General features: G+C 62.4%; 39 protein-coding genes and 3 pseudogenes. 27 read left to right on the plus strand and 15 right to left on the minus strand.

What is annotated here, in order from left to right:
- The 6 genes from RT582_RS19230 to RT582_RS19255 form a co-directional block, all read right to left on the minus strand.
- On the minus strand, positions 1-500 hold a 500-nt coding region (locus RT582_RS19230; RefSeq protein ID WP_313479366.1), incomplete at its 3' end, for a symmetrical bis(5'-nucleosyl)-tetraphosphatase.
- Positions 497-880: a Co2+/Mg2+ efflux protein ApaG gene (gene apaG / locus RT582_RS19235; RefSeq protein WP_014821681.1), complete on the minus strand. Its 384-nt coding sequence runs from the start codon at positions 878-880 to the stop codon at positions 497-499. The genes apaG and RT582_RS19230, both read right to left, overlap by 4 nt.
- A gap of 40 nt (positions 881-920) precedes the next feature.
- Positions 921-1,715 carry a 16S rRNA (adenine(1518)-N(6)/adenine(1519)-N(6))-dimethyltransferase RsmA gene (gene rsmA / locus RT582_RS19240; RefSeq protein ID WP_014821680.1) on the minus strand — a complete coding sequence of 265 codons (795 nt, stop codon included), beginning with the start codon at positions 1,713-1,715 and terminating at the stop codon, positions 921-923.
- Between the two features lie 113 nt (positions 1,716-1,828).
- Positions 1,829-2,821: a 4-hydroxythreonine-4-phosphate dehydrogenase PdxA gene (pdxA, locus tag RT582_RS19245; protein ID WP_014821679.1), complete on the minus strand. Its 993-nt coding sequence runs from the start codon at positions 2,819-2,821 to the stop codon at positions 1,829-1,831.
- 108 nt (positions 2,822-2,929) lie between these two features.
- Positions 2,930-4,237 (minus strand): peptidylprolyl isomerase, encoded by a 1,308-nt coding sequence (locus RT582_RS19250; protein WP_313479394.1) that lies wholly within the window; start codon positions 4,235-4,237, stop codon positions 2,930-2,932.
- Entirely contained in the window at positions 4,218-6,992 is a 2,775-nt protein-coding gene (locus RT582_RS19255; RefSeq protein ID WP_014821677.1) for an LPS-assembly protein LptD, read from the minus strand. The genes RT582_RS19250 and RT582_RS19255 overlap by 20 nt, the downstream gene beginning before the upstream one ends.
- Before the next feature lie 129 nt (positions 6,993-7,121).
- On the opposite strand from RT582_RS19255, the gene RT582_RS19260 reads away from it, so the two are divergent.
- From RT582_RS19260 to RT582_RS19270, 3 genes are read left to right on the plus strand one after another with little or no spacing between them, the layout of a single operon-like run.
- Entirely contained in the window at positions 7,122-8,141 is a 1,020-nt protein-coding gene (locus RT582_RS19260; protein WP_285532581.1) for an aminoglycoside phosphotransferase family protein, read from the plus strand.
- Positions 8,138-8,809: an N-acetylmuramate alpha-1-phosphate uridylyltransferase MurU gene (murU, locus tag RT582_RS19265; protein ID WP_014821675.1), complete on the plus strand. Its 672-nt coding sequence runs from the start codon at positions 8,138-8,140 to the stop codon at positions 8,807-8,809. Before RT582_RS19260 ends, murU begins: the two co-directional genes overlap by 4 nt.
- Before the next feature lies 1 nt (position 8,810).
- Complete coding sequence (locus RT582_RS19270) at positions 8,811-9,578, plus strand: TerB family tellurite resistance protein (protein ID WP_014821674.1); 768 nt, start codon at positions 8,811-8,813, stop codon at positions 9,576-9,578.
- A 7-nt stretch (positions 9,579-9,585) separates the two neighbouring features.
- On the opposite strand, the gene RT582_RS19275 is transcribed toward RT582_RS19270, so the two are convergent.
- Complete coding sequence (locus tag RT582_RS19275; RefSeq protein ID WP_014821673.1) at positions 9,586-10,611, minus strand: alpha/beta hydrolase family protein; 1,026 nt, start codon at positions 10,609-10,611, stop codon at positions 9,586-9,588.
- Between the two features lie 96 nt (positions 10,612-10,707).
- On the opposite strand from RT582_RS19275, the gene RT582_RS19280 reads away from it, so the two are divergent.
- The 18 genes and pseudogenes from RT582_RS19280 (at position 10,708) to trpC (ending at position 32,656) form a co-directional block, all read left to right on the plus strand.
- A complete protein-coding gene (locus tag RT582_RS19280; RefSeq protein WP_014821672.1) occupies positions 10,708-13,125 on the plus strand; it encodes a PAS domain-containing sensor histidine kinase in 2,418 nt (805 codons plus the stop codon).
- Positions 13,122-13,751 (plus strand): response regulator, encoded by a 630-nt coding sequence (locus tag RT582_RS19285; protein ID WP_008568256.1) that lies wholly within the window; start codon positions 13,122-13,124, stop codon positions 13,749-13,751. The genes RT582_RS19280 and RT582_RS19285 overlap by 4 nt, the downstream gene beginning before the upstream one ends.
- A gap of 148 nt (positions 13,752-13,899) precedes the next feature.
- Positions 13,900-15,009, plus strand: a complete 1,110-nt coding sequence (locus tag RT582_RS19290; RefSeq protein ID WP_313479375.1) for an ABC transporter ATP-binding protein — start codon at positions 13,900-13,902, stop codon at positions 15,007-15,009.
- A 48-nt stretch (positions 15,010-15,057) separates the two neighbouring features.
- Entirely contained in the window at positions 15,058-16,089 is a 1,032-nt protein-coding gene (locus RT582_RS19295; RefSeq protein ID WP_313479378.1) for an ABC transporter substrate-binding protein, read from the plus strand.
- Between the two features lie 63 nt (positions 16,090-16,152).
- Entirely contained in the window at positions 16,153-17,406 is a 1,254-nt protein-coding gene (locus tag RT582_RS19300) for an ABC transporter permease (RefSeq protein ID WP_014821669.1), read from the plus strand.
- A gap of 63 nt (positions 17,407-17,469) precedes the next feature.
- Positions 17,470-18,297, plus strand: coding sequence for an ABC transporter permease (locus tag RT582_RS19305; protein WP_014821668.1), 828 nt, complete (start codon positions 17,470-17,472; stop codon positions 18,295-18,297).
- Positions 18,298-18,309: 12 nt separating this feature from the next.
- A pseudogene (gene gabD, locus RT582_RS19310) lies at positions 18,310-19,787 on the plus strand (NADP-dependent succinate-semialdehyde dehydrogenase).
- Positions 19,788-19,945: 158 nt separating this feature from the next.
- The gene (gene gabT / locus RT582_RS19315) at positions 19,946-21,226 is read left to right on the plus strand and encodes a 4-aminobutyrate--2-oxoglutarate transaminase (protein WP_014821667.1); all 1,281 of its coding nucleotides are present in this window, start codon (positions 19,946-19,948) and stop codon (positions 21,224-21,226) included.
- 146 nt (positions 21,227-21,372) lie between these two features.
- Positions 21,373-22,746: a sigma-54 interaction domain-containing protein gene (locus RT582_RS19320; protein ID WP_014821666.1), complete on the plus strand. Its 1,374-nt coding sequence runs from the start codon at positions 21,373-21,375 to the stop codon at positions 22,744-22,746.
- Between the two features lie 171 nt (positions 22,747-22,917).
- Positions 22,918-24,066, plus strand: a complete 1,149-nt coding sequence (locus RT582_RS19325) for an iron-containing alcohol dehydrogenase (protein WP_014821665.1) — start codon at positions 22,918-22,920, stop codon at positions 24,064-24,066.
- A gap of 78 nt (positions 24,067-24,144) precedes the next feature.
- Complete coding sequence (locus RT582_RS19330) at positions 24,145-25,524, plus strand: membrane protein (protein ID WP_014821664.1); 1,380 nt, start codon at positions 24,145-24,147, stop codon at positions 25,522-25,524.
- A 62-nt stretch (positions 25,525-25,586) separates the two neighbouring features.
- Positions 25,587-27,044, plus strand: coding sequence for an NADP-dependent succinate-semialdehyde dehydrogenase (gene gabD, locus RT582_RS19335; RefSeq protein ID WP_014821663.1), 1,458 nt, complete (start codon positions 25,587-25,589; stop codon positions 27,042-27,044).
- A gap of 94 nt (positions 27,045-27,138) precedes the next feature.
- Positions 27,139-27,813 (plus strand): ribulose-phosphate 3-epimerase, encoded by a 675-nt coding sequence (gene rpe, locus RT582_RS19340; protein WP_015278319.1) that lies wholly within the window; start codon positions 27,139-27,141, stop codon positions 27,811-27,813.
- Positions 27,810-28,620: pseudogene (locus RT582_RS19345) on the plus strand (phosphoglycolate phosphatase). Before rpe ends, RT582_RS19345 begins: the two are co-directional and overlap by 4 nt.
- Before the next feature lie 70 nt (positions 28,621-28,690).
- Entirely contained in the window at positions 28,691-30,175 is a 1,485-nt protein-coding gene (gene trpE / locus RT582_RS19350; RefSeq protein ID WP_104098011.1) for an anthranilate synthase component I, read from the plus strand.
- Positions 30,176-30,177: 2 nt separating this feature from the next.
- Entirely contained in the window at positions 30,178-30,771 is a 594-nt protein-coding gene (locus RT582_RS19355; RefSeq protein ID WP_045666640.1) for an aminodeoxychorismate/anthranilate synthase component II, read from the plus strand.
- A complete protein-coding gene (trpD, locus tag RT582_RS19360) occupies positions 30,771-31,817 on the plus strand; it encodes an anthranilate phosphoribosyltransferase (RefSeq protein ID WP_015278315.1) in 1,047 nt (348 codons plus the stop codon). Before RT582_RS19355 ends, trpD begins: the two co-directional genes overlap by 1 nt.
- A complete protein-coding gene (trpC, locus tag RT582_RS19365) occupies positions 31,814-32,656 on the plus strand; it encodes an indole-3-glycerol phosphate synthase TrpC (protein ID WP_013981696.1) in 843 nt (280 codons plus the stop codon). The genes trpD and trpC overlap by 4 nt, the downstream gene beginning before the upstream one ends.
- Before the next feature lie 45 nt (positions 32,657-32,701).
- Here trpC and crp read toward each other — a convergent pair whose 3' ends face one another.
- The gene (crp, locus tag RT582_RS19370) at positions 32,702-33,346 is read right to left on the minus strand and encodes a cAMP-activated global transcriptional regulator CRP (protein ID WP_014821656.1); all 645 of its coding nucleotides are present in this window, start codon (positions 33,344-33,346) and stop codon (positions 32,702-32,704) included.
- Between the two features lie 212 nt (positions 33,347-33,558).
- On the opposite strand from crp, the gene RT582_RS19375 reads away from it, so the two are divergent.
- The gene (locus RT582_RS19375) at positions 33,559-33,981 is read left to right on the plus strand and encodes an OsmC family protein (protein ID WP_014821655.1); all 423 of its coding nucleotides are present in this window, start codon (positions 33,559-33,561) and stop codon (positions 33,979-33,981) included.
- A 210-nt stretch (positions 33,982-34,191) separates the two neighbouring features.
- A complete protein-coding gene (gene speD / locus RT582_RS19380) occupies positions 34,192-34,992 on the plus strand; it encodes an adenosylmethionine decarboxylase (RefSeq protein WP_031297947.1) in 801 nt (266 codons plus the stop codon).
- A gap of 57 nt (positions 34,993-35,049) precedes the next feature.
- Here the strand turns inward: speD and coq7 are convergent, their stop codons facing one another.
- Together coq7 and RT582_RS19390 are read right to left on the minus strand one after the other, a co-directional pair.
- On the minus strand, positions 35,050-35,697 hold the full coding sequence (gene coq7 / locus RT582_RS19385; protein ID WP_023445868.1) for a 2-polyprenyl-3-methyl-6-methoxy-1,4-benzoquinone monooxygenase: 648 nt from the start codon (positions 35,695-35,697) through the stop codon (positions 35,050-35,052).
- Between the two features lie 64 nt (positions 35,698-35,761).
- Positions 35,762-36,103: a histidine triad nucleotide-binding protein gene (locus RT582_RS19390; RefSeq protein ID WP_312947208.1), complete on the minus strand. Its 342-nt coding sequence runs from the start codon at positions 36,101-36,103 to the stop codon at positions 35,762-35,764.
- Positions 36,104-36,181: 78 nt separating this feature from the next.
- Here RT582_RS19390 and RT582_RS19395 point away from each other — a divergent pair, with 78 nt between their 5' ends.
- Complete coding sequence (locus RT582_RS19395; RefSeq protein WP_041015129.1) at positions 36,182-37,660, plus strand: AAA family ATPase; 1,479 nt, start codon at positions 36,182-36,184, stop codon at positions 37,658-37,660.
- A gap of 16 nt (positions 37,661-37,676) precedes the next feature.
- Here the strand turns inward: RT582_RS19395 and RT582_RS19400 are convergent, their stop codons facing one another.
- A complete protein-coding gene (locus tag RT582_RS19400; RefSeq protein ID WP_313479389.1) occupies positions 37,677-38,633 on the minus strand; it encodes a DUF805 domain-containing protein in 957 nt (318 codons plus the stop codon).
- Positions 38,634-38,764: 131 nt separating this feature from the next.
- Positions 38,765-39,193 (minus strand): protoporphyrinogen oxidase HemJ, encoded by a 429-nt coding sequence (gene hemJ, locus RT582_RS19405; protein WP_014821649.1) that lies wholly within the window; start codon positions 39,191-39,193, stop codon positions 38,765-38,767.
- A 128-nt stretch (positions 39,194-39,321) separates the two neighbouring features.
- On the opposite strand from hemJ, the gene argC reads away from it, so the two are divergent.
- On the plus strand, positions 39,322-40,356 hold the full coding sequence (argC, locus tag RT582_RS19410) for an N-acetyl-gamma-glutamyl-phosphate reductase (RefSeq protein WP_104098004.1): 1,035 nt from the start codon (positions 39,322-39,324) through the stop codon (positions 40,354-40,356).
- Between the two features lie 111 nt (positions 40,357-40,467).
- A complete protein-coding gene (gene erpA / locus RT582_RS19415) occupies positions 40,468-40,818 on the plus strand; it encodes an iron-sulfur cluster insertion protein ErpA (protein WP_003285497.1) in 351 nt (116 codons plus the stop codon).
- Between the two features lie 51 nt (positions 40,819-40,869).
- Here the strand turns inward: erpA and RT582_RS19420 are convergent, their stop codons facing one another.
- Positions 40,870-41,961 carry an anhydro-N-acetylmuramic acid kinase gene (locus RT582_RS19420; RefSeq protein WP_312966542.1) on the minus strand — a complete coding sequence of 364 codons (1,092 nt, stop codon included), beginning with the start codon at positions 41,959-41,961 and terminating at the stop codon, positions 40,870-40,872.
- A 2-nt stretch (positions 41,962-41,963) separates the two neighbouring features.
- On the minus strand, positions 41,964-43,379 hold the full coding sequence (locus RT582_RS19425) for a peptidoglycan DD-metalloendopeptidase family protein (protein ID WP_125876899.1): 1,416 nt from the start codon (positions 43,377-43,379) through the stop codon (positions 41,964-41,966).
- Positions 43,380-43,549: 170 nt separating this feature from the next.
- Here RT582_RS19425 and tyrS point away from each other — a divergent pair, with 170 nt between their 5' ends.
- Complete coding sequence (gene tyrS, locus RT582_RS19430) at positions 43,550-44,749, plus strand: tyrosine--tRNA ligase (RefSeq protein WP_125876897.1); 1,200 nt, start codon at positions 43,550-43,552, stop codon at positions 44,747-44,749.
- A gap of 28 nt (positions 44,750-44,777) precedes the next feature.
- On the opposite strand, the pseudogene RT582_RS19435 reads toward tyrS, so the two are convergent.
- Positions 44,778-44,961, minus strand: a pseudogene (locus tag RT582_RS19435) (hypothetical protein); the annotation flags it as partial.

The raw sequence follows: 44,961 nt of genomic DNA on the forward strand, positions 1-44,961 counted from the left end.
TCCTTGTTCCATTTCGCCGGTTGATTACCGTACATGCCGTCGAGGAACGGCATCAGCAGTGCGTCGTCCTGCAGTGCCTGCTCGACTTCCGAGGCGCGCTTGAGGGCTTTTTCCAGCGACCACTGCGGCGGAATGCCGGCATGCACCATCGCGGTGTGACGCGCGGCTTCGTAATGAATGAGCTTCTGCTGGCGCAGCCAGTCGATCAGGTCGGTCCGATCCGGCGCGGCCAGAATTGCTTGCAGCGTGTCGGACTTGCGCAAGCGCTCTATGTTGTGAGCCACAGCCAGCAGGTGCAGGTCGTGATTGCCGAGGACGGTGATTGCGGACGACCCGAGATCGCGTACGAAGCGCAGTGCCTCGAGCGATTGCGGGCCGCGGTTGACCAGGTCGCCGGCCAGCCACAGGCAGTCTCGCGAAGGGCTGAAGTCGACGCGCTCCAACAAACAGGTCAGTGGTTCGAGGCAACCCTGCAGGTCGCCGACGGCATAGGTCGTCAATGCAATGCTCCGGGTACGGCCAGGCGGAACGGCGCAATGAGCGCATCGAAACTGTGACCATCCTCGGCCAACATCTCATAGCTGCCTTGCATGCTGCCGACACAGGTGGCCAGCATCGTTCCGCTGGTGTAGACGTGGTGTTCGCCTGGTGCGATCAGCGGCTGCTCGCCAATGACGCCGGCACCGCGCACCTCCTGCACCTGACCGTCGCCATCGGTGATGATCCAGTGTCGCGACAGCAGCTGCGCTGCCACCTCGCCATTGTTTTCGATGGTTACGGTGTAGGCAAAGGCATAGCGGTTTTGTTCCGGCTCCGATTGCGCGGCCAGATAGCGAGGCGTGACGCTGACGTCGATGCGGTAGCGGTTATCGTCGGACATGAGTCTGCTCGCTGTTGAAGGCAGGGTAGAGACCGAAGCCTCAGCTGCGTTCTGTCAGTTGGTCGGAAAGGCGAACGAAGGCCGCCAGATCCAGTTGTTCGGGCCGCAGGCTGCCATCCACATCCGCCGCTGCGATGGCGTCGGCGTCCAGCAGCCCCTTGAGGGTATTGCGCAAGGTCTTGCGCCGTTGGTTGAACGCCTCGCGCACTACGCGCTCCAGTTGATGGTGATCGCGCGCTGGATGCGGCAGCGTCTCATGTGGCACCAGGCGAACGATCGCCGAATCGACCTTTGGCGCCGGGTTGAACGCACCCGGACCGACGTTGAACAGGTGCTCTACCCGGCAGTGATACTGCACCATGATCGACAGTCGGCCCCAGTCGCCGCCGCCCGGCAGCGCGGCCAGGCGTTCGACCACTTCCTTCTGCAGCATGAAATGCATGTCGCGGATCAGGTGCGCGTGGTCGAGCAGGTGAAAGATCAGCGGGGTAGAGATGTTGTAGGGCAGGTTGCCGACGATTCGCAGGCTGTTCGGCTCTGCGCTGAGGCGACCGAAGTCGAACTTCAGCGCGTCGCCCTGGTGCAGATTGAAGTTCTCGCGCCCGGCGAATTTGCCCTGCAGGATGGGGATCAGGTCGAGGTCGAGCTCGACGACATCCAGATGCGCGCCGCTGTCGAGCAGTCCTTCGGTCAATGCACCCTGGCCTGGGCCGATCTCCACCAGTCGCTCACCCGGTTTGGCATGAATCGCCCGCAGGATGCGGTGAATGACGCCAGCGTCGTGCAGGAAGTTCTGGCCAAAGCGCTTGCGTGCGCGGTGCTGATAATCGGACATCGGGGCTCCAGGGCGCAGCTTGAAGCCTGAAGCTCAAAGCTGAAAACGAATAAGGCGCGTATTTTAGCAGGCGAGGGCGACAAGAAGATCGTTCGAGCCGCGTGGGGTGCGTGCTAGCTCTGGCTGCCGACCATCTGGTAGGCCGTTTCCAGTGCGACCCGCAGGCTGCCTGTGTCGATCTTGCCGCTGCCGGCCAGATCCAGCGCGGTGCCATGATCTACCGACGTGCGAACGATCGGCAGGCCCAGGGTCACGTTGACCGCGGCACCAAAACCCTTGTACTTGAGTACCGGCAGGCCCTGGTCGTGGTACATCGCCAGCACTGCGTCGCAGAACTCGAGATTTTTTGGGGTGAACAGCGTATCGGCTGGCAGCGGGCCGATCAGATCAAGCCCCTCGTCACGCAGCCTGGTCAGCACCGGCTCGATGATCTCGATTTCTTCGCGGCCCAGATGGCCGCCCTCACCCGCATGGGGGTTCAGGCCGCAGACAAGAATACGTGGTTGGGTAATGCCGAACTTGCTGACCAGATCGTGGTGCAGGATTCGCGTAACCCGCTCCAGGCGCTCCGCGGTAATCGCCGCGGCGACATCCTTGAGCGGCAGGTGGGTGGTGACCAGCGCGACACGCAATCCGTGCGTGGCCAGCATCATGACCACCTGCTCGGTGCGGGTCAGTTCGGCGAGAAATTCGGTATGGCCGGAAAACGGGATGCCGGCCTCGTTGATCACGCCCTTGTGCACCGGTGCGGTGATCATGCCGGCGAAGCTGCCGTCGAGACACCCTTTCCCGGCTCGAGTCAGGGTTTCCAGAACGTAGTGGCCGTTGCGCGCGTCGAGCTGGCCTGCGGTCACCGGGGCATCCAGCGGAGTATCCCAGACATATAGACAGTTGGCCGGCGCCGGTTGGCTTGGCCAGTCATGTGGTCCGACGTCCCGCAGCTCAATCGTCAGCCCCAGTTGCGAGGCGCGCTCTGCCAGCAGCGAGCGGCTGGCGATGGCTACCAGAATCCGAGGTTGGGCCTCGCGTGCCAGCAGCAGACACAGATCCGGGCCGATGCCGGCCGGTTCGCCGGGGGTGAGAACGAAGGGGCGGGGAGCGGTCATCAGGCTTCTCTCTTGGCGTGTGGCGTTCAACCGTCTGAAATGAAAACGGGGTGGCGACCCTTCGGCCATCACCCCGCGTTCCTGTTGCTTGTAGATACAGCGTGAAGCTTAGAGCTTGATCTCGACGTAGGCTTCGTCGCGGATCTGGCGTAACCACGCCTGCAGCTCTTCGTCATACTTGCGGTTGCGCAGCAAACTCAGCGCCTGTTGCTCGCGGAACTGCTCGCTGGCGTCGGTCGCGCGGCGGCCGAGCACCTCGAGGATGTGCCAGCCGTAGGGCGACTTGAACACCGGGGACAGTTCGCCGCTCGCCGTATTGGCCATGACTTCGCGGAACTCGGGCACCAGAGAAGCCGGGTCGATCCAGTTCAGGTCGCCGCCGTTGAGCGCCGAACCGGGGTCTTCGGAAAAGCTCTTGGCCAGCTCGGCGAAGTTTTCGCCAGCACTGATGCGATCACGCAGGCGCTGCACCAGCAGGCGTGCTTCTTCCTCGCTACGGATCGCACTCGGCTTGATCAGGATGTGGCGGACATGCACTTCGTCGCGCACCTGGGTTTCGCCACCACGCTTGTCCAGCAGTTTGACCATGATGAAGCCTGGCGGCGTGCGGACCGGTTCGGTGACCTCGCCAACCGACAGCTCGCTCACGGCGGTATCGAACGGCGGTGGCAGCTGAGCTGCTTTGCGCCAGCCCATGTCGCCGCCTTCCAGCGCGTTCTCGCTACCGGAGCGCGAGACGGCCAGGCGAGCGAAGTCTGCGCCCTGCTGAAGCTGCTGGTAGGTATCCATGGCGGTGCGTTCGGCCGCCTGGATGGTCGCGGAATCTGCCGCTTCCGGTACTGGGATGAGGATATTGGCCAGGTGGTATTCCTCGGACAATTGCAGCTTGCCGAGGTCGGAGGCCAGGAAGTTCTGCACTTCCTGATTGGACACTTGGATGCGTTCCGCCACTCGGCGCTGCCGCACGCGGCTGATGATCATCTCGCGGCGGATCTGCTCGCGGGCCGTCTCCAGACTCAGGCCGTCGCGCACCAGGGCTTCACGAAACTGTTCCGGTGACATGTTGTTGCGCTGGGCAATGGTGCCCATGGCCTGATTGAGTTCTTCATCGGAAATGCGAATGCCGGAGCGCTCACCGATCTGCAGCTGCAGGTTCTCGGTGATCAGGCGCTCCAGCACCTGCTGTTGCAGCACATCCATCGGCGGCGCATCGGCGTCACGCTTTTGGATGGTTTGCTGCACTTCACGAATCCGTTGTTCGAGCTGGCTCTGCATGATGACGTCGTTATCGACGATCGCCACCACGCGGTCGAGGGGTTGAACCTGGGCGAGGGCTGCAGGCGCGAGGCTCGCGCCGCTCAGCAGCAGAGCGCCGAGCGCGAGCGGGCGCAGTACTTCAGAAAGCTTGATCTTCACGTTCACGGTAGCCTTGGATGCCTTCGTCGAGGAAAGTTTCGGTCGCATTGCCGACTACGCCGCCGAGCCCCTTGAGCACGATCTGCAGGAAGATGCCGTTATCTGGCTCGTCATTGCGATCAGGGTTGAGGCTGGTCTCGTCGTAGTCGATCCAGTAGCGATTGATCAGGCGCAGTTTCCAGCAGCAGCTGTCGTACTCGAAGCCGCCGAAGGCTTCCAGGGTGCGACTGCGGCTGTAGTCATGCTGCCAGCGGGCGATGACGCTCCATTGCGGGACGATCGGCCAGATGACGGAGAAGTCGTGCTGGTTGATCTTGTAGTAGTCCTTGATGCAGTTAGCCGGGTCGGTTTCGCAGTTGCCGTAGTCCCCGCCATAGGTCCACTCGCCAGTTGCCTGGTCGAAGCGCATGGTGTCGTTACGATAGCGATAGCCAACGTTGACGATCTTGCCGGGATTGTCCGCTGGCTGGTAATGCCACATGGCACTGCCAGAGCGGGTGCTGTGGCTGTCCGGATCCCAGTTGAACGTCGAGGTGAAGCGCCAGTCGCGGTTGTAGCGGTACATGTACTCCAGCGCGTACGGCGATACGTCGGAGGTGGCACTGGCGCGCTCGCGATAGTCGATGCCGCGCAGCTGTACCTTGCGGTCCTCGAAATAGAATGCCTGGCCGATGCTGAAGCGCTGGCGCTCGAAGCCGTTGGGCTCGACCCAGCGGCTGGTTACGCCGAGCGAAACCTGATTGGCGTCGCCGATGCGATCCTTGCCGGAAAAGCGATTCTCGCGCCACAGAGAGGAATAACTGAAGCTGCTCTCGCCGGTATCGAAGATCGGGATATCGTCCTGATCTTCCTCCGGTACGTAGAGATAGAACAGTCGCGGCTCGAGAGTCTGGCGATAGTCTTTGCCGAACCACTGGGTGTCGCGGTCGAAATACAGGCCGCTGTCAACGCTGAGAATCGGCACGCTGCGGTTCTGGCTGCTGTCGAACGATTCGTAGCTGGCCAGTGTGCTCTGGCCCCGGCTGTCCAGGTCCAGGTCGTATTGCGTGTAGGCATATTTCAGCGAAGGCTTGAGGAAGCCCCAGGACCAGTTCAGCGGCAGGCTGACGCCAGGCTCAAGGTGCAGGCGTTCGCCTTCCGCACGGGTCAGGCCACGCAGGCGATCGTCATACCACTGCTCCGGATTGCCATCTTCGTTGATGAAGTTGCCATCGCGCAGGCTGCGTTGGAAGCTGACGAACTCGGTCTTGTAGGCGAAGTTCAAGCCGCCCGGCTGGAGGGGCAGGCGTCCGTCCAGGGTCAGCTGCGGCAGGCGCTCGTACGGCGTGATATCGGCCACCGTGGCACGCTCATAGGCGTGCATGTTCAAGCGCGCGGTATAGGTGTCGCCGCGGTAGGAGAGTGTGCCGCGCTGATCGAGATGATCAGGTTGGTCGATGTTGAGGTTGGTATCCAGATCCTGGAAGTAGTAAGGATCGCTGATATCGGTGTAGTCGACCTCGGCGAGCCAGCGCGAATCCAGACCAGTACGGTTCTGCCAGCTGTACATCCAGCGCTGGTCCTCGTACTCGGACTGCAGCTTGCGGTCGTCGTTGCTGTCGTCCAGGTAGGCGGCGCCGAACTGGCCCTCGCTGCTGCGCGTCAGGTAGCGGAACTCGCCTTCCATCAGCAGGCCGCGGTCGGTCATCAAGTGCGGATACAGCGTGGCGTCGAAATTCGGCGCCAAGTTGAAGTAATAGGGCGTCTGCAGCGAGAAACCGTTGTCGCTGGACGAGCCGATGCTCGGTGCGAGGAAGCCGGACTGGCGACGATCATCGATGGGGAAGTGGATATAAGGGGTGTAGAACACCGGAATATCCTTGACCCGCAGCGTCACGTTGGTCGCCGAACCGAAGCCGGTGGCCGGGTTCAGGGTGACGTTGTTGCCCTTCAGGTGCCAGCTGTTCTCGCCCGGCTCGCAGCTGGTGTAGGTGCCGTCCTTCAGGCGGATGATTGCGGTTTCCTCGCGCTTGGCGTACTGCGCGCTGCCGCGGACCTTGCCGGAATGCACGACGTACTCAGCGTTCTCCACCTTGGCTTCGCCGCTGTCGAGGAAGATCTCGGCGCGGTCGCCGACCAGCAGTGCGTCGCGGTCGCGAAAGCGCACGTTGCCGGTCAGCTCGCCGCGGTTCTCCAACTGGTGCAGGCTGGCTTCGTCCGCCTCGACCTGAATGCTGCCCTGGCGCAGGACCACATCGCCAGCGAGGGTGGCGATCTCCTGCTCCTGCTCGTAGCGGGTGGCCTTGGCCGACACATAGGTGGGCGCTTCGCTCATCGGCGTGGTGTCGAATTTGCCTGGGCGGTCCGGCTCGACATAGGTGCCTGCGCAGTACGGGCCGGTTTCGGCGAGCTGAGCCGGGGTCAGCTGCTCGCGCGGAACCCAGTCGAGATGGCTGTAATCGGCGCTGCGAGAGGCGAGGGCGCGGCCCTTGCTTTCGGTGACCAGCTTGGTCGTCGCCGTTGGCGCTTGCGCCTTGCTGGTCGTCGATTTGGCGGTGCTCGATGTGCTCACGGTGCTGCCGCTGTGTACCGGGCGCGGTGGCAGGGTCTGACTGGCTTCATTGGACGCGCAGTTCCAGCCGCCGGAGGCGTCGGGCTGGCAGGCGAACTGTTCGGCTGCGAAGACAAAAGGTACAGCTACCGGTTGCAATGCAAGCAGACCGCCAGTAACCAGTAGAGGGAATTTTTTACGAAACGCGGGGTATTTGACTGCCATCTTGTTTTTTGGTCCGTGCTTGCGGCGAGCCATCGGCCGGCTGGGCCGCACGCCTCTCGATGGGCTGAGAAAGATGCAGGATAATAAAGCATGACCCGCCTATCGGCTAGCGCCGTGGAGACCCCCTGGATGCCGCATCAAGATCAACGTCTGCTGGACCTTAGCGCCTGGCTGGAACAGCAATTACCCGAAGTCTTCGTCCGTTGCGGCTGGGGCGAAGTGCCGGCGGCGCAGCTCACTGCGGCCAGCAGCGATGCCAGCTTCCGCCGTTACTTCCGCTGGCAGGGTGGCGAGCGCAGCCTGATCGTGATGGACGCACCGCCGCCCCAGGAAGACTGCCGACCCTTCGTCAAGGTCGCGCAGATGCTGGATCAAGCGGGCGTCCATGTGCCGCAGATACTGGCCTCCGATCTTGAGCGCGGCTTCCTGCTGCTGACCGATCTGGGCCGCCAGACCTACCTGGATGTCATCGATCAGAGCAATGCCGAACAGCTGTTCGAGGATGCCGTGGAGGCCTTGCTCAAATTCCAGCTGCATCCGGTGGCGCAGCCGATGCCGGCCTATGACGAGGCGCTGCTGCGCCGTGAACTGCAGCTGTTCCCCGAGTGGTATGTGCAGCGCCACCTTGGCCACAGCTTCAGTGAAGCGCAGCAGGCTGCGTGGGAGCGTATCTGTCGGCAACTGATCGACTCGGCGCTGGCGCAGCCACGGGTGCTGGTGCATCGCGACTACATGCCGCGCAATCTGATGATCAGCGAGCCCAACCCTGGTGTACTGGATTTTCAGGACGCGGTGCTCGGCCCGGTCAGCTACGACATCACCTCGCTGTTCAAGGATGCCTTTCTCAGCTGGCCCGAAGCGCAGGTGCGGGGGTGGCTCGAAGGCTACTGGCACAAGGCGCGCGCTGCTGGCGTCGCGCTGCCTGATACGCTCGAAGAGTTCTTGCGTGCTAGTGACCTGATGGGGCTGCAGCGCCACCTCAAGGTGATCGGCATTTTCGCGCGAATCTGCCATCGCGACGGCAAGCCGCGTTACCTCGCTGACGTGCCGCGCTTCTTTGCCTATATCGAGGCCGTGCTGGCGCGCAGACCGGAGCTGGCCGAGCTGCAACAGCTGCTGGCAGAGCTGCCGCAGGCGCCGCACGCATGAAGGCGATGATTCTGGCCGCCGGCAAGGGCGAGCGGCTGCGCCCGCTGACGCTGCACACGCCCAAACCCTTGGTTCGCGCCGCCGGCGTGCCGCTGATCGAGTACCACGTTCGCGCGCTGGCCGCCGCGGGTTTCGAGGAACTGGTGATCAACCACGCCTGGCTCGGCCAGCAGATCGAAGACTATCTGGGCGACGGCAGCCGTTTCGGCGTGACCATCCGCTATTCGGCCGAGAGTGAACCCCTGGAAACCGGCGGCGGGATTCACCGGGCGTTGGAGCTGCTCGGCGATGAGCCGTTCCTGGTGGTCAACGGCGATATCTGGACCGACTACGATTTCGCCCGGCTGAGACGGCCGCTTCACGGGCTCGCGCATCTGGTGCTGGTGAACAATCCGCCGCACCACCCCCAGGGCGATTTCAGCCTGGGCGAATCGGCCGTCACGGAGCCCGAGGTCAATGGTGACGCGCTGACCTACAGTGGCATTTCCGTTTTGCATCCTGCGCTGTTCGATGGCTGCCAGCCGGGTGCGTTCAAGCTGGCGCCGTTGTTGCGCCGCGCCATGGCAGATGGGCAGGTGTCCGGCGAGTGCTTTGGCGGGGCCTGGATCGACGTGGGTACCCATGAGCGTCTGGCGGAAGTCGAGCAACTACTGGAGGCGCGACGCTGACATGTTCTGGCCCATCACGCTGTTGGGGCTGCTGATCGGCTGGTTGCTGGCCAGCATTCCGGGGGCTTTGCTCGGCGGTCTGCTGGGGCAGGTGCTCGATCGTCGTCTGGGGCTCGATTCCTGGACCAGCCTGCGTGCGCGCCTGGCCGGCAAGCCGGTGCTGCAAGGCCGGGATTTGCTGTTCTTTCTGTTGGGGCGTCTGGCCAAGAGTGGCGGTCGCGTGAGCCCGGCGCATATCCAGGCCGCACGTGACGAGATGCGCCGGCAGGGGCTCGATGCCGCCGCGCAGCAGCAGGCCATCGCCGCCTTCAACCGCGGTAAGTCGAGCGGTGACGGCCTGCGCGATACCCTGCAACGGCTGCGCAGCCAGCGCGAGGAAAGCCGCCGCCTGATCCAGGCCTGCTGGCGCATGGCACGTGCGCAGGGAAGCATGGGCGCACGCGAGCACGAGCTGGTGCTGCTCTGGGGCAAGTGGCTGGGTTGGGATGCCGCCGAGGTGGCGGCGCTCGATCCGGGCGCGACCCGACGCAAGGAGGCGCCGGCCGGTCGGGGTGGAGCTTACGAGCAGGCCATGCAGCTGCTGGGTGTGCGTCCGGATACCGACCCGCAGCTGATCAAGCGCGCTTATCGGCGTCTGCTGAGCAAGCACCATCCGGACAAGCAGGCGGGGGCTGGTGCGAATGCCGCCCAGGTGCGCGACGCCACCGAGCGCACCCGCGAGCTGCACAGTGCCTACGCATTGATTCGCGAGCGCCGCGGCTTTCGCTGAGCGGGCGTCACTGTGCCGGCTTGCGCTCCAGCCAGCCCCGCACGCGACGCGCCAGTTGTTCCTGGTCGGTATTGCGGTCACCGGTCAGGCCTGGCAGTGCGACCAGGCGGTAGTCCGGGTGCCCGGCACGGCGCGCTGCATTGCGCCGTTGCAGTGCCTGCTGATTTGCGGCTGCTCGGGTGCCCGTATAGAAGTCGCCGATGGCGGCGGGTAGCGTTGCGAGATGGCTCTCCAGCGGCTGTTCCGCCTGCAACGGTGCGCGTGGATCGATCACCACCAGTTGCCCGACATCCTTTGGCTGAAGCTGTGCCAGGTACTGGCTCGCCCAGTAGGCGCCGGTGCCATGGCCGATCAGAACAATCGTCGACGCCTGCAGGGTGCGCGCATGCTCGATGGCCGCATCCAGGCGCGCCAGCATGCGCTCGGCATGAGTTGGTGGCGGCGTGTCCTGCTCGGCTTGTGTCGGCGTAGATTCGTCGTTGTCCGTGGCTGCCGTCTGCTCAGGCAGGTAGCCCGCCGAAGTGGTTTGCGCCGCGGCCGGCTGGGTATCGGTGGCGTCAGGCTCAGCGTTTTCTTCCGTTTCGGGCTTCTCTTCCGCAGCCGGGGCTTCTGGCGTTGGCGGCCGCGGGCCAGGGCTAAGCGCCGGATCAGCGGGTGTCAGGCTGAGGGTATGCCAGCCATGTTCGGGAAGGCCGCGCCGGAGCGGGCCGATTGTGCGTGGCCAATCGGCGGTTTCGCCTTCGCTCGGCACGATGACGAGCACGCCGCGGGCCTTTGCTGTGTTGGCCGGGTGCCAGAGCGCGAGGAATTTGTCCTCGTCGCCTAGCTGCAGCTGGGCGGCGGCCTCGAGCTGTCGTTGCAGCCCTGCGGCCAGCGCCTCGCTACGGGTTTGTGGCGATGGTCGTGGCGTTGCTGCTGGTTCCTCCGCCGGTGCTTCCTGAGGCGCCTCCGGTTCCTGCGCCGCTGCGATGTACGGCACGCCGCCGCCAAGCGCGACGCCGAACAAAAGCACGAAAGCAGACAAACGACGCATGGATTGTCTCCGCTATGGATGCCGGTACCACGCTGGCGCCGGCAGGGGTTATGCATTACAACAGCGTGTCGGCACGCCCATCAATTGCGTGAATATATGCTCGCCTTATACCTGCGTTTCCTTCTCCTCCTTGGCCTGACGCTGTCTTTCGCGGCTGGTGCCGTGTCGCTTGACGACGATAGCCGCGCCTGGCTGGAGCAGCATCCGGAGTGGCGGGTCGGGGTGGTGATGGGCGCGCCCTATGCCGAGTATGACCAGCGCCAGCGGCGCCTGTCAGGCTTTCATGTGCAGTTGATGGAGCATCTCGCTACTGACCTCGGCGTGCGTCTCCAGTGGCGCCGCTTCAATGACGAGGCTGCGTTGGAGAAAGCCGCCCGCGACGGCCTGATCGATGTGGCACCGGGCCTACGGCAAACGCCGGCCGGCTTGCGACTGTGGCGCTACAGTGACCCCTTTCTGCGCATCCCACGGTTGCTCGTCGGTGATCGTGGCGGCCCGCGCGCCATCGACCTGGAGTATCTGCATCCGAGCGAACTGGTTTCCGCCGTCGGGCCGGGTCCAGTCACCGAGTTTCTTGCCAGCAACTATCCCAATATCACCGTGCTAACCGCGACCAGCCAGGCCGATGCGCTGCGTCAGGTGCTGGAAGCCAAGGCCAGTTATGCCGTCATCGACGAGCCGGTGTTCGCGCGGCTGTCGCAGCAGGTGGAGTATGACTCGCTGGCGGTAGTCGGCGATCTGGGCAACCCGCAGCTGCTGCGTATCGCTTCGCGGCGTGACAGCGCCGAGCTCGCTGCCGTGCTCGATACGGCGCTGCGGCAATTTCCGGCGCGGGAATTCAGTCAGTTGCAGGAACAGTGGCTCAAGACCCGCAGCATTGATCTGGGCCGCGAGATCAGCTACTGGCGCAGTCTCAGCTTGCTGCTCGGCGTTCTGCTCCTGGCCTGCCTGCTGATGCTCGCCTGGCAGCGGCGCCAGCATGGAGTGCTGGAAAGCCGGCTGAAGACTGCCCGGCGCGATATCGAGCTGCGCGAGGCGGCCGAAGAAGCGCAGCGTTTGACGCAGTTTTGTCTCGATCACAGCACCGTCGGCATCCTCTGGCTCAACTGGGACAGCCGCGTGCGTTACGCCAACCAAGCCGCCGAGGTGCTGCTCGGGCATTCCTCCGGCGGATTGCTGGATCAGCCGCTGGAAACATTCGACCCGGCGCTGGGCATGGATGCCTGGCTGGCGCGCTGGCGTGCCGCGCGTACCGGCGAGGATGATCGCCAGGTACACGAATGCGAATGGCTGCGCGGCGACGGCCAGCGCTTTCCGGCAGCGGTCACCTACAGCTTTCTGCGCTTCGGCAGCCGTGAATATCTGGTGGTGTTTCTCGCCGACATTACCGAGCGCCGTCGCGCCAGCGCCCAGCTGCAGGAAAGCGAGGCGCGTCTCAAGGCAATGGCCGGCAACGTGCCTGGGCTGGTGTTCCGCCTGGAGCGGGACGGGCCGCAGGAACCGGTGCGAGTGGCCTATATCAGCGAAGCCAGTCAGCGCCTGGTGGGCTATTCCGCCGAGCGCTTGCTGCAGCCAGGACTTGGCATCCGCAGCCTGGTGCACACCGATGACGAGGCCGGCTACTGGGCCAGCCAGCAGCTGGCACTGGAGAAAAGCCAGGACTGGCGCTGGCAGGGGCGAATCCTCAATCGCGACGGCGAGGTGCGTTGGGCGGATATCCGCGCTTCCGTGCGCGGCCAGCCGGATGGCCGCCAGGTATGGGACGGCATCGTCTGGGATATCACCGACAACAAGCGCATCGAGCTGGAGCTGGATGCGTCGCGTGCGCAGTTGCGCGAGCTGGCCGCGCATCTGGAGACCGTACGCGAGGAAGAGAAGGCGCATATCGCCCGCGAAGTGCACGATGAGCTTGGCCAGGTGCTGACCGTACTCAAGCTGGAAACCTCGATGTGCGAGCTGGGCTTCGCCGACCTCGACCCGGCCCTGGCGCAGCGGCTGGAAAGCATGAAGCGGCTGATCGCCCAGCTGTTCCAGCGGGTGCGCGATGTCGCCACCGCGCTGCGCCCGCCGATTCTCGATGCCGGCATTGCCTCGGCGGTGGAATGGCAGGGGCGGCGCTTCGAGGAGCGCAGCGGCGTGGCCTGCCTGGTCGAGGTGCCGGAATGTCCGCCACTGCTGGGGAACGCCAAGGCCATCGGCCTGTTCCGCATTCTTCAGGAGTCGCTGACCAACGTGATGCGGCATGCCCAGGCGCAGACGGTCAGCGTGCAGTTACTCCTCGAAGGCAACATGCTCTGTCTGCGCGTCAGCGACGACGGTTGCGGTTTTCCTGTGGCCGCGCGCGGCGCCGGCAGTTCGTTCGGCCTGGTCGGCATGCGCGAGCGGGTGCAGATGCTCGGCGGGCAACTGATAATCGACAGCCAGCCCGGCGAGGGCACCACCATCACGGCGCGGGTTCCACTCGATCCGGTGCCACTTCCATCAGCCGCAAGCACTGGAGCATTGCCGTCATGATCAGGGTCATGGTCGCCGAAGATCACACCATCGTCCGCGAGGGCATCAAGCAGCTGATCGGCATGGCGCGTGACATGCAGGTGGTCGGCGAGGCCGCCAATGGCCAGCAGTTGCTCGATCAGCTGCGCCAGATCAGTTGCGACGTGGTGCTGCTGGATATCTCCATGCCTGGCGTCAACGGCCTCGAGGCGATACCGCGAATCCGCGCGTTGAGCCAGCCGCCGGCGGTGCTGGTGCTGTCGATGCACGACGAGGCGCAAATGGCGGCGCGGGCGCTGAAGATCGGCGCGGCGGGTTACGCGACCAAGGACAGCGAGCCGGCGCTGCTGCTCACCGCTCTCCGCAAGGTCGCCGGTGGCGGGCGCTACATCGACCCGGCGCTGGCTGATCGCATGGTCTTCGAGGTCGGCCTGACCGATTCGCGTCCACCCCATGCGCTGCTTTCCGAACGCGAATACTCGGTGTTCGAACGGCTGGTGCAGGGCGACTCTGTAAACGACATCGCCGGCAAGCTGGCGCTCAGCAGCAAGACCATCAGCACCCACAAGGCCCGCCTGATGCAGAAGCTGGCGGCGCATTCGGTGGCCGATCTGGTGCGCTACGCCATGGAACACAAGCTGGTCTGAGCACCAGCCACCGACCCGCCGTGTAGGGCGTTCCCTACACGCGACTCTCCCTCACGCCTAGGCCAATCGCTCCGCTGTACCGATTTTTCCGCCGCCGCTGCGCTTCTACGCTGTGACCACGGTTCAACGGTTACGCAGGTGCAGCAGCATGGTCGAGTCAACGGCGAACGATATCCTGGTGAGCTTTCGCGGCATCCAGAAGAGCTATGACGGTGAGTCGCTGATCGTCAGGGATCTGAATCTGGACATCCGCCGCGGAGAATTCCTCACCCTGCTCGGGCCGTCTGGCTCGGGCAAAACCACCAGCCTGATGATGCTGGCTGGCTTCGAAACGCCCACGGCGGGGGAAATCCTCCTCGATGGCCGGGCGATCAACAACGTGCCACCGCACAAGCGCGACATGGGCATGGTGTTCCAGAACTACGCGCTGTTCCCGCACATGACGGTTTCGGAAAACCTGGCGTTTCCGCTCAGCGTGCGCGGCATGGCCAAGCCGGACATCAAGGAGCGGGTCAAGCGCGCCCTGGCGATGGTCCAGCTGGAGGGCTTTCGCAACCGCTATCCGGCGCAGCTCTCCGGCGGCCAGCAACAGCGCGTGGCACTGGCCCGGGCGCTGGTGTTCGAGCCGCAGCTGGTGCTGATGGACGAACCCCTGGGCGCGCTGGACAAGCAGTTGCGCGAGCAGATGCAGATGGAGATCAAGCATCTGCACGAACGCCTCGGCGTCACAGTGGTGTACGTCACCCACGATCAGGGCGAGGCGCTGACCATGTCTGATCGGGTGGCGGTGTTCCATCAGGGCCAGATCCAGCAGATCGAAGACCCGCGCACGCTCTACGAAAAGCCGGTGAACACCTTCGTCGCCAACTTCCTAGGCGAGAACAACCGCCTGCCGGCGCATCTGCTCGACCGTCGTGGCGATAGCTGCACGGTCAAGCTCGGCCGCGGCGAAACCGTCGACGCGCTGGCGGTCAACGTCGGCGCGACGGGGTCGCCGGTCAGCCTGTCGATCCGCCCGGAGCGGGTGCTGCTCAACGGCGCCAGTGCCAACTGCCCGAACCGCTTCACCGGGCGCGTTGCCGAGTTCATCTACCTCGGCGACCACATCCGTATCCGCCTCGAGGTATGCGGGGTCAACGACTTCTTCGTCAAACAGCCGATCGCCGAGTTCGACAGCGCCCTGCGTGTCGGTGACGTGGTGCCGATCGGCTGGCATGTCGAGCACGTTCGTGCGCTCGACCCGCTGCAGGCGGCCTGAGGCGATGCCTGGAAAAACCCACACAACTGCATCAAGGAGCGAACTGGTATGAGCAACTACCTGAAACTGTCCGCGCTGGCGCTCGGACTCGTCTGTGCCGGGCAAGCGGCTGCCGAGAACCTCACAGCGGTGAGCTTTGGCGGCGCCAACAAGCAGGCCCAGGTCAAGGCCTTCTACGAGCCGTGGGACGCGGCGGGGCACGGGCGCATCATCGCCGGCGAGTACAACGGCGAAATGGCCAAGGTCAAGGCAATGGTCGACACCAACAGCGTGTCGTGGAACCTGGTGGAAGTGGAGTCGCCGGAACTGTCCCGCGGCTGCGACGAAGGGCTGTTCGAGGAACTCGACCCGGGCATCGTCGGCAATCCGGATGATTTCGTCGAAGGTGCGATCCAGCCCTGCGGCGTTGATTTCTTCGTCTGGTCGACGGTGCTGGCCTACAACGCCGACAAGCTGAAAAGCGCGCCGGCCAGCTGGGCGGATTTCTGGGATACCGAGAAATTCCCCGGCAAGCGCGGCCTTCGCAAGGGCGCCAAGTACACCCTCGAATTCGCGCTGATGGCCGACGGCGTGCCGGCCAAGGACGCCTACAAGGTGCTGGCCACCAAGGACGGCCAGAACCGCGCCTTCAGAAAGCTCGATCAGCTCAAGCCGCACATTCAGTGGTGGGAAGCCGGCGCGCAGCCGCCACAGTTCCTCGCCTCCGGCGACGTGGTAATGAGCAGCGCCTACAACGGCCGCATCGCTGCCGTGCAGAACGAGAGCAACCTGCAGATCGTCTGGAGCGGCGGTATCTATGACTTCGACTCCTGGGCCATCCCCAAGGGCGCGAAGAGTCAGGAGCAGGCACGCAAATTCATCGCCTTCACGGTCGAGCCGCAGCAGCAGAAGGCTTATTCCGAGAACATCGCCTACGGCCCGGCGAACACCCAGGCCGTGTCGTTGCTGGATGAAAAGCGCCTGGCGCAGATGCCCACCGCACCGGAGAACATTGCCGATCAGGTGGCGATGGACGTGACCTTCTGGGCCGACTACGGCGAGCAACTCGAACAGCGTTTCAACGCCTGGGCAGCACGCTGACCTGAGCGCCCCGCCGCATTGGCGGGGCCGGTCCCAGCTATCGGAACGAATCGCGGAGTCTTCATGGCCACAGCAATATCCCTGCCGGCGAACGAGATCGCCGAGCCCAATCTGAAACAGCGTCTGGCACGGGCCGAACGGGTGAACAAGCTCAAGTCGCAGGCGCTGATCCTGCCGCTGCTGCTGTTCGTGCTGCTGACCTTTCTGGTGCCCATCGCCTCGCTGCTCTGGCGCAGCGTCGAGAACCCCGAGGTGGTGAACACGCTGCCACGCACGCTGGCGGCGCTGGCCGAATGGGATGGTCGTGGGCTGCCAGCGGATCCGGCCTATCAGGCGCTGGCCGAGGATCTGTATCAGGCGCGCCGTGAACAAAGCCTGGGCGATCTGTCCAAGCGGTTGAACATGGAGCTCGCGGGCTATCGCAGCCTGCTGACCAAGACTGCGCGGGCGATGCCGTTTCGCGAGACACCGGCCTCCTATCAGGATGCGCTGGAAGCGCTCGACGAGCGCTGGGGCGATCCGGCGTTCTGGCAGGTGATCCAGCGCAACGACAGTGCGGTGACCGGCTACTACCTGCTGGCCGCGCTGGATCACCGCATCGACGAGCTGGGCGAGCTGGCCAAGGTCTCGCCGGACCAGGCGGTGTATCTGGACATCTTCGCCCGCACCTTCTGGATGGGCCTGGTGATCACCTCGATCTGCCTGCTGCTGGCCTACCCGCTGGCGTATCTCCTGGCCAACCTGCCGGCGCGGCAGAGCAACCTGCTAATGATCCTGGTGCTGCTGCCATTCTGGACTTCGATTCTGGTGCGTGTGGCGGCTTGGATCGTGCTGCTGCAGTCCGGCGGCCTCATTAATGGTGCGTTGCTGAAGATGGGTCTGATCGACGAGCCGCTGCAGCTGGTGTTCAACCGCACCGGTGTGTACATCGCCATGGTGCACATCCTGCTGCCGTTCATGATCCTGCCGATCTACAGCGTGATGAAGAATATCTCGCCGAGCTACATGCGTGCGGCGGTGTCGCTGGGCTGTCATCCGTTCGCCAGCTTCTGGCGGGTGTACTTCCCGCAGACGCTGGCCGGTGTCGGCGCCGGCTGCCTGTTGGTGTTCATCATCTCCATCGGCTACTACATCACCCCGGCGCTGCTCGGCAGCCCGAACGACCAGATGGTCAGCTACTTCGTCGCTTTCTACACCAACACCACCATCAACTGGGGCATGGCCACGGCGTTGGGCGGCTTGCTGCTGCTCGCCACCATGATGCTGTACGTCATCTACAGCTGGCTGGTCGGTGCCAGCCGCCTGCGGCTGGGTTGAGATGACGCATGTCGCGGCGCGGCCGCCTTTTCAGAGTCTTCATGCCGGGCAGGAGAACCTTTCATGCTGAGCCCCTACATGTCACCCGTCGAATGGGCCTGGTACTACGCGCTGCGCATCCTCTGCGCGCTGGTGCTGCTGTTTCTGATCGTGCCGGTACTGGTCATCGTGCCGCTGTCGTTCAATTCCGGCTCGTTCCTCGTCTATCCCTTGCAGGGCTTTTCCATGCGTTGGTACGAGGCGCTGTTCAGCTCGGCCGACTGGATGCGCTCGCTGAAGAACAGCATGCTCATCGCGCCCGCCGCGACCTTTCTCGCTGTGGTGCTCGGCACCCTGGCGGCGGTCGGCCTGACCCGCGCGGAATTTCGCGGCAAGGCGCTGCTGATGACCATACTGATCTCGCCGATGGTGGTGCCGGTGGTGATCATCGGTGTGGCCAGCTACCTGTTCTTCGCACCGCTGGGCATGGGCAACAGCTACCTGTCGCTGATCCTCGTGCACGCGGTGCTCGGCGTGCCCTTCGTGATCATCACGGTCTCCGCGACGCTGCAGGGCTTCAACTACAACCTGGTGCGTGCTGCGGCCAGCCTCGGCGCATCACCGCTGACCGCGTTCTTCCGCGTGACACTGCCGCTGATCGCGCCGGGGGTAATTTCCGGCGCGCTGTTCGCCTTCGCTACCTCGTTCGATGAAGTGGTGGTGACGTTGTTCCTCGCGGGACCGGAGCAGATCACCCTGCCGCGGCAGATGTTCAGCGGTATACGGGAAAACCTCAGCCCGACCATCGCCGCCGCGGCGACTCTGCTGATCGGCTTCTCCATCGCCCTGCTGCTGACTCTGGAGTGGCTGCGTGGCCGCGCCGAGAAGCTGCGCACTCAACAACCTGCCTGACGGAATACGCACATGACTCTGCAACTTGGGCAACCCGATCTGCTGCGCCAAACCGCCTATCTCAACGGCGAATGGTGCGAGGCGGACAGTGGCGCGCGCACCGAAATCTTCAATCCGGCCACCGGCGAGCTGATCGGCGCCGTGCCGAACATGGGCCGCGGCGAAACCCGCCGCGCCATCGAAGCCGCGCAGGCAGCCCAACCGGCCTGGCGCGCGCTGACCGCGAAGGAGCGCGCGGCGCGCCTGCGGCGCGCCTGCGGCGCTGGTACGAGCTGATGCTGGAGAATCAGGAAGGCCTGGCGCGGATCATGACCGCCGAACAGGGCAAGCCGTTGGCCGAGGCGCGGGGCGAGGTGGCCTACGCCGCATCCTTTCTCGAGTGGTTCGCCGAGGAGGGTAAGCGCCTGTATGGCGATGTGATTCCCGCCCATGCCGGCGACAAGCGCATCCTGGTGCAGAAGGAGCCGGTCGGCGTCACCGCGGCGATCACGCCGTGGAATTTCCCCAGCGCCATGATCACCCGCAAGGCCGGGCCGGCGTTGGCCGCGGGCTGTGCCATGGTCCTCAAACCGGCACCGCAGACACCGTTCTCGGCACTGGCGCTGGCCGCGCTGGCCGAGCGTGCGGGCATTCCGGCGGGACTGTTCAGCGTGATCACCGCCGACGCCGCGACCTCCCGCGAGGTAGGCGCCGAGCTCTGCGAAAACCAAATCGTGCGCAAGCTCTCGTTCACCGGCTCGACCGCGGTGGGCATCAAGCTGATGCAGCAGTGCGCGCCGACGCTGAAGAAACTCTCACTGGAGCTGGGCGGCAACGCACCCTTCATCGTCTTCGACGACGCCGATCTGGATGCGGCGGTCGAGGGCGCGATGATCTCCAAGTATCGCAACGCCGGGCAGACCTGCGTCTGTGCCAACCGCATCTACGTACAGGACGGCATCTACGACGCCTTCGTCGCCAAGCTTGCCGCTGCGGTGGCGCGGCTGAAGGTCGGCAACGGTGCGGAGGAGGGCGTCACCACCGGTCCGCTGATCGATGCCGCGGCCGTAGCCAAGGTTCAGCGCCATCTGCAGGACGCCCTCGACAAGGGCGCCACCCTGCTGGCCGGCGGCAAACCCCATGCACTGGGCGGCAACTTCTTCGAGCCGACGCTGGTGGGCGGCGTCACGTCCGAGATGGCCGTGGCGCGAGAAGAAACCTTCGGTCCGCTGGCGCCGTTGTTCCGCTTCAGCGACGAGGCCGAGGTGATCCGTCAGGCCAATGACACCGAGTTCGGCCTCGCCGCCTATTTCTACGCCCGCGACCTGAGCCGGGCGTTCCGTGTCGCCGAGGCGCTGGAGTACGGCATGGTCGGCATCAACACCGGGGTGATCTCCACCGAGGTGGCGCCGTTCGGCGGCATGAAGGCATCCGGCCTCGGCCGTGAAGGCTCGAAGTACGGCCTGGATGAATACGTGGAAATCAAATACCTGTGCCTGGGCGGTATCTGACGCCTGCGGCCTAAAACGCGCGTGCAAAATAATGCACGGAGTTTTACTGTAATCCGAACGCTTTGGATGGCGCGGCAGTCGATCATCGTATGCTGCCGCGCCCGCTTCCTGGCGTTCTTCATGACCCGTGCCGACGATGAGCGGCTACCGAGGAGCTTATGAGCAAGACCAACGAATCCCTGATGCAACGCCGTGTCGCCGCCGTCCCGCGTGGCGTCGGCCAGATCCACCCGATCTTTGCCGACCACGCGAAGAACAGCAGCGTGGTCGACGTCGAAGGCCGCGAATTCATCGACTTCGCCGGTGGCATCGCCGTGCTGAATACCGGTCACCTGCACCCGAAAATCATCAAGGCGGTCGAGGACCAGCTGCACAAGCTGACTCATACCTGCTTCCAGGTGCTGGCCTACGAGCCCTATGTCGAGCTGTGCGAGAAGATCAACGCGCGAGTGCCGGGTGATTTCGCCAAGAAGACCTTGCTGGTCACCACCGGCTCCGAGGCAGTGGAAAACGCGGTGAAGATTGCCCGCGCCGCCACTGGCCGTGCCGGCGTGATCGCCTTCACCGGCGCCTACCATGGCCGCACCATGATGACCCTCGGGCTGACCGGCAAGGTGGCGCCGTACTCAGCCGGCATGGGACTGATGCCCGGCGGTATCTTCCGTGCGCTTTACCCCTGCGCGATCCATGGCATCAGCGTCGATGACTCTATCGCCAGCATTGAACGCATCTTCAAGAACGACGCCGAGCCACGCGACATCGCGGCGATCATCATCGAGCCGGTGCAGGGCGAGGGCGGCTTCAACGTCGCGCCGAAGGATTTCATGGCTCGCCTGCGCGCACTGTGCGACGAACACGGCATCCTGCTGATCGCCGACGAAGTGCAGACCGGCGCCGGGCGTACCGGCACCTTCTTCGCTATGGAACAGATGGGTGTGGTCGCCGACCTGACCACCTTCGCCAAGTCTGTTGGCGGTGGTTTCCCGATTGCCGGCGTGTGCGGCAAAGCCGAGATCATGGATGCCATCGCCCCCGGCGGCCTGGGCGGCACCTACGCCGGCAATCCGCTGTCCTGTGCAGCCGCGCTGGCGGTGCTGGAGATCTTCGAGGAAGAACGGCTACTGGAGCGCTGTCAGGCGGTGGCGCAGAAGCTCGTCGCCGGACTCCAGGCGATTCAGGCGCGCCACCCACAGATCGCCGAGGTGCGCGGATTGGGCGCGATGGTCGCCATCGAACTGTTCGAGACCGATGAGCGGACGCGACCGGCTGCCGAACTCACCGCGCAGATCGTCGCCCGTGCCCGCGACAAGGGCCTGATCCTGCTCTCCTGCGGCACCTACTACAACGTGCTGCGGGTGCTGGTGCCGCTGACGGTGGAGGACGAGGTGCTCGAACGCGGTCTGGCGATCATCGGCGAGTGTTTCGACGAGTTGGTCTGATCCTTCGCCCGCGGCGTGCCGATTCCCGCAATGGGTGTCAGGCGCGCCGCAGCGCAGCTTCGATCGCGGCAGTTTTTAAGACCGCAAACCGGTAACCCGGCGCGGCGAGTAAACTAAGCCGCTCTTCTGCGTGCATCGGAAAGCCAATGGATTTCGACGACCCCAGTTTTCGCGAATTGCTCGACGCGCTGCACGACGGCGTCTACATCACCGATGCCGATGGCATCACCCTCAAGGTCAACCGCGCTTATGAGCGGCTCACGGGGCTGCGCAGCGAGGATGTGGTTGGCCAGCACATGCAGGCCCTGGTGGAGCAGGGCGTGATCTCGCAGTCGGTGTCGCTGCGCGTGCTCAAGGAGGGCAGGGCGCTGTCGATGATGCAGAGCGTCAGCCAGGGCAAGCGCCTGCTGGTCAGCGGTACGCCGATCTTCGCCGCGGATGGCCGCGTGCGCTACGTGGTCAGCACCGTGCGCGACATGACCGAGCTGCTGCGCATGAAGCACGAGCGCGACGAGTTGCAGCAGCTCAAGCAACTGCGCAACAGCGCCGCGCGCCTGCATGCCGGCCAGCGCGAGGACCTGCTCGACGCCTCGCCGGTGGCCGATCACCCCGCCTCGGGGCGGGTATTCGCCCAGGCCCGCCAGGTTGCCGCCAGCGATGTGAAGGTCTTGCTGCAGGGCGAGACCGGGGTGGGCAAGACCCTGGTCGCACAGTACATTCACAAGGCCAGTGCCCGCACTGCGCAACCTTTCCTGGCGTTGAACTGCGGTGCGTTGCCGGAAAACCTGATCGAGGCCGAGCTGTTCGGCTACGTGCCGGGCGCCTTCACCGGCGCCGGCAGCAAGGGCAAGCGCGGTCTGCTGGAGCTGGCGCATCAGGGCACGGTGTTCCTCGACGAGATCGGTGATCTGCCGCTGGCGCTGCAGGTCAAGCTGCTCAAGGTGATCGAGGAGAGTCGCTTCATTCCGGTCGGCGCGCTGGAGCTCAAGGAGGTGGATGTGCGCATCGTCACCGCCACTCACCATGACCTGCGCAAGATGGTCGAGGAGGGGCGCTTTCGCGCCGATCTCTACTATCGCCTCAACGTCGTTCCCATCCATATCCCCGCACTGCGTGAGCGACCCGAGGAAATCCAGCCGTTGCTCGATTTCTATCTGGCCGAGTTCAACCAGCGCTACGGACGCAGCCTGGAGTGGGGCCTGGAGGCGCTGGACGCGCTGATCGACTACGACTGGCCAGGCAATATCCGTGAGCTGATCAATCTGGTCGAGCGTCTGGCGGTTACCTGCACGGGCGAGGAGGTGGAGTTGCTCGATCTGCCCGAGGAGATGCGGGTGAGCAGTCTCGATGCCGCTGACGACAGCCTGTTGCCGTTACGCAAGCAGGTGGAGAACCTCGAGCGCCGACAGATTCGCAAGGCGCTGTTGCAGTACAAGACGACGCGCGAGGCGGCCAAGGTATTGGGCGTCAGCCAGGCGACCCTGGTGCAGAAGATGAAACGTTGGGAGCAGGATGATTAGAAAATGGATCAAGAGGCTGCTGTTTGATTGATTATCTAATCAGTGTTTGCTCGTGTGAGACGGAGAAATGGCGCGGGAAGGCTCTAGAACGGTGCTTTGGCAGAGCTGGCACAGGAATCGCTAATACAGGTCGACCCCGTCCAGCAAAACAACGCATAAAAGGGCCTGCTGATGAGCATTGCTGCATTCAAGATCGCCAACAAACTGCTGACCGGCCAGGGTGCCGTGGAGCAACTGGCGGTCGAACTGCCCCGTCTGAATATCACCAACCCGCTGATCGTCACCGACGCCATCCTGATCAAGTCCGGTACGGTCGAGCATGTCCTCAAGCAGCTCGGCGAGCGCCGCTATGGCATCTATGACGGTGTCGAGCCGGAGCCGGAAATCGCCATCGTCGAAGCCTGCGCCAAGGTCTATCGCGACGGCGGCCACGATGGTCTGATCGGCGTCGGTGGCGGCAGCGCCATCGATATCGCCAAGGCCGTGGCCGGTTACGTCGGTCATGACGGTGCATTGGAAGAGCTGTTCGGCGTCGATCAGATCAAGCGCAAGGGGCCGCCGCTGATCGCCATTCCGACCACTGCCGGCACCGGTTCGGAAGTGACCAACGTATCGATCCTGTCGGACAAGAAAGCGCAGCTGAAAAAGGGCATCGTCAGCGACTACCTGCTGCCCGACGTCGCCCTGGTCAGCCCGGTGATGACCCTGACCTGCCCGCGCGGCGTGACCGCAGCCAGTGGCGTCGACGCCCTGGTTCACGCGGTGGAGTCCTACCTGTCGGTCAATGCCTCGCCGATCACCGATGCCCTGGCCATTGGCGCGATCAAGCTGATCGCCAAGGCACTGCCAAAGGCCTACGCCAACCCGGCTGACCTGGCGGCGCGCGAAGACATGGCCACCGCCAGCCTGATGGCCGGCATGGCTTTTGGCAATGCCGGTGTCGGCGCCGTGCATGCGCTGGCCTATCCCTTGGGCGGGCGCTTCAACATCGCTCACGGCGTCAGCAATGCCTTGCTGCTGCCCTACGTGATGGCCTGGAACAAGCTGGCCTGTGTCGAGCGCATGGCCGAGATCGCTGCCGCCCTGGGCGTGCAGACTCACGGTCTGAGCGACAAGGTCGCCGCCGACCTGGCCGTCGAGGCCATGGCCGAGCTGTGTGCCAGCGTCGACATTCCCAAGGGCATGCGCAGCTTCGGTGTGCCGCAAGACGCCATCCCGGCCATGGCCGAGGAAGCGAGCAAGATCGATCGCCTGATGCGCAACAATCCGCGTCGCCTGACGGCGGGCGATATCGAGCAGATCTACCGCGCTGCCTACTGATCTGCGCAGCAACCGATGAACAGCCCCGGCAATGTCGGGGCTCGCTGCTTACAACTCTAATAAAGCTGGGTGACTCAAATGTCCGAACTGCATCAACAAGACCTTGGTGTGGAAGCCCCCTACTGGCCGGTGGGGCCATTCAAGGTGCGTCTGCCTTTCATTCATTACCGCTTCGAACTCTCCGACTACATGCAGGGCCTGCTCATGTGTGCGGTGGATCTGGCGGCGATTCCGCTGATGACCGAATTCCTCGGCATGCCTTTCGAGGTGGCGCTGGCGGTGGTCATGCTCAACGGGTTGCTGTACCTGACCCACCATTTGCTGGGCGACCCCGTTGTCCCGGGCTGGATCACCCCGGCGATTCCCTTGCTCATGGCCTACTGCAGCCAGTTCCCGGAGGGCCCGGAGCGGGTGCATGCGCTGATCGCCTTCCAGTTGATGCTGGGGATATTTTCCATCGGCCTGGGCATGACCGGCATGGCGCGCAAGGTGGTGTCATTGGTGCCCTCTGCACTCAAGGCCGGCATCATCATGGGGGCCGGCCTGAGTGCGGTGGTGACTGTGTTCAAGGAGGGCGGTCGCTTCGACAGCTTCCCCTGGACCATTTCCATTGCCGTCGGTATCGCCTTCTATCTGGTGTTCTCCCTGCACTTCCAGCAGTTGAAGAAGCGCAACCGCTTCTGGTGGAACTTCGCCAAGCTGGGCATTTTCCCGATCATCCTGTTGGCGGTCTTCGTCGCGCCGATCTTCGGCGAGGCGCCCTGGCCGAGCATCGAGTGGGGCATCAGCAAGCCGGACTTCGTCACCCTGTGGAACGAGTACACCGTGTTCGGCCTCGGCATGCCGCCGCTGATGATGTTCGTTACCGCCATTCCGACCGTGCTGGCCGCCTACCTGGTGGTGTTCGGTGACGTGCTGGGCGCCAAGGCGATCCTCGGCGAGGCCGACCATATCCGTAGTGACGAGAAGGTCGACTTCAACCCCAACCGTTCGCACCTGATCTTTGGCGGGCGCAACGCCTTCATGAGCATCTTCGGCCCGGACGTGGCCATGTGCGGCCCGCAGTGGTCCGCCATGCAGGTGGTGATCACCGAGCGCTTCAAGGGCGGCGCCCAGGCGATGAAGTCCATCTACGGCGGCGTCGGCTCGTTCCGCTGGGGCACCAACACCGGTTTGCTGTTGTTGCCGGTGGTGACCCTGTTGCAGCCGATTCTCGGCGTGGCACTGGCGTTGACTCTGCTGATCCAAGGCTACGTCAGCGTGCGCCTGGGCATCATGGAGGCACGTAGTCAACGCGATCTGGGCATCGCCGGGGTCATTGGCGCGGTATTGGCGATCAAGGGCGCTGGCTGGGCTTTCGCCATCGGCGTCGGCCTGTGCGCGCTGATCTACGGGGCACAGATGTTCCGCGGTGAGAACGACCAGACCTTCACCAAGGACCTGCCGCCCGGCGAGTGAGGCCTTTCGAGTCCCTTATCCAGCCGAGGGGCGATCTCTTCCCTCGGCTGCAGGAGAAAATCATGCAATTGAACGATCCCGATCTGCTGCGCCACCAGGCCTATATCGACGGCCAGTGGTGCGAAGCCAGCGATGGCGCCGTCACTGAAATTCTCAATCCGGCCAATGGCGCGTCTCTGGGGACGGTCCCGAACATCGGGGCCGAGCAGACCCGCCAGGCCATCGAGGCGGCGCAGGCTGCCCAGCCGACCTGGCGTGCGCTCACTGCCAAGGAGCGCGCGGCGCGCCTGCGCAAATGGTATGAGCTGATGCTGGCCAACCAGGAGGACCTGGCGCGGATCATGACCGCCGAACAGGGCAAGCCGCTGACCGAGGCCCGTGGCGAAGTGCTTTACGCCGCCTCCTTCATCGAGTGGTTCGCCGAAGAGGCCAAGCGTGTCTACGGCGATACCATTCCCGGTCATCAGCCGGACAAACGCCTGATCGTGACCAAGGAACCCATTGGCGTGGCCGCGGCGATCACACCGTGGAACTTCCCGGCGGCGATGATCACCCGCAAGGCCGGCCCGGCGCTGGCCGCCGGCTGCGCCATGGTGCTCAAACCCGCGCCACAGACACCGTTCAGCGCGCTGGCGCTGGCGGTACTGGCCGAGCGCGCGGGGATACCCGCCGGGCTGTTCAGCGTGCTGCCGGCCGATACCGAGCGCTCCCGTGAGGTGGGCTTTGAGCTGTGCGCCAACCCGATCGTGCGCAAGCTGTCGTTTACCGGCTCCACGGGGGTGGGCATCAAACTGATGCAGCAATGTGCGCCGACCCTGAAGAAGCTTTCACTCGAGCTGGGCGGCAATGCGCCGTTCATCGTCTTCGAGGATGCCGACCTGGATGCCGCAGTCGAAGGCGCACTGGTCGCCAAGTACCGCAACGCCGGGCAGACCTGCGTCTGCGCCAATCGCCTGTATGTGCACGATGCCGTCTACGACGCCTTTGCCGAGAAACTGGCCGCTGCCGTGGCCAAACTGCGGGTCGGCCCTGGTGATGAAGCCGGCGTCGTCATCGGCCCGCTGATCGACGGCAATGCCGTGGCCAAGGTGCAGGCGCATCTGGCCGATGCGCTGGAGAAGGGCGCCAAGGTGCTGCAGGGCGGCAAGGCGCACGAGCTGGGCGGGCATTTCTTCGAGCCGACGGTCATCACCGGTGTTACCGCGGATATGCGCGTGGCCCGCGAAGAGACCTTCGGCCCGCTGGCGCCGTTGTTCCGCTTCAGCGATGAAGCCGAGGTGGTGCGCCAGGCCAACGACACCGAGTTCGGCCTGGCGGGCTACTTCTATACCCGTGACCTGGGCCGCACCTTCCGTGTAGCCGAAGCGCTGGAGTACGGCATGGTCGGTATCAACACCGGGCTGATCTCCAACGAAGTGGCGCCATTCGGCGGCATGAAGGCCTCCGGGCTCGGCCGCGAAGGTTCCAAGTACGGCCTGGATGAGTATCTGGAGATCAAGTACCTCTGTCTGGGCATCTGAGTCACTTTGGCGCGCCACCGCCAGGTGGCGCTGCCAGACGCCGGCGCAGCCGCTACAATGCGCGCCACCGTGACCAAGCACTCAGAGGTGCGCCATGCAACCCTTCGCCATCGCCCCGTCGATCCTTTCCGCCAACTTCGCCCGTCTGGGTGAGGAAGTGGACAACGTGCTGGCCGCCGGCGCCGACATCGTCCATTTCGATGTGATGGACAACCACTACGTACCCAACCTGACCATCGGCCCGATGGTCTGCTCAGCGCTGCGCAAGCATGGCGTGACCGCGCCCATCGACGTACACCTGATGGTCAAGCCGGTGGACCGCATGATTGGCGACTTCCTCGAAGCGGGCGCCAGTTACATCACCTTCCACCCGGAAGCCTCCGAGCACATCGACCGCTCGCTGCAGCTGATCAAGGACGGCGGCGCCAAGGCCGGTCTGGTATTCAATCCGGCCACGCCGCTGGACGTGCTCAAGTACGTGATGGACAAGGTCGACATGGTCCTGCTGATGAGCGTCAACCCTGGTTTCGGCGGGCAGAAGTTCATTCCCAACACACTGGACAAGCTGCGTGAAGCGCGTGCGCTGATCGATGCCAGCGGTCGCGAGATTCGCCTGGAGATCGATGGTGGCGTCAATCCGAAGAACATCCGCGAAATCGCTGCGGCGGGCGCCGATACCTTCGTTGCCGGCTCGGCGATCTTCAACCAGCCGGATTACAAAGCCGTGATCGACCAGATGCGCGCCGAGCTGGCGCTTGCCCGGCCATGACTCGCCTGGAGCAACTGTTCGACGGCAAATTGCCACGGCTGGTGATGTTCGACCTGGACGGCACCCTGATGGATTCAGTGCCGGACCTGGCCGCGGCGGTGGACAAGATGTTGATGCTGCTTGGTCGCGAGCCCGCCGGCATCGAGCGGGTGCGCGACTGGGTCGGCAATGGCTCGCGCGTGCTGGTGCGTCGCGCATTGGCCGGTCAGCTGAACCATGACGGTGTGGCCGACGAGCTGGCCGATGAGGCGCTGGCGCTGTTCATGCAGGCATACTCCGGCGGCCATGAGCTAACCACCGTCTATCCGGGCGTTCGCGAATGCCTGGATTGGCTGCGCGAGCGCGAGGTGAAGCTGGCGATCATCACCAACAAGCCGGCGCAGTTCATCGAACCGCTGCTGGAGGAGAAGGGGCTGGCCGGTTACTTCCAGTGGCTGGTCGGTGGCGATACCTTGCCGCAGCAGAAGCCCGATCCGGCGGCGCTGTTCTGGGTGATGGACAAGGCGGGCGTTGCGCCCCGCGAATCGCTGTTCGTGGGGGATTCGCGCAATGACGTGCGGGCTGCGAAGGCGGCGGCGGTCCCCTGTGTCGCGCTCACTTATGGCTACAACCACGGCGAGCCCATCGCGAATGAGCAGCCAGCGCTGGTGCTCGACAACCTGCGCGAGCTGGTTGCTTCGGCTCCGGGGCTGCGCTAGTGTGGCCGGACTCTTTTTGACCCCCCGAAGAGATCCGCTCGTGGTGCTCACCCGCAGACAATGGATGAAAGTCATCAAGGCCCTGGCCCGTTGGCGCTGGCGCGCCTGACTTTTCCTGCCGGCCAGGCCGGCGCGTTTGCCGTTGTTCGTTCGAACCCTCCTCAGACCACGAGGCTGACATGACCCGCGAAGAATTCCTGCGTTTGGCCGCCGAAGGCCATAACCGCATTCCCCTGTCGTTCGAGACCCTCGCCGACTTCGACACCCCGTTGTCGCTATACCTGAAACTGGCCGATGCGCCGAATTCCTACCTGCTCGAGTCCGTCCAGGGCGGCGAGAAGTGGGGGCGCTATTCGATCATCGGTCTGCCTTGCCGCACTGTAATGCGCGTGCAGGATCACCGCATCAGCATAACTACCGATGGCGTCGAGACCGAAACCTGTGAGGTCGAAGATCCGCTGGCGTTCGTCGAGTCCTTCCAGCAGCGCTACCGCGTCGCGCCGGTGGAGGGCCTGCCGCGCTTCAATGGCGGCCTGGTGGGCTACTTTGGCTACGACAGCGTGCGTTATGTCGAACGCAAACTGGGTAACTGCCCCAATCCCGATCCGTTGGGCACGCCGGATATCCTGCTGATGGTGTCCGACGCCGTGGTGGTGTTCGACAACCTCGCTGGCAAGCTGCACTGCATCGTGCTGGTCGACCCGTCGCAGCCGGACGCCTACGAGGCGGGCCAGGCTCGCTTGCAAGCGCTGCGGGCAAAGCTGCGCCAGTCGATCACGCCGCGCCTGGGCCTGGATTTCGAAAAGAGCAACGGCGCCGAGCCGACCTTCCGCTCCAGCTTCAGCCGCGAGGATTACGAGCAGGCGGTCAACCGCATCAAGGACTACATCCTCGCCGGCGACTGCATGCAGGTAGTGATTTCCCAGCGCATGTCGATCCCGTTCAAGGCCGCACCCATCGATCTGTACCGCGCGCTGCGTTGCTTCAACCCGACGCCCTACATGTACTTCTTCAACTTCGGTGACTTCCACGTGGTGGGGTCGTCGCCAGAAGTGCTGGTGCGGGTCGAGGAAGGCCTGGTCACGGTCCGCCCCATCGCCGGCACGCGTCCACGCGGTGCCAACGAAGAAGCTGATCTGGCGTTGGAGCAGGACCTGCTCAGCGATGCCAAGGAGCTTGCCGAACACCTGATGCTGATCGACCTGGGGCGCAACGACGTCGGTCGTGTCGCCGAGACCGGCACGGTGCGGCTTACCGAGAAGATGGTCATCGAGCGCTATTCGAATGTCATGCACATCGTTTCCAACGTCACCGGCCAGCTCAAGGCGCCATTGACGGCGATGGACGCGCTGCGCGCGATCCTGCCGGCCGGCACGCTCTCAGGTGCACCGAAGATTCGCGCCATGGAAATCATCGACGAACTCGAGCCGGTCAAGCGTGGCGTTTACGGCGGCGCGGTCGGCTATCTGGCCTGGAACGGCAACATGGATACCGCCATCGCAATTCGTACCGCGGTGATCAAGGACGGCGAGCTGCACGTGCAGGCCGGTGCCGGCATCGTCGCCGACTCGCAGCCGGCACTCGAATGGGAAGAGACCCTGAACAAGCGCCGCGCCATGTTCCGTGCGGTGGCCCTGGCCGAACGCGACCAGCAGGAGAACTGATCATGCTGTTGATGCTCGATAACTACGATTCCTTTACCTACAACGTCGTGCAGTACCTCGGCGAGCTTGGTGCCGACGTCAAGGTGGTGCGCAACGACGAGCTGAGCGTGGCCGAGATCGAAGCGCTGAATCCGGAGCGCATCGTCGTCTCGCCGGGCCCGTGCACGCCGAACGAGGCCGGCGTGTCGCTGGAGCTGATTCGTCATTTCGCCGGCAAGTTGCCCATTCTCGGCGTTTGCCTCGGCCACCAGAGCATCGGTCAGGCCTTCGGTGGCGATGTGGTACGTGCTCGGCAGGCCATGCACGGCAAGACCAGCCCGGTGTTTCACCATGACCAGGGTGTGTTCGCCGGGCTCAATAATCCGCTGACCGTCACCCGGTACCACTCGCTGGTGGTCAAGCGCGAGACGTTGCCCGACTCCCTGGAAATCACCGCCTGGACCCAGCTGGACGATGGCTCGGCCGACGAGATCATGGGCTTGCGGCACAAAACGCTGAATATAGAGGGTGTGCAGTTCCACCCCGAATCGATCCTCACCGAACAGGGCCATGAGCTGTTCGCGAATTTTCTGAAGCAGACCGGAGGCGTGCGCTGATGGATATCAAGGAAGCCCTCAACCGCATCGTCGGTCAGCTGGACCTGAGCACCGAAGAGATGCAGGCGGTGATGCGCCAGATCATGACCGGTCAGTGCACAGACGCGCAGGTCGGTGCGTTCCTCATGGGCATGCGCATGAAGAGCGAAACCATCGACGAGATCGTCGGCGCGGTGCAGGTCATGCGTGAGCTTGCTGCCCCGGTGCGTTTCGACACCGACAAGCTTGTCGACACCTGTGGCACCGGTGGCGACGGCATGAATATCTTCAACGTGTCCACTGCCGCCTCGTTCGTCGTTGCGGCCGCTGGCGGCAAGGTCGCCAAGCACGGTAACCGCGCAGTATCCGGCAAGAGCGGCAGCGCCGATCTGCTCGAGGCGGCCGGGGTCTTCCTCGACCTGACGCCCGAGCAGGTGGCACGCAGTGTCGATACGGTCGGCGTCGGCTTCATGTTCGCCCCGGCCCATCATGGCGCCATGAAGCACGCGGCCGGCCCGCGCCGCGAACTCGGCCTACGTACGCTGTTCAATATCCTCGGCCCCATGGCCAACCCGGCCGGCGTCCGCCATCAGGTGCTTGGCGTATTCAGCAAGGCATTGTGCCGGCCGATGGCCGAAGTGCTGGCTCGTCTGGGCAGCAAGCATGTGCTGGTGGTGCATGCGCAGGATGGGCTGGACGAGATCAGTCTGGCCGCGCCGACGCATGTTGCCGAGCTGAAGGATGGTGAGATCCGTGAATACAGCATTCAGCCCGAGGACTTTGGCATCAAGAGCCAGAGTTTGATCGGCCTGAACGTAGAGGACGCTCAGGGCTCGCTGGCCTTGATCCGCGATGCGCTGGGGCGTCGGCAGAGCGAGAACGGGCAGAAGGCTGCCGACATGATCGTGCTCAACGCTGGCGCTGCGCTTTACGCAGCCGATCTGGCGAGCAGCCTGAAGCAGGGTGTCGAGATGGCGCATGATGCCCTCAGCACCGGGTTGGCGCGTGACAAGCTGGAGGAGCTGGTGTCCTTCACCGCGGTATTCAAGCAGGAGAATCAAAAGTGAGCGTGCCGACCGTTCTGGAGAAGATCATCGCCCGCAAGTTCGAGGAGGTTGCGCAGCGCAGTCGCCAGGTCGGGCTGGGTGAGCTGGAGCAGCGTGCCGCAGCTGCCGAACCGGTGCGTGGCTTCGCTGCCGCGCTTGAGCGCCGGGTGCGCAGCAAGGAGCCTGCGGTTATCGCTGAGGTGAAGAAGGCATCGCCGAGCAAAGGGGTCATTCGCGATCCCTTCCTGCCCGCCGAAATTGCCGCCAGCTACGAGACCGGGGGCGCTGCTTGCCTGTCGGTGTTGACCGACATCGATTTCTTTCAGGGCGCCGATGAATATCTGCAGCAGGCGCGGGCGGCTTGCTCGCTGCCGGTTATCCGCAAGGATTTCATGATCGACCCGTATCAGGTGGTCGAAGCGCGAGCGCTTGGCGCCGACTGCATTCTGCTGATCGTCGCGGCACTGGACGATGTGCGTATGCACGAGCTGGCCGCGGTGGCCAAGCAGCAGGGGCTGGACGTGCTGGTAGAGGTGCACGACGCTGCCGAACTCGAACGTGCGCTGCGTCTGGAAACGCCGCTGGTGGGCATCAACAACCGCAACCTGCATACCTTCGAGGTCAATCTGGAAACCACGCTGGATCTGCTGCCGCGGATTCCAAAGGATCGTCTGGTGGTGACCGAGAGCGGGATCTTCAATCGTGCCGATGTTGAGCTGATGGAGATAAACCAGGTGTATGCATTCCTGGTGGGCGAGGCGTTCATGCGCGCCGAGCAACCTGGCGTAGAGCTGCAGCGCCTGTTCTACCCTGATCGTTCGCGCGGCCGTGCGGCCCCTGTCGCTGCCGATCCGGAGTGACCGCCTGCCCGCGCATTGTGCGCTGGCAGGTAGCGGTCTGAAGGATCAGCGAGTGCCGAATACCACCATGGTCTTGCCTTTGACATAGACGAGACCCTGGGCTTCCAGGCTCTTGAGCACTCGACCGACCATCTCGCGGGAGCAACCGACGATACGGCCGATTTCCTGGCGGGTGATCTTGATCTGCATGCCGTCCGGATGAGTCATGGCGTCGGGCTGCTTGCACAGGTCGAGCAAGGTACGCGCGACACGGCCGGTAACGTCGAGGAAGGCCAGGTCGCCGACCTTGCGTGTGGTGTTGCGCAGACGCTCGGCCATCTGACTGCCGAGGGCATAGAGGATGTCCGGATCCTGCTGGGTCAGCTCGCGAAACTTCGCATAGCTCAGTTCGGCAACTTCGCATTCGGTCTTTGCGCGAACCCAGGCGCTGCGTTCCTTTTCCGCTCCTTCTTTCTCGAAAAGCCCCATCTCTCCGAAAAAGTCGCCTGCATTCAAATAGGCGATGATCATCTCGCGACCGTCGTCATCCTCGATAAGAATGGTGACCGAGCCTTTGACGATGAAAAAAAGCGACTCGCAACGGTCGCCTGCGTAAATGATCGTGCTCTTCGCCGTGTATCGCCGTCTATGGCAATGGGCGAGCAACTTGTCGATATTCTTTATCTTGGGCGTAAGAGAGATAGCTACCATGCTGTGGGTCCCGGATAAGTATTCAATAAAGACTGATTATTGTTATATGTGGCTGTCATTCAGCTTTCGTGAGCTTAACAGACCAAGGCGGAGCAGTTGCAAAGTTGCGACAGGCGAAACGTGTGGGTCAACGCACCTTTAGTCGCGTATGTGACGCTGTCGATTTAAAGGCCCATGCTAAGCTAGCCGCCCTGTTTTTATTGGAGCTGGCGATGAAAGCGCGCATTCAATGGGTCGACGGTGCGATGTTCCTTGGCGAGTCCGGCAGCGGACATGTCGTGGTGATGGATGGCCCGCCCGAGAACGGCGGACGTAACCTTGGCGTACGCCCCATGGAGATGCTGCTACTTGGCCTGGGTGGCTGCAGTAACTTCGATGTAGTGAGCATCCTGAAAAAGTCGCGGCAGGCTGTGGATAGTTGCGAAGTCTTCGTTGAGGCCGACCGTGCATCCGAAGACCCAAAGGTGTTTACCAAGATTCATCTGCGTTTCGTCGTCAAGGGGCGCTCGCTGAAGGAGGCCCAGGTCAAGCGCGCGGTCGAGCTTTCGGCGGAGAAGTACTGCTCGGCCTCAATCATGCTTGGTCGTGCCGGCGTCGAGATCAGCCATGCTTACGAGATTGTCGAGCTCGACTGACTGCTATCGGCTATCTCAATCGATGGGAGTGGGTCTGGTGACGCTTTCGAAAAGCCTCCCGCTCTGCATCATGCGCAGCCCCGATTGATTCGGGTGTCATTCATTCCATTGCAATAACGGCCGTCACCGGCGCGAAGAGGTGTTTACCGTCCTGCTCAGATGCTTCGGTGTCCGACGGGCATGAGCCCCGACAAGAGAATGTTTCCAATGGTGAAAAGCAAACTCAAGCTTCACGGGTTCAACAATCTGACCAAGACCTTGAGCTTCAACATCTACGACATCTGCTATGCCGAGACCTCCGAAGACCAGCAGGCATATGTGCAGTACATCGATGAAGAATACGACGCCGAGCGACTTACACAGATTCTGACCGATGTTGTAGACATCATTGGTGCCAACATACTCAACATTGCCCGCCAGGATTACGAGCCGCAGGGCGCCAGCGTGACGATTTTGATCTCCGAACAGCCGGTGACGCCAACTGACAGTCAGATCGAGGAGTCGCCTGGCCCGCTGCCCGAAACCATCCTTGCGCACCTCGACAAGAGCCACATCACCGTGCATACCTACCCGGAAATACATCCGGTGGACGGCATTGCCACGTTCCGCGTCGATATCGATGTTTCAACCTGCGGCGTTATCTCGCCTCTGAAGGCGCTCAACTATCTGATCCACCAGTTCGATTCGGATATCGTCACCGTGGATTATCGCGTGCGCGGTTTTACCCGCGATGTCGAGGGCAAGAAGCACTTCATTGATCACGAGATCAACTCGATCCAGAACTACCTGTCTGATGACACGCGCTCGGTCTATCAGATGACCGATGTGAATGTGTACCAGGAGAATCTGTTCCACACCAAGATGCTGCTCAAGGACTTCGAGCTGGAGAATTATCTGTTCGGCGATGCGACCAGCAATCTTTCTCCGGAGCAGCGCAAGCAGGTCGAGAAGCGGTTGCGTCACGAGATGCTGGAAATTTTCTACGCACGCAACATGCCGCGTCATGCGTAGGCTTCACCAGCATTGTCATTGATGAGGGCGCTTCGGCGCCCTTTTTCGTGGCAAACGTCAGATGCGATAAGTCGCCTTGGTCATGACCTTGGATACCAGGCTCATGCCGAATTTGACCGGGGCTGGAAATCGCAGGCCGCCGGCCTCGATGGCGGCGGTGGAGTGCTGCTGCTCGTCCTCGCGCATCTGCTCGAGAATGGCGCGGGATTTGTCGTCGCTTGCCGGCAGCTGGCCAAGATGCTCGTCCAGGTGCTTGCAGACCTGATCTTCAGTAGCAGCGACGAAGCCCAGGCTGATGCGATCGCTGATCAGACCGGCCGTGGCGCCAATCCCGAACGACAGCCCGTAGAAAAGCGGATTGAGCACGCTGGTGTGGCTGCCCAACTGGCGGATGCGTTGTTCACACCAGGCCAGATGGTCGATTTCCTCATCCGCCGCCTGTTCCATCGCCCGACGTACCTGCGGGAGGCGAGCCGTCAGGGCCTGGCCCTGGTACAGCGCCTGGGCGCAGACTTCGCCGGTGTGGTTGATGCGCATCAGGCCGGCAACGTGGCGGGTCTCGCTCTCGCTGAGTTCGGCCTCGTTCTTCAATACCGCCGGCGACGGGCGTGCTGGCTGGCCACTGAAAGGCAACAGCGTGCGCAGGGCCGAATCGGCCTGCATCAGCAAGCGGTCAGCTGGGGAGTAGTGGCGTTGGCTGGTCATATATCCTCCGGAACAGGTTGGAGCCACGGGCAGTGGATGAGGCTGCAGGTTGGGAGCTTGGCTGTCAGCCTGGCGGCCAATGCATCTGCCGCTGACCGAGTACGTGCATGTGAATATGGTTGACCGTCTGCCCGCCTAGGTCGTTGCAGTTCATCACCACGCGAAAACCGTCCTGACACCCTTGCTCTGCGGCCAGGCGTTGCGCAGTCAAGAGGATATGCCCGGCGAGCGCCTTGTCGTGCTCCTCGTTCAGGTCGTGCAAGGTGGCGATATGTTTCTTCGGAATCACCAGGAAGTGCACCGGGGCCTGAGCCGCGATGTCGTGGAAGGCGATAACCTGATCGTCCTCGTAAAGCTTGCGTGCGGGAATTTCCCCGTCCACGATCTTGCAAAACAGACAATCCATGGCGGTTCTCCGGGAGAGCGTCGGTCAAACAGTGTATCAGGGCATATGAGCCGTGGTGAGGCTGTACAGGGAGGTGATGTGAAGAACGATATTCATGATCTGGGTTTGGTTCTGGATTCGAGAGTCAGACTGGTGCTGGTTGAGTCCTGGGACGAGCGCAGAGTGCTCGAGACGCTGACGGGGCTTGCCATGCGCCAAGGCTTGGGCTTCTACCTGTGGTCGGCGACCGAGGGGGTGCGCCATCTGTCCTTTGGCGGCGAGCTGCAGGGCGGCGAGGAAAGCTGCGCGCCGGACGTGGCGCTGAAACTGGTGAAGCACGATCCCCGGGCGAACCTGTACGTCTTCTGCGATCTGCATCCGTTTCTCGATGAGCCGAAGTTGGTGCGACTGCTGAAGGACATTGCGATGAGTGAAGCGCCTGTGGCGCCGACCCTCGTGCTGGTGTCGCATGCGCTCAAGCTGCCGCCTGAAGTGCAACGCTACGCAGCACGCTTCAGCCTTTCGCTGCCGGCCGAGGAAGAGTTGCTTGCCATCGTCCGCGAGGAAGCCACCCGCTGGAGCGAGCGTAATCGCGGTGCTCGCGTTCGCACCGACAATCGCACGTTGCAGCAGGTGGTGAAGAATCTGCGCGGCCTGAGCCATGCAGAGGCGCGGGCGCTGGCACGCAATGTCATCTGTGATGACGGTGCGATCACCCAGGAGGATATTCCCGAGCTCAATCGCAGCAAGTTTCAGCTGCTGGATCTCGATGGGGTACTCGGGTTCGAATACGAGACGGCCCGCTTCGCGGAGGTGGGTGGTCTGGCCAATTTCAAACGTTGGCTGGCGGAGCGGCAGGGCGCGTTTCTGGATGGTCAGGGCGATGATCTACCGCGCGGCGTGATGCTGGTCGGGGTGCAAGGTGGCGGCAAGAGCCTCGCCGCTAAGGCGGTCGCCGGTCTGTGGGGGCTACCGTTGCTGCGGTTGGATTTCGCCTGCTTGTACAACAAGTATTTCGGTGAAACCGAGCGTAACCTGCGTGAAGCGCTGACCCTCGCGGAACAGATGGCGCCTTGCGTTTTGTGGATGGACGAGATCGAAAAAGGTTTGGCGACCGGCGATATGGATGGCGGCGTAAGCCAGCGGGTACTGGGCACACTGTTGACGTGGATGGCCGAGCGTACCGCGCCGGTATTCATGGTGGCTACGGCAAACGCCATCGATCGGCTGCCTGCAGAGCTGCTGCGAAAGGGGCGATTCGACGAACTCTTCTTCGTGGATTTGCCAGATCTCGCGACGCGTGCGGAGATCTTCCGCATCCATCTCACGCGACGCGAACTGCAACCTGATGATATGGGGCTGATGGTACTGGCCGGGGCGAGTGATGGTTTCTCCGGCGCCGAGATCGAGCAGGTGGTGGTCAGCGCGGTTTATGCCGGCCAGGCCCAGCAACGGGATGTCGATCAAGCGATGCTGCTCGACTGCATTCGTGCAACATCGCCGTTGTCGGTTGTCATGGCCGAGCGCCTCGATGCACTGCGGGAGTGGGCAAGGGGGCGCACGGTACAAGCCGATTGAGGGGCTGCTTCAGCAGCTAGAAGCCGGCTCCCTGACGCATTTCCACCAGCGCGGGGATGGTCAGCGCCGCCACTAGGCCGGAGATGATCAACAGCAGCCACAGCGCGGCGAGGATCTTCACCGACCGGCTGTTGGGCGGTGGTGGCGAACCATAGCGATTGACTTCCCGACTCCCAGGCATCAGCAGCATGACGAAGGGAAACAGGCTGCCCAGCACCGGGACCAGATTGAGCAGGATCAGCCAGCCGGACCAGCCGAAGTCATGCAGGCGCTGAACGCCGATCTGCACGCTGACCACGAGCATGCCGATGCCGATCAAGCCCATGCAGATGAGCCCCATCGTGCTGGAGATTGCCATCATGATCGCGGCGACACCGAACAAGCCCGTGGCCGCGAACATGATCACCAGTGACCACGCTAGATAACGCAGACGGCCAATCCGGCCAGTGACGGAAAAAGGCTTGAGGTCGCCATGTCGAGGCATTGCTTCGCTGACGTTTGCAGAGGGCGGGGCGTAAGGTGACACCGTTGCGCTGGCGCCCTGAGGTGCAGCACTCTCATGAAGCTGCGCCTGACGCGCCAGATACTTCTCGATGATGATGCCGCATGTACTGCACTCATTGGCGTGGCTTTGTGCGTGCCCGCATTTAGGACATGTCATGAGCGCGGCAGGTGGGTTATCGCCTTGGGCCGCCGCCAGTTCTTCATCCGTCTGCACAAGGCTCAGGGTGGGGGTGGTGTGCTCAGGCTCTTTGTATGCCCTGGCGCCAGCGCGGTGCAGCGCGCCGATGTACTTGTCGGCTTCCTGGCTGCTCAGCTTGCTTTTGATCACGGCCGCCTGGTCACTGAACAATCGCTCGACCTTGCTCGGGTCGGTCTTGAACAGGACTGCCAGGTTTGCCTTTACCGCCTCGAGCGGCATGCCGGGCATAAGTTCGCCGGTGAAGACGATTTTGAATTGAGCTTGTTGCATGTGGCGTCCGTGTCACAGGGATGATTGCGGCAGATTAGATGGGAGGAACAGCCGATACAACAACGTATGCTCCGGTTTCCGAGTCAGGTAACACAATGCTCGTGAACTCAACTGATCAGCTGTCGGCCAGCTCAGAAGGGCCTGACGACGACAAGGATCACGATGGCCAGCAGAAACAGGACCGGGACCTCATTGAACCAGCGATAGAACACGTGCCCGCGAATGTTCTCGTCACGAGCAAACCTCTTCAGTTGTGCGCCGCATACGTGGTGATAGCCGACCAATACAAGGACCAGCGCCAACTTGGCGTGAAGCCAGCCGCCTGTACCGAACAAACCGGGATTCAGAATGACCATCCATATGCCAAACACCAGCGTGGCGATCATGGAGGGAAGCATGATGCCGCGGTAAAGCTTACGCTCCATGATCTTGAAGCGCTCCCGACTGGGTTCATCCTCACTCATCGCGTGATAAACGAACAGGCGAGGAAGATAGAAAAGTCCGGCGAACCAGCAGACGACGGCGATGATGTGCAGTGCTTTGAGCCAAAGGTAGAGCATCTATGGAATCCTGCGGAGGCGAATGCGTCGATAGTAGTGGCTGCGTTCGCCCCCGTCATCCCGGCGGTTGGCCCGCGATCAAAGCAGCTTTATCATCGCGCTTTTACGTTTCCAGTTGAGGGCAGGTCATGATCAAGGTCGGTATCGTTGGCGGCACAGGCTATACGGGCGTCGAATTGCTGCGCCTGCTTGCTCAGCATCCGCAGGCCGAAGTGGCTGTCATCACCTCCCGCTCTGAGGATGGGGTGAAGGTCACCGACATGTACCCCAATCTGCGAGGCCACTACGACGACCTCGCTTTCAGTGTTCCGGACGCAGCAACATTGGGTGGATGCGACGTGGTGTTCTTCGCGACCCCTCATGGCGTCGCCCACGCACTTGCTGGCGAGTTGCTGGCAGCCGGAACCCGAGTCATTGATTTGTCCGCTGATTTCCGCCTGCAGGATGCCGAAGAGTGGGCGAAATGGTACGGGCAGGCTCACGGTGCGCCTGAACTGCTCGCTGAGGCCGTGTACGGACTGCCTGAAGTCAATCGCGAGCAGATCAGAAAGGCACGCCTGATTGCCGTTCCTGGCTGTTACCCGACCGCTACCCAGCTGGGCTTTCTACCGCTGCTTGAAAATGGTCTTGCAGATGCCTCGTGCTTGATTGCGGATTGCAAGTCGGGCGTCAGCGGTGCCGGGCGCGCAGCGAAGATCGGTTCCCTGTTCACCGAGGCTGGCGAAAGCATGATGGCGTATGCGGTCAAAGGGCACCGGCATCTGCCGGAGATCAGCCAAGGTCTGCGCCGAGCAGCGCAAGGTGACGTCGGGCTGACTTTTGTCCCGCACCTGACTCCGATGATCCGTGGTATCCACGCGACGCTGTACGCCACCGTTGCCGATACTTCCGTGGATCTGCAGCGCCTTTATGAGCGCCGTTATGCCAACGAGCCGTTCGTCGATGTGATGCCGGCCGGCAGTCATCCGGAGACACGTAGCGTGCGTGGCGCTAACGTTTGCCGCATTGCCGTACATCGTCCGCAGGACGGTGACCTGGTGGTCGTGCTGTCCGTGATCGACAACCTGGTGAAAGGCGCATCCGGCCAGGCGATCCAGAATATGAATATCCTGTTCGATCTGAATGAAAAACTGGGGCTTGGAAATGTGGCGCTCCTGCCATAAACCGGTTTTTACATCGGGGAGCTGAAGTTGGTCGAATAGTTGACCGGTTTTGTCAGGAAAGCCGATAATGCACCGTCAATGCAGTAGGGCGTTTCACGCCAGGAGAAACCAATGAGTGTCGAATCCTTCACGCCCACCGCCATCCAGTTCAGTCAGGGGGCGGCAAGCAAGGTGAAGAGCTTGGTCGATGAGGAAGGCAATCCGCGCTTGAAGCTGCGGGTCTTCGTCACTGGAGGCGGCTGCTCGGGTTTCCAGTACGGCTTTACTTTCGATGAAGATGTGGCCGACGACGATACGATCATCGAGCGAGAGGGCGTAAGTCTCGTGGTCGACCCCATGAGCTACCAGTACCTGGCTGGTGCAGAAGTGGACTACCAGGAGGGGCTGGAAGGCTCTCGTTTCGTGATCAAGAATCCAAACGCTACGACTACCTGTGGTTGCGGTCAGTCGTTTTCTATCTGATGCCTGTGGCCTCGAAGCGCCGTGCACTGCACGGCGTTTCCGTTTCTGGCATCAAACGGGATAGATTGCGCCAAGGATCCGAGAGCCCCGTGCGCCAGTGACCGCGGGACGATTTGCCGGGATGCCTTCCAGGCAGCAGTGGGCCAACCATGCAAATGCCATCGCCTCCACCCAGTCTGCCGGCACCCCCTCGCTGTCTGTGCTTTTGACCTCACAGGTCGGGGCCAGCGCCTGTAACCTTCGCATCAGCGCAGCGTTATGCGCCCCACCACCGCAGACAAGCAGCTCCTCAACGTTCAGCTGAGTGGCGATGAGTGACTCGGCTATGCTCCTCGCAGTAAGTTCGAGCAGCGTCGCCTGGACATCTGCAGGATGCAGATCTTTCCGTTCGGCGAGACGTCTATCCAGCCAGGCCAGGTTGAAAAGCTCGCGTCCGGTGCTTTTGGGTCCTTGAGTTTTGAAAAACTCTTCGTTGAGCATCAAGGTGAGTAGGTCCTCATCCACGATGCCGGTCGTCGCCCAATCGCCGTTGCGGTCGTATGCCAAGCACTTGTGGCGTTGAATCCAGGCGTCCATCAGGACGTTGCCGGGCCCACAATCGAAGCCATGGGTAGGGTTGCCTGGATACAGAATGCTGAGATTGCTGAATCCCCCGATGTTCAGAATCGCGCGGACTCGCTGGGAATTGCCAAAGATGGATTCGTGGAAAGCGGGCACGAGCGGTGCGCCATGTCCGCCGGCAGCAACGTCGCGTCGGCGAAAATCCCCAACCACGGTTATGCCGGTCAATTCTGCCAATAGAGCGGGGTTGCCGATTTGAATCGTGAACCCGAGATGGGGTTCATGCCTGATAGTTTGACCGTGGCTGCCAATAGCGCGTATCGACTGCGGGGCAAGCTGCTGTTCGGTGAGCAGCTGATCAACCGTTTCTGCTGCGAGCGTAGCCCACTGGTTCTCAGCAATAGCTGCGCGCTTCAGCTCGTCCCGCCCAGACGAGCACAAGGCGAGTAGGTCTTGCTTTAGCTTGGCAGGCATTTCCTGAAAGCGGGTGGCTATTAGCCGAGTGCGGGTGGTCTGCTCGATGAGCGCGATGTCCAGGCCATCAAGACTGGTGCCGGACATCACCCCCAGATAAAGAGCCACGATTACTGCTGGTTGAGGGCCAATACGGTGGCCTTCTCTTGGTCCATCCGTGCCATCAGAGGCTGGCTCAGTTGCATGAAGCGCTGCTTTTCGTTGCGAGCGATCGGATCTGCCATCGGTAGTTTCAGGCCTAGCGGATCGACATGAACGCCGTCGACCTGGAACTCATAATGCAGATGCGGGCCGGTGGAAAGGCCGGTGGTGCCGATGTAGCCGATGATCTGACCTTGCTTTACAGCGGATCCATTACGCACACCTTTGGCAAAACCTTGCATGTGCGCATACAGGGTGCGGTAGCGCTGGCCGTGCTGGATGATCACCGTGTTGCCATAGCCACCCTTGCGCCCGGCAAGCAGTACTTTGCCGTCACCGGCGCTTTTGATCGGCGTCCCGTGCGGGGCTGCATAATCAACCCCTTTGTGCGCTCGGATCTTGTTCAGGATCGGATGTTTGCGACCATTGGAAAAGCGAGAGCTGATACGTGCAAAGTCTACTGGCGTTCGGATGAATGCTTTGCGCATGCTGGTACCGTCAGCATTGTAATAGCTGGTGGCTCCATCCTTATTGGTGTAGCGAACGGCGGAATAGGTTTTGCCCCGATTGGTAAATCGTGCCGCGAGGATATTGCCGGTACCGACGCGTTGCCCCTCTACGGTCTTCTCTTCATAAATAACTTCGAAGCTGTCGCCTTTGCGAATGTCGAGTGCAAAGTCGATGTCGTAGCCAAATACGTTGGCCAGATCCATAGTCAGGTTATGGCTGAGGCCCGCGCGCTTCGCGGCTAGAAACAGACTGCTATCAATCTCACCGCGAGCGTATACGGAGCTGATTTCGGGCTTGATCTGTTCTTTTTTGAATGAATAACCGTCAGGCGTCTTCTCTAACGCCAGCGTTTCCAGACTATTGAGTTTGCTGCGTAGGCCGGCTAGCCCGCCTTGCTCAGTCAGTTGAAACTCAAGGGACTGGCCGATCTTCAAGCGGGAAAACTGTTTGGCATCCTTACTGCTCGACAGGACGGCATGCATGACGGATGGGGAAAGGCCCACTTTGGAAAATACTGTCGATAGCGTATCCCCATTGGCCACGACCACGGTCTTCGTCAGAGAGTCTGACTCTGGAGCGGCGGCCTGGGTGAGCTCCTCTTCTTCCGGTAGCTCAGCATTCTTGGCCTCGGATGATTTGCCCGGCGTCGCAGTTGCAGCGAAGGGAGGCTCGACCAGGCCTGGTTGGCTGTCGCCGGGCTCGACGACAATTTGTCCAGAGGAGGACTCGAGCTTCAAGTCAATGAAGGTCTTCTTCGCCTCGACTTCACGTGATGGGAATACAAGCAGCGCCAGGCTCAGCAGCGCAGCTACACCACTTGCAGCCAGAAGATGGCTCTTGGGGTAGTTCGGAGCTTTTGATTTGGAAGGCATCATTGGGCTTCTGGCATATTTTTGCACGGGAAATAACTGTCTAAAATATAAGCAAAGCGCATCGGAGGCAACCCTTGTGGCTGCTGAGCTGCTGGTCGGTACAAGCGCGCTGCTTGTAATCGGCCGTCGATCTTGTAAGGTTGTCGCCCTTTAATAATGGTACGGGGCTTGCCATGAAGTCGGTTGAAGAGCAACTGTCGGTGATCAAACGGGGCGCTGATGAGGTGCTCGTCGAATCGGAGCTGGTCACTAAGCTTGAGCGAGGCGAGCCGTTGCGCGTCAAGGCGGGATTCGACCCTACCGCTCCCGATCTTCATCTCGGGCATACCGTGCTCATTAATAAGATGCGCCAGCTTCAGGACTTGGGGCATCAGGTGATCTTCCTTATAGGGGATTTCACCGGAATGATTGGTGATCCAAGTGGCAAAAGCGCCACACGGCCCCCGTTGACCAGGGAGCAGGTCCTCGAGAACGCCGAAACTTACAAGTCTCAGGTTTTTAAGATACTGGATCCCGCAAAGACTGAGGTGGCGTTCAATTCGGCCTGGATGGACAAGCTGACTCCAGCCGACTTTATCCGTCTAGCTTCTCAATATACTGTCGCTCGTATGCTTGAGCGTGATGACTTCAGTAAGCGCTACTCCACGAACCAGCCGATAGCCATCCATGAGTTCCTCTATCCGCTCGTCCAGGGGTATGACTCGGTTGCGTTGAGGGCTGACATAGAGCTCGGAGGGACTGACCAGAAGTTCAACTTGCTTATGGGGCGTGAGCTTCAGCGGTCGTACGGTCAGGCCTCCCAGTGCGTGGTGACCATGCCGTTGCTTGAGGGGCTGGATGGCGTGAAGAAGATGTCCAAGTCCCTTGGCAATTACGTCGGGATCCAGGAAGCACCAGGCGTCATGTATAGCAAGTTGGTCTCGATCCCTGATTCGCTCATGTGGCGGTACTTCGAGCTGCTCAGCTTCCGGTCGCAGGGTGAACTCGATGAGTTTCGTGCTGATGTCGAGCGGGGATCCAATCCCCGGGATATCAAGATCAAGTTGGCCGAGGAGATCGTTGCGCGTTTCCATGGGGACGAAGCGGCTGCGGCTGCGCATCGTTCTGCGGGTAATCGGATGAAAGAAGGTGAGCTTCCCGAAGACCTTCCGGAAATCGAACTGATCTCTGAGCAGGACATGCCCATTGCGTCGGTCCTTAATAAGGCGGCGCTGGTCAAGAATGCAGCTGTCGCGCGTGACTTGCTGGGTTCTGGCGGTGTCCGTGTTGACGGTCAGGTAGTGGATCGTGGTTTCGTATTCAGGCTTGGCGCGACCCATGTTTGCCAGGCTGGAAAGAAGTCGTTTGCACGTATTTCCCTCAAGGCAGAATAAAACTGAAATAAACGGTTGACGGCTGTTTTCAGGCCCCTATAATGCGCACCACTTCCGGCGCAGTCCTTAAGCAAAACCTCTTGTAAATCAAAAGGTTAGCGAAATAAAAGGGTTGCACGGATGGCGGATTCGAGTAGAATGCGCCGGACTGGCAGGATGGTGGTTGAATCCTGTTGGCGGCTTCGGTCGGGTTGATCGGAAGCGGTTGAAAG

The sequence above is a fragment of the Stutzerimonas kunmingensis genome, from assembly GCF_032106285.1.
Classification (GTDB): Bacteria; Pseudomonadota; Gammaproteobacteria; order Pseudomonadales; family Pseudomonadaceae; genus Stutzerimonas; species Stutzerimonas kunmingensis_B.

Bases quoted from the DNA above. Each gene is read 5' to 3' on its own strand.
- apaG (WP_014821681.1), bottom strand. From the start codon at position 880: ATGTCCGACGATAACCGCTACCGCATCGACGTCAGCGTCACGCCTCGC.
- rsmA (WP_014821680.1), bottom strand. From the start codon at position 1,715: ATGTCCGATTATCAGCACCGCGCACGCAAGCGCTTTGGCCAGAACTTC.
- pdxA (WP_014821679.1), bottom strand. From the start codon at position 2,821: ATGACCGCTCCCCGCCCCTTCGTTCTCACCCCCGGCGAACCGGCCGGC.
- RT582_RS19255 (WP_014821677.1), bottom strand. From the start codon at position 6,992: ATGGCAGTCAAATACCCCGCGTTTCGTAAAAAATTCCCTCTACTGGTT.
- RT582_RS19260 (WP_285532581.1), top strand. From the start codon at position 7,122: ATGCCGCATCAAGATCAACGTCTGCTGGACCTTAGCGCCTGGCTGGAA.
- murU (WP_014821675.1), top strand. From the start codon at position 8,138: ATGAAGGCGATGATTCTGGCCGCCGGCAAGGGCGAGCGGCTGCGCCCG.
- RT582_RS19270 (WP_014821674.1), top strand. From the start codon at position 8,811: ATGTTCTGGCCCATCACGCTGTTGGGGCTGCTGATCGGCTGGTTGCTG.
- RT582_RS19275 (WP_014821673.1), bottom strand. From the start codon at position 10,611: ATGCGTCGTTTGTCTGCTTTCGTGCTTTTGTTCGGCGTCGCGCTTGGC.
- RT582_RS19280 (WP_014821672.1), top strand. From the start codon at position 10,708: ATGCTCGCCTTATACCTGCGTTTCCTTCTCCTCCTTGGCCTGACGCTG.
- RT582_RS19285 (WP_008568256.1), top strand. From the start codon at position 13,122: ATGATCAGGGTCATGGTCGCCGAAGATCACACCATCGTCCGCGAGGGC.
- RT582_RS19290 (WP_313479375.1), top strand. From the start codon at position 13,900: ATGGTCGAGTCAACGGCGAACGATATCCTGGTGAGCTTTCGCGGCATC.
- RT582_RS19295 (WP_313479378.1), top strand. From the start codon at position 15,058: ATGAGCAACTACCTGAAACTGTCCGCGCTGGCGCTCGGACTCGTCTGT.
- RT582_RS19300 (WP_014821669.1), top strand. From the start codon at position 16,153: ATGGCCACAGCAATATCCCTGCCGGCGAACGAGATCGCCGAGCCCAAT.
- RT582_RS19305 (WP_014821668.1), top strand. From the start codon at position 17,470: ATGCTGAGCCCCTACATGTCACCCGTCGAATGGGCCTGGTACTACGCG.
- gabT (WP_014821667.1), top strand. From the start codon at position 19,946: ATGAGCAAGACCAACGAATCCCTGATGCAACGCCGTGTCGCCGCCGTC.
- RT582_RS19320 (WP_014821666.1), top strand. From the start codon at position 21,373: ATGGATTTCGACGACCCCAGTTTTCGCGAATTGCTCGACGCGCTGCAC.
- RT582_RS19325 (WP_014821665.1), top strand. From the start codon at position 22,918: ATGAGCATTGCTGCATTCAAGATCGCCAACAAACTGCTGACCGGCCAG.
- RT582_RS19330 (WP_014821664.1), top strand. From the start codon at position 24,145: ATGTCCGAACTGCATCAACAAGACCTTGGTGTGGAAGCCCCCTACTGG.
- gabD (WP_014821663.1), top strand. From the start codon at position 25,587: ATGCAATTGAACGATCCCGATCTGCTGCGCCACCAGGCCTATATCGAC.
- rpe (WP_015278319.1), top strand. From the start codon at position 27,139: ATGCAACCCTTCGCCATCGCCCCGTCGATCCTTTCCGCCAACTTCGCC.
- trpE (WP_104098011.1), top strand. From the start codon at position 28,691: ATGACCCGCGAAGAATTCCTGCGTTTGGCCGCCGAAGGCCATAACCGC.
- RT582_RS19355 (WP_045666640.1), top strand. From the start codon at position 30,178: ATGCTGTTGATGCTCGATAACTACGATTCCTTTACCTACAACGTCGTG.
- trpD (WP_015278315.1), top strand. From the start codon at position 30,771: ATGGATATCAAGGAAGCCCTCAACCGCATCGTCGGTCAGCTGGACCTG.
- crp (WP_014821656.1), bottom strand. From the start codon at position 33,346: ATGGTAGCTATCTCTCTTACGCCCAAGATAAAGAATATCGACAAGTTG.
- RT582_RS19375 (WP_014821655.1), top strand. From the start codon at position 33,559: ATGAAAGCGCGCATTCAATGGGTCGACGGTGCGATGTTCCTTGGCGAG.
- coq7 (WP_023445868.1), bottom strand. From the start codon at position 35,697: ATGACCAGCCAACGCCACTACTCCCCAGCTGACCGCTTGCTGATGCAG.
- RT582_RS19390 (WP_312947208.1), bottom strand. From the start codon at position 36,103: ATGGATTGTCTGTTTTGCAAGATCGTGGACGGGGAAATTCCCGCACGC.
- RT582_RS19400 (WP_313479389.1), bottom strand. From the start codon at position 38,633: ATGCAACAAGCTCAATTCAAAATCGTCTTCACCGGCGAACTTATGCCC.
- hemJ (WP_014821649.1), bottom strand. From the start codon at position 39,193: ATGCTCTACCTTTGGCTCAAAGCACTGCACATCATCGCCGTCGTCTGC.
- argC (WP_104098004.1), top strand. From the start codon at position 39,322: ATGATCAAGGTCGGTATCGTTGGCGGCACAGGCTATACGGGCGTCGAA.
- erpA (WP_003285497.1), top strand. From the start codon at position 40,468: ATGAGTGTCGAATCCTTCACGCCCACCGCCATCCAGTTCAGTCAGGGG.
- RT582_RS19425 (WP_125876899.1), bottom strand. From the start codon at position 43,379: ATGATGCCTTCCAAATCAAAAGCTCCGAACTACCCCAAGAGCCATCTT.
- tyrS (WP_125876897.1), top strand. From the start codon at position 43,550: ATGAAGTCGGTTGAAGAGCAACTGTCGGTGATCAAACGGGGCGCTGAT.